The sequence below is a fragment of the Rouxiella badensis genome (assembly GCF_002093665.1).
Taxonomy (GTDB): Bacteria; Pseudomonadota; Gammaproteobacteria; order Enterobacterales; family Enterobacteriaceae; genus Rouxiella; species Rouxiella badensis.
This window is the reverse complement of sequence record NZ_MRWE01000017.1, coordinates 57,672-111,111: the sequence shown is the minus strand read 5'-3', so window position 1 is coordinate 111,111 and position 53,440 is coordinate 57,672. Positions and strand designations below refer to the sequence as shown.

Here is a 53,440-nt window from a genome sequence, read left to right as displayed (position 1 = left end):
AAATAAATGTGATTACTAGTCTGCTTCGTTATTTTAAAACAAAGCAAACTGAGGTGGGAGTTTTTTAAATTAATTTAAAGGTATTGTATGACAACGGGATACGTTAAGCCTTAAAGACCACGTGGCAGCTCAGCCAGCAAAGTAAATTAAGCGTACCGTGAGTCAGTAGCACCAGAGTGAAGAGGGCGCCAACGACCATCAGGCCGCGCGATCGCAGTATGCGTCTTAGTGGACTCTGGCGCACGGTGACTTTGCATTCCCAATCCATGGGGTTCTTTCCATCCATCATTTTGTTTAGATATTCGTCATTATAGCTAATAGGAATAACTATAGATCCTACCAGCAGCTTCGCCTGCTAACCATCCTGATAAATGAACAGTAGTGCAAATTGGTATTTATTCCAGCCATTTTTCTCTTTCGCCCTGCTATAAAAGCGACGTAATTTAATGACGGATATTCTTATTAGTATAAAGTGTCAGCGTGATAATCACTCACGGGTATTGCTCAATTAATTTGAAGGGTAAAGACAAAACTTTTCGTTATGCCAATTTGTCTTAATGAACCACACTCTTATTACTGTTGTTCGATTTATTAAAAGGATATCCGTGTGATGAATTTCAAAAAGATGGCACTTCCACTGTTAGCTGCAGCTAGCCTGTATGCTCCTCTGTCTCAGGCTGAGGCCATGCATTATTCTCTCGACCCAGACCATACTTCTGTTATCGTAACCTGGAATCACTTTGGTTTTTCTCACCCGACTGCTGATATCCCTAACACCAAGGGCACGGTAGTATTCGATAAAGATCATCCTGAGAAATCACGCGTTGACGTGACTCTGCCAGTGTCTCAGATCGATACTCATGTTCCTGCGCTGACTAAAGAGTTCCTGGGCCCAGACTATTTCAACACTGCTAAATATCCTTCAGCCGTATTCCACAGCACCAAAGTTATCGCTAAAGGCGACAATAAATTTGATGTTGAAGGTAATCTGACCATCAAGGGCATCACCAAGCCAGTGACTCTGCACGCTACGCTGACCAAGCAGGGCTTGCATCCAATGGTTAAGAAGCAGGCGATCGGCTTTGATGCCACGGCTGATATCAAGCGTTCAGACTTCAAAGTGGACAAATACGTTCCTTACGTAGGCGATGATGTCACTCTGACCCTCTCTACCGAAGGCTACGCCAGCAAGTAATGATTAAGCGTCTGAAGTTATAGACGGCAATATTTGCCACTCTCTCACGGGAAATGCTCAAAACTGCTTATTAGGCAGTGACTTGACGTTTCCCGTTTGTGTTTTATTCTGAGATGAACTTCTTCTTTGTCTCGGAACTCTTCCATGTCCCTCTCTTTACGTATCGCACTGCTGAATGATGCCCCGTTGATTAATCAACTTGGTTATTCGACTTATCCCTTTGAAGATCTTTGGGATTCGAAATCGGAGCTGGCAGAGTTTCTCGAGAATGAATATTCACTGCCTGTGCTTGAGAAGAGTCTAACGGACTCTGACGTGTGCTGGCTCATTGCTGAAACCGACCGCCCTGTGGGCATCGCGAAGCTGACCTGGCAGAGCCCTATTTCGGACCCCGCGTTGACGGGAACGCTGCTCAACAAGCTATATATTGAGCCGGATGAAACGGGAAAAGGCTACGGCAGAATCATGGTGGAAGAGGTTGCATTGATGGCCAAGGCACGCGGACAGCCGCTTCTTTGGCTGCAAGTCCTGGAACAAAACGTAGGCGCTCGCCGTTTTTATGCTTCGATGGGAATGCAACATATTAAGGAAGAAATGTTCATTTCAGCCACGCAACGTAGCAAGTTGCATATTTTAGGGCTAAAACTCTAAAAAGTGGGCGACAGATGCGGATGACAGGCAAAAAAAAAGCTCGCGGGATGGCGAGCCATGGTAAGTGGAGCAAGTAATCAAAATTCCATAGGATGTCTGTCAACATCCGGCGCGTAGTATACACACGTGATGATAAATTGCACAGTTAATGCCATGAATTTTATGCGGATGATGTGTAAAGATTGGATTGCGCCAGGTTTGGTAAGGTTTACAAAATGGCAGTTTCGACAATAAATTCACATGGAATGATTAAATATTCGATTTTAATTAGCATTCTCATTATTAAAGCCCTTCTTGCCGGCGTGGAGAAGGGCGAAACGGATTGATGAATTAAATTTTATGTACCCAGGTTTCGGCCTCGCTATCATCGGGATAGTAGTAGCCATTGGGTATCGATTGAAGCTCTATCAGGCTGCCCCAAGGGGTGGTGAAGTAGACGCTGCCGTTGTCTTGAGTGTCTTCGTGACGTGAGTTTCCGTGCGGCTCTGACAGCGGTTTCCCGCCTGCGGCTATAACCTGTTTCAGGGTGTGGTCGATATCATCTACGTAAAAAGAAAGGTGGTTCCAGCCTATATCCTGTAGACCAACGGGCCGTTGTTGGCTGTCACTGACTATCTCGAACAGCTCCAGATTAGCGCCGTTACCGATGCGTAAAAGCCGTTGTTTTATGACCACGGTACCGGAAGAAAGGCCAAGCTGCCGCTCCGTGTCTGCCCCTTTCCTCGGTTCATCCTCGCTCGTCAGGCCGTTATAAACGAACTTTGCGCCCAGAGCCTGTTTCAGAAATGTGGTTGCCTGCTCAAGGTCCGGGACGGTAAGCCCGACGTGATTAATACCGCGGGTCAGTGATTTCTGTTTATGCTCTGTCATGACTTCTCCCAAATGATGTTATTAACCATAAGATAAGTATAGACATTCAATGGGATGCCGCGAATTCGAGGGCAACAGCTTATGACTCATCTAGAAGGCAGAGCCTAGGTCGCGTTCCGAAAAAGGGAAGGTATTGCACCTGGCAAGTGTCGGGCAAAGCGCAGGGGAACTATACTGGTTCTCAGGCTTTACTGATAATTTCTTATTGAGGCGTTATGAAAACTCTATTGGCAACGCTGCTGTTGTCGTCACTGCTGACGTTATCCGCGAGCACCCTGGCGAGCCAGCCGAAACACCTGGAACCTCGTGCTCAGCTGCCGCTTCCCGTTCTTCCGGGACAGCCAAACCAACCCACTCAGCCGACGCAGCCTACGCAACCCACCCAGCCGCGTCAGCCTGGCGAACAGCCGCAGGGTCCGAATCAATGTATTCCCGGCAACCCAACGCGTTTGCCGCAGTGTCCGACCGCCAGCCGTTAACAGGCAATAAAAAAGGGCGGCAAAGCCACCCTTTTAATCACAACATAAAACGATTAATTCTCAGGCGGTGCCTTGCCGTCTTCGATAAAGTCTTCATCAATCTCTTCGATGTTTTCCCTGTTATCGCGACCTGAAAGAATATTCCAGCAGGCGATAAACAGCGCGGCGATCAATGGACCAATCACGAAACCGTTAATACCGTAGACTTCCATGCCACCCAGCGTGGCAATAAGAATTAGATAGTCAGGCATTTTGGTATCTTTACCGACCAGCAGCGGACGAAGAATGTTATCCACCAGGCCGATGATCACCACGAAGAACACCACCAGGAAGATACCCTGCCACAGCTGGTTCGACGCAAAGAAGTAAATGGCCGCCGGAACCCAGATAATGGCTGAACCTACCGCTGGAATAAGGGACAAGAAAGCCATCAGCGCGCCCCACAGCAGCACACCCTCAATCCCGGTAATCCAGAACGCCACGCCGCCCAGCGCACCCTGTACAATAGCGACGATGACGGTGCCTTTCACGGTAGCGCGAGACACCGCCGCGAACTTCATAAACAGGTGGTGTTTAACGTGTTTGGACAGCGGCAGCGCTTCGAGGATCAGGTTGACCAGATAAGCGCCGTCCTTCAGCAGGAAGAACAGCAGGTAAAGCATGATGCCGAAGCCAACCACAAAGCTAAAGGTCCCTTTACCGATGAGGAAGACGCTACCTGCCAGATACTGACTTCCCTTAAGCGCAAAGCCGGAAAGCTTCTGCTGAATGCCAGCCGCACTGTCGAGATTGTATTCGGCCAGCTGATGTTGCGCCCAGACCGGCAGGTGTTGGATAACGTCAGCAATAATCGTCGGCAACTGCGTATTATTGTGCTGTAGCTTGTCGTACACCACGTTAAATTCAATCGCCAGTGATGAGGCGATAATAGCCAACGGTGTGAATACGATCAGGCAGATAACCAACAAGGTAAGCAACGCGGCAATCCCGTTTTTATCCCCCAGCCATCCGCGAAACTTGGTTTTTAACGGATGGAAAATAATAGCCAGAATAGCCGCCCATAAGACCGACGAGTAGTATGGCCGAAGTACATCCAGAAACGCCCATGTGACGATGAAAAGAATCAGGATGAAAAATCCCTTGGAAATACCGTTTAATCTCATTTGTTTCCCCTGAAACTCTATTATTGTCATCGAACTATAGAGCGAAGTTTAGCGTTTGTAACCTAAAGGGCAAAAAACAGGATTTTTCTCTTCTATGAGATATCTATCCCCCGCATAAGCAATGCGTTTTAAATACGTTGTGAGTTGGGGGTAAAAACCGCATTTTTAGCTTTTGATTCACGTGCGGGTAATAGAGACGGTGAGTGGTAAAAAGGGTGCTAATTATTTGCACCAACAGCAGAGAGAATATATTGGTCAACTTTCACGCTCATGGCTATGGCGCAGCGAGCTACCGACCTGGGGTCTGGTGGTCATTATATATGGCGGATGGTTCACCACGCTGGCCTATTGGCAGACGCTGGGACTTTTCCCCGCCACGCTGCTGCTGATTTGGTTTACCACCTGGTATATGTCGCTACAGCATGAACTCATCCACGGACACCCCACGCGCTCACCCTTTTTTAACCAGCTTCTCGGGCTGATGCCGCTCGCCGTGTGGTATCCGTTCGGCCTGTATCGCGATTCGCATTTACAGCATCACCGCGACCAGCATCTCACCTGCCCGGAGGAGGATCCCGAGACCTATTATTTCTCTCCGGCTCGCTGGCAAAGATTTAGCCCCTGGCAGCGTAGGATAATCAGTATTCGAAATACTTTCCCCGGACGCGTTATTCTCGGACCTGCTATCGATATTTTACAAACTGTCGGAGCAATGCTTTTGTCATTTCGCTCCGCTGATATCAAGGCCATCGTCATGTGGCTTCTGCACGGTGCACTGTTGGCGGCAGTGTTTTCATGGATGCATCGGCTTGATTTTTCAATCTTATATTTTCTGATTGTCGTGAGTTATCCGGCGCTGAGCCTGACCAAGATCCGATCCTTTCTGGAACATCGTGCGGCGGAAGATCCTCAGGCAAGATCGGCGATTAATGAAGCCGCCTTGATCTGGCGGGTGCTTTTTCTTAATCTGAATTATCACTCTGTACACCACAATCTTCCGGGCGTTCCCTGGTATGGTCTGCGAAAAATATATTTGCAGTATCGCGAGGGTTATCTGCATCTCAATCAGGGATTCCTGATTGGTGGATATAGGGAATGGCTGCGTCGATTTCTATTCCGCTCCGTTGACGTTAACGTTCATCCGGGGGGGGCTACTCTGGATGAGGTAAGCGATGAGCACCAATAACGCTGTTTCATTACCGATGTACGCTGTCAATCAGCCTGATGTTACCGCACTGTGGTCGGCGCTACGCGCATTGTTATCAGAGCAGGGATTTGATGCAGACAACCTCGACCTAAACTGGCCTGAAGATTTAATTCAGCACTGGGAGCAGCCGCGCCTGTTGCTAAGCCAAACCTGTGGTTATCCGCTGGTGACGCGGCTCGAAAACGTTCAGCCGGTCGGCTGTTTTCACTACGTTGCCGCAGGCTGCGAGGGCGTAGGCTATCGCAGCTTTCTGTTGACGCGACAAAAGGACATGGGCGGTTCACTGCCTGATTTCCGCCAGCGTATCGCGGTGGCTAACAGCAAAGATTCCCAGTCGGGCTATAACGCCCTGCGCAAAATGGTCGCGCCGCTTGGAGGTCAGGGTCCGTTCTTTAGCGAGGTTATCTTCAGCGGCAGTCATCGTCAGTCACTGCTTGCGCTACAGCAGGGTGACGCTGATATTGCCGCCATCGATTGTGTCACCTACGCGCTGCTGCAAAAGCATCAGCCGCAGGCGCTTGCGCAGCTAAAAATCATTGGTGAAACGCCCCTGACGCCGGGCCTGCCGCTCATTACCGGTCCCGAAACGACCGAGAATCAGCTTTGTCAGCTGCGATCTGCGCTGAAAAGGCTGGTCACCGATCCCCGCTATCGTCAGGTTTGTCGTGCGGCGCTGATCGGCGGATTCAGTGAGGTGAGTCGTCAGCACTATGACGTCATTCTCTAGCGGACAGCACAGCCTGAGTATCGGCCGTTACTCGGCCTGATCTACACTGAATGGCTGCAATAATTTCAATCTGTTAAAACCTAGCCCGACGATTAAAACAGAAATTCAATAAAACTGAGGTAGTGCAATGGACAACAATTACCAACCCCCTAAGGTCTGGACTCTCGACAACGAACTGGGGGGAGCATGGGGCAAGCTGAATCGCCCAATCGCAGGCGCGACGCATGAGAAAACGCTGCCGGTCGGCAAGCATCCGCTTCAGCTTTATTCTCTTGGCACACCTAATGGCCAGAAGGTGACCATTCTGCTGGAAGAGCTGCTGGCGCTGGGCGTGAGCGGGGCGGAATATGATGCGCACCTGATCCGCATCAACGAGGGCGATCAGTTCTCCTCCGGTTTTGTGGATGTGAATCCCAACTCGAAGATCCCAGCGCTGCTGGACGTCTCCGGTGCCGATCCTGTCCGCGTATTTGAATCCGGTGCTATCTTGCTGTATCTGGCCGACAAGTTTGGCTATTTCCTGCCAAAAGACTTCGCGGCACGTACCGAAGCGTTGAACTGGCTGTTCTGGCTGCAGGGTTCTGCGCCTTACGTGGGTGGCGGTTTTGGTCACTTTTATCACTATGCGCCGGTGAAAATCGAATACGCTATCAACCGTTTCACTATGGAAGCCAAGCGTCACCTCGACCTGCTGGACAAACAGCTGGCTAAACATCGCTTTATCGCCGGTGACGAATACACCATCGCCGATATCGCTATCTGGCCATGGTATGGCGCGCTGGTGAAAGGCCTGCTGTATGAAGCGGCAGAATTCATCGACGCCAAGTCCTACACCCACCTTATCCGCTGGACTGACGAAATTGCCGCACGACCTGCTGTCGCGCGTGGACGTATCGTCAACCGCACCTGGGGGGATAAGCAACTGGCTGAACGCCACGATGCGTCGGATTTTAACGCACTGGGCCTTTAAGCGATAAAATCTATACAGCCGTCTCACGCAGAGTGAGACGGCTTTTTTATGCCCGCTTTACAGGTAACCCCTCAAATATTCGGTCAAACAAAGCAGCGCCATCGCCTGTCCATAAGGCATTGAGGTTAAAGGAATCTGCCGGTAGTAATCCAAATCCTTGCCCATCGCGGTACCAAACGAAACCTGAGTCAGTTCCCCTTGCCCATTGATATGGCGTATCACCGCACGCAGCGCGTTTTCGGCCATCGGCAGCATTTCGCGCGGCAGGTAGCGCTTACGTACTCCCTTCATGATGCCGTAGGCGAACCCGGCACTGGCGGAAGCCTCAAGATAAGAGTTTTTGTCATCAATCAGCGTGTGCCACAGTCCGCTTTCATGCTGATACTGTTGCAGGGCTTTCACCTGAGTTTCCAGAACCTGCAACAGAAACCGCCGCGTCGCGTGCTGTTCCGGCCACCCCATGAGCTCGATAAACTCCGGGATGGCGATAGTCAGCCAGCTGTTACCCCGTGCCCAGCGCGCCTCCGCGTAGTTATGCTGGCCGTCAAAGGTCCAGCCGTGGAACCACAGGCCGCTTTTTCTGTCCATCAGGTACTGCACGTGGAGCAGAAACTGGTAGCTGGCCTCTTCGATATAATCCTCTCGATTCAGCACCTTGCCAATTTTTAACAGCGGCAGCACGCTCATCATCAGCGTGTCGTCCCACAGCTGCTGGTGGTTCTCGTTATTGTAAACGATGTGCTGCAAACCATTGCAGAGGGTACGCGGCATTTCATACATCACCCAGTCAGCCCAGCGTTCCAGCACCGGCAGCAGCGTCGCATTGCGCGTTTCTTCATACCGGTAAGCGAGCGTCAGCAGCGGGCAGACGGTATTGACATTTTTAGTCGGCGTACCTTCTGCCAGACGTGCCGCGAACCAGTCGTCGATAATCGCCAGCGTCTTCTTGTCTCCGGTTTGCTGATAGTACTGATACATGCCGTACAGGCCGATACCGTGCGTCCATTCCCATCCGGCCCAGCCTTTGGTGTCGATCACGCGGCCATCGTCGAGCCGCAGCAGGAATTCACCACGCTCATCGCAGATGTTCACCAGATTGTCGCCGAGCTTGCCGATCAGCTGGTTCAACTCCTCTCGCGGCAGCAGGAATTCAGGCTGGCGGAGCAGGGCACTGTGTTTTACCGGGAATACCGGGCTTGTTTGCTGTGCTGACATAGTGAGTCCTATCTTTTTACCGGGTTAGTCAGGGGCGCCATGCCGTGCTGTGTAGTCTTCAGCGTTGACGCAGGGGTTCTATTACGATTAAGGAAACCGATGTTGTTGTTCCCCCACAGGTTTTCATAGGGCATCCCGGTCAGTGCCTCGACCGTAGCTCGCGCCTGTGGGGTGGTCTGTTCGGGAACGATACTGTCGGCAAGGCGCATTTTCAGCGTCTCCTCGCGCAGGATTCGATGGGTATGCAGATTGAGTTTAAAACGCAGCGAGATAATGAATCCCACCGCCAGCGTGCAGACGGTGCCCGCACTCAGAATAAACAGGATGGTATGGGTGACCGTTTCGCTCTGCACCGCTTTACCTGAGATGAAGCCGGAAAGATGCAGCACAATACCGACCAACATGACTGCGCCTGCCTGCGATGCCTTACGGGTCAGGGTCATGATACCGGCAAAGATCCCCTCGCGGCGCTGGCCGGTGACCGCTTCGTCAACGTCGGCGATGTAGGTGTAAATATTCCACGGCACATAGTTGATGCCACCGCGGCCAAGCCCTGCTAACGCCGAAATCAGCAACAGCAGCGACATGCTGTCGCTCATTCCGGCATACCACAACCCGGCATAAGACAGCGCGCTAACGGCAAACAGCACCACCACCAGACGATACGACGGCGCAGGCCCGATGCGGATACACAGCGGAATCATCGCCATCACCGCGATAAATTGCAAAATTGCCATGGTGCCCATGAGGTCCGAGGCAATCTGTGCACTCTGCATAAGGACAAACACCACGTACCAGGTGAACACCGCGTTAAACATATCCTGTGCAATGTACCCGCCGAGGTACATGCCCAGATGCTGGCGGAAAATACGGATCCGGAAAGTGGAGGCCAGTTCGACGAAGAGTCGTTTGAGGCTTTGCGCCAGCGTCAGGCTTTGCTTCTCCTCCAGCGCCCGGCGTGACTCCTCGGAGAAATCTCCCGGTGCACGCTCCCAGGTAAAGCACCATACCAGCGTCAGGACCACCGCGCAGATAATGGAAAATACCAGGCTGGCGTAAAAGAACGACACCGCATTATCTTTGCCGAAGATGCCAAGCAGCACCCCCGGCAGGAAGGCGGCCAGAATCGCCGACAGCTGCGCCAGCGCGATGCGTGCGCCCGAGAACTTGGTCTTCTTCTTAAAATCGTCGGTCATCTCCGGCACAAGCGTCTCGTAGGGCACCAGAATCATGGTGTAGACGATGTCAAACAGTAGGTAAGTCAACAGATAGTAGAGATAGCTCATCTCTCCTACCCACATCAGGCTGTAGCTAAACACGCAGGGAATCCCGAGCAGAATAAAGAACTTACGACGACCAAAGCGCTTGCCCAGGCGAGTTGAGCCGAAGTTGTCGGTCAGGAATCCCATCAGCGGGCTTATAACGGCGTCGAGCACGCGGGCAAGAGCAAAAATGAACGTCGCTTCTATCGGCGTCAGCCTGCAGAAGGTGGTGTAAAAGTACAGCAACCAGGCGGCGGTGAGGGCCGTGGTGCCAGCGCCGAGAAAATCGCCTGCGCCGTAGGCGAGGTAATTGGCTAATCCAATCTTGCGAGAGGTCATGGTAAAACTCCCTGAACGTGACAGCTAAACGTGAACGCCGTGCGCGCCGCGCAAGGCGGTCGAAATCGGGCGTCACGATGTTTTCCGGACAACTCAGGCGGATTAGCATTGAAAGTAGAGCGAGTCAGGCGCTTTAACCTTCGCGATTTGGCAACCTTTCGTGAGAAAGTGGCAAAATCACAAAGAGAAGCCTGACCTAATTCTAAATTTATAAAACAGTGTTTTATTTTTGTGTAGATTCGAATGCGGATTTGAGAGGTGACACACAAGTTTCGAGCAGCAGATTACGGATCCCGCGGTGACCTCTGCCAGCCGCTATCGACTGGCTGTACCAAGGCGAGGATACCCGGCGCGTGCGGCCTGAGCGCGGCGATAAAAGGCACCACGGGAAATAATCGACCTTAGTGCACCGCCGTGCTGCCTCTGAGCATTAGCGTTGACGGCAGCATCACGCTTTCTTCGACGTCATCACCCTGTAGCGCGGCAAGAATATGCTTGCCGGTCTGGGTGCCCATCGGCCGATAGGGGATGGCAACGGTGGTCAGCGAGGGCGAACAGATTTGCGCAATATCGCCGTCGCCCAGACCGGCAATGGCCAGCTGTGCCGGTACCGAGATGCCTTTTTTGTGGCAAGCGGCAATGGCCCCGCTTGCCAGCTCGTCGGAGGTGCAAATCAGCAGGTCCAGTTCGGGCCAGTTGAGCAAAATATCGGGCAGCAGACGTTGGCCCGTTTGCACGGTGGGTGGCAGCGAGGAGCTGACTACCCGGTGCGGGGACTGGTTCAACGACAGAATGGACGAGTGCCAGCCGCTCAGAATCTGCTGCACTATGTGGTGTTCATGCGCAGCGCACAGCAGGGCAATGTTCCTGTAACCCTTTAGTGCCAGTGCGTTAATCAGCTGCTTGATGGCCAGTCCGTAGTTGGTGCCGATATTGATGCCTATCGGTGTAGCAAGGGTGGCGCCGACCTGCACAACCGGAATGGTGGATTTGAGCAGCAGATTGTTGCTCTCCTCGCTACAGTCGAAATCGTACATCACCATCGCCGCCGGGTTATACGACAGCATCATCTCGATAAGTTTGGATTCGTCGGCCGCCGTGTAGTGATCCTCAGCCAGGATCACGTTATAGCCTTTGGGCTTTAATACCTGATACAGCGCCTCGGAAAACTCGGCGCAGCCCGGCGTACTCATCGAAGGTACCACCATGGTGACCAGCCGCGAGGTGGATGACGCCAGATTGCTCGCCGCCAGATTCGGCACATAGCCCAGCTCGCTTATCGCGGCCTCTATTTTCTCACGAACCTGAGGGGAAACTTTTTCCGGTTCTCTAAGCACACGAGACACGGTCATCGTGCTGACGCCGGTCATTTTCGCGACGTCGGCCAGAGTACTCTTACCTGAGTTCCGCCGTTGTTTTGCCTTCATTTCTTCCCCTGTCGTCCGTTGCGCGATGGTGGCCTGCGGGCCTGCAACCTTTGTACGCCTGCCGGCGATTATAGTCGATAGCCCCTAGAATTGTTAGCGTTAACATGATGTTATCAGTCTACGTGTTAGCGCTAACAAGTTTTGCGATTTTCATCACAGAAAATAGCGCATCGCTTCCCCTATACTCCTGAAAACATTATTTCATCGAGGTTCTCATGCTCGCCAAGTGGTTAACGTCAGACAGAATAAACATCGTGGAGCGAGTCGAGGACTGGCGTGCGGCGATTCGCCTCTCCGCAGCCCCGTTGCTTAGCGCCGGCGCGATTTCACCTGACTACGTCGACGCGATTTTTGCCTCCCACCAGCAGTTGGGCCCGTATTACGTGATTGCCCCAGGTCTGGCGATGCCGCATGCGCGCCCGGAAGAGGGCGTGATAACTCCTGGCCTTTCACTGCTTTACGTCAAGCAGGGCGTGAACTTTGATGCCCAGGAAAATGACCCGGTTTACGTGATTGTGATGCTTTGCGCCATGAACGGCGAGGAGCACCTCGAGATGATTTCACATCTGGCTGAGTTGTTTAGTGATGAAGACGACTTCCAGGCGTTGATCAAGGCCGATACCTATCCGGCGCTGAATGCTCTTATCCAAAAATACTAATCGAAGGTGTGATATGAAAAAGATCCTCATTGTCTGTGGTAACGGTTTAGGCAGCAGCTTTATTGTCGAAATGAACGTTAAAAAAATCATTAAAGAGCTGGGTAAAGAGGCGGAAGTCAGCCACACCGACCTGAGTTCGGCCAAGTCAGAGGCGGCAGATATTTATATTGGCTCCAGCGAAATTATTGCCAATCTTGACGACGGTAACCGCAAGGTCTTTGGGTTAAATAACCTGCTGGATAATGCAAAAATTAAAGAAATTCTCGCCAATAACCTATAACGATTTATAACGATAAGCCTCTCTCTTTCAGGCTGCCATTCGGCGGCCAGTGCGTTTGTGCGCCTGAAAGCGCGGAGGAACATATTCCGATTATCTGGAGTAGTTTATGCTCACGTTTATTATTAATGATGTACTAGGGACTCCCGCTATTCTCGTCGGCCTGTTTTCATTAATCGGCCTGCTATTACAGAAGAAATCTTTCTCCGATACGATTTCCGGTACCCTGAAAACGATCATGGGGTTCTTGATTCTGATTGCCGGTGCGGGCGTGATTGCCACGACCTTAACCAGCTTTAGCGAACTGTTCGTTCACTCCTTTAATATTCAGGGCGTGGTGCCAAATAACGACGTGGTTTCTGCTATCGCGCAAAAGAACTTCGGTACCTCAACGGCAATGATCATGATCTTGGGCATGCTGTTCAATATCGTCTTTGCGCGTATTACGCCGCTGAAATATATCTTCCTGACCGGCCACCATACGCTCTACATGGCGGCCATGCTGGCGGTCATTCTCGCCACTGGAGGCTTGAGTGGATTCCCGCTGGTATTGACCGGCGCGTTAATTCTCGGCGCGCTGATGGTGATTTCACCGGCTATCCTGCAACCCTTCACCCGTAAAATCACCGGCAGCGATGATTTCGCGCTGGGGCATTTTGGCTCAACCGGCTATCTGTGTGCCGCGCTGGTAGGGAAGCTGATCGGCAAAGGCAGCCGTTCTACCGAAGAGTTCAAGGTACCGAAACACCTCAAGTTTCTGCATGACTCGTCGATTGCCATCGCGCTGACCATGACCATTCTGTTTATCGTGCTGGTGCTGATTGCCGGTAAAGAGTTTACCGAGACACAGGTAAGCGGTGGGCAGAACTATATTATCTTCGCAATTATTCAGGCCATTACCTTTGCGGCAGGCGTGTATATCATTCTGGCCGGTGTGCGAATGGTCATTGCCGAAATTGTTCCTGCGTTCAAGGGGATTGCCGATAAAGTCGTGAAAGACGCCAAGCCGGCGCTGGACTGCCCGACGGTATTCCCGTTTGCCCCTAACGCCGTCATTATCGGCTTCCTGAGCAGTTTCTGCGCAGGCCTGATCTGTATGTTCTTCTTCCCGATGCTTGGGCTGGTGATTATCGTTCCAGGCCTGGTGCCGCACTTCTTCTGCGGTGCGACGGCGGGCGTTTACGGCAATGCCACCGGCGGACGTCGCGGCGCGATTATCGGTGCGTTCGTCAACGGTCTGATTATCTCCTTCCTGCCAGCGATTCTGCTGTCGGTGCTTGGCGGTCTGTCTAATTCGACCACCTTCGGAGATGCCGACTTCGGCGTCGTCGGCATCATCCTTGGCAAGCTGATGAGCGCGTTCCATTAACAGAGCGGGGGGAGATTTACTCCCCCTTTTGCTGAAAGAAGTTCAACAACAGTTGCCACATATGATGAGCCGCGGGGCTGAAACGCCGGTCAGAGTTGCGCAGCAGATGGCACTGGGCTTCGGTGGCAATAGGATGGTCAATCGGTACCGCGACCAGAATATTGTGCTCAATACGCTCACCCGCCGCCTGCGCAGTCATGAAAGAGATCCCCATCCCTGAAATACTCAGACTCATGGCGGTCGAGAACAGGTTGCAGCGATACGCCGGGGTGAACAGGTAGCCCTGGCTCTGGAACATCGCGTTCATATGGCGCTGCAAACCAAAGGTCTCGCTGAGTGAAATAAGCCGATGCTTGCTGAGTTCCTCAATCGTCACTTTCCCCAGTTTGGCAATCGGATGCTGCGGATTCACGACGGCGCAGATGGGTCCCCACGGGAAGCTGTGGCGCTTCAACTCTGGGTTACCTATCGGACCAAACGCCAGCGCCATATCGGCCTCGCCCTGAACGATAGCCGCCAGCGTATCCTGCATATTCCCGGCGACAATCTCAACGAAGACGTTGGGATAAGAGGCGGCAAATTTTTTCAGCACGTATTCGACGAAGGTATCGACCAGCCCAGCGCCGACGCGCAGGGTAATCGCCCCGCCTTTCATATAGCGCAGATCTTTTAGATGACGTTCGAGTTTAGTCCGCCGCTCGCGGCTTTCGAAGAAGTCGTCCGCCAGCAGTTTACCGGCTTCGGTCAGCACCACCGTGCGGCCTTTGCGTTCGAGCAGCGGCAGTTGCAGGGTACGTTCGAGCAGTGAAATCTGTCGACTGATCACCGAGGCATTGACCCCCAGAATATCCGCAGCACGACGGATCCCGCCCTGAATGCCGACCTCGTACAGATAGCTAATCTGTTTTTCGTGAAACATCTCGTCCCCTCTCTTGCACGCCCATTGTTGCCTACAGGTCAACAATATCTGCATTGAAACGATATTTATATCAGCAGAGTGGTTGGTGATAATCAAAAAAAGCGCGTAAACAGACCTCCAACACCAGGAACCCTTATGCAAACCGCTTACGATTATCTACAGCAGAACGCGACGCTTATCTTCGACGACATCAAACGCCTTGTTCAGGCGCAGTCGCCTTCGTTGAATAAAGAGGCCACCGACCTCTGTGGCGAAACGTTGCAGCGCATTGTTTTTGAAAGACTTGGAGTAACGGCGCAGGTTTGCCAGCAGCAGACGCTGGGCGACCATTTGCTGTTCTGCGTGGGCGATGGCCCGCAGGTTACCAGCATTCTTGGGCATTTCGATACCGTATGGGACATTGATGAAATCCCGATGCTCGAAAAAGACGGCAAGCTGTTCGGCCCTGGCGTGCTGGATATGAAAGCGGGCCTGATTCAGTCAATCTGGGCGGTGCGTGCACTGATGCATAACGGCGGTTTGGCGCAGCACAGTATTCGATTTATCTGTCCGTCTGACGAAGAGCTAGGTAGCCCGAGTTCTCGGCGCTGGATTGAACAATCGGCCATCGGGTCATCACGCGTGCTGGTTGCCGAACCCGCCGTGGTCAATACCCATGAGGCGAAGATTGGCCGCAAAGGGTCCGGGCGTTTTGAGGTTCGTATTACCGGCCGCGCCGCGCATGCCGGAAATAATCCCGAAGAGGGGATCAGTGCGGTGCAGGAGATGGCGCATCAAATCCTTTATCTCCACGGCTTGAATGCGCCCGAGGCGGGCACCACGGTCAACGTGGGGGTGGCTAAAGGCGGCAGTAAAATCAATGTGGTTGCCGACGAAGCCGTGCTCGGCGTTGACCTGCGCGTGACCAACACCGGCGAAGCGGCGCGCGTTGAGGCTGCCATCAAGGCCTGCAAACCGCATTTGGCCGGTGCCGAAGTGACCGTGAGCGGCGGCATGTCGCGTCCGCCAATGGAGCCAACGCCGCAGAATCTGGCGCTGTTCCATCAGGCACAACAGGCGGCAAAACGCCTTGGTGTCAGGCTTGAGGGGAAATCGGTGGGCGGCGGCAGCGACGGTAATTTTACCTCGGCGCTGGGCATTGCCACTCTCGACGGGCTGGGTGCCACTGGGCAGGGGATCCATGCTCGCCACGAACACATTATTATCGACGATATTCCCCTGCGTACCGCGCTGTTGGCTGAAATTATTCTTGGCGAGAAAATAGCCGGGTAGCGCCAGACAATATGCCCGCCAAAACGGGGCGCTATTTTGGTGCACGGTCTTCCGAATGAGTGCAATCGGTCGTTGGCGCGTCAGGGTATAGAGTCAGGTTATTAATACCATCCTTATAAAAATAAGGGTGGTTTTTCTGCTGCGATAAATTTCATTATTCCCTCGGTTTTTTATAGCCTATTTACCTTAAGTCGCTCACCGATAGTAATTTATATTATTTAGCCTCTTTTATTAATATTGGCACGGATCCTGCCTTAACTCTTTCAGGTGAAAATCAAACGCAACGGTTAAGTGTAAATTATATCGGGATTTATTATTCACCCATCCTGCTAATTAATTTTCCGAGTCCGATATTTTGAAATGACAGTGAAAGGGGAAATACAATGAGTGATGTTCGAATATCCGAAGATAAACCTGCCGACCAGGCAGAAGAGTGGAAAGTCGGTAAGGGCGCGTATATTGCGCTGATCGCCGTTATTCTGATGTTCTCCGGTGCTTTTCTTAAAGTAGACGGCATGGCGTGGCTGGGCGCGTTTGACTTTACCACCCTGGGCGGCGCATTTGGCACCATGAAAAATCCGGCTACCGACACCTTCGTCGGTGCGGGGGGCATTAGCGCCAAGGCGGGCTTCCTGTTTGCGCTGTCGCTGGTGCCGACGGTCATGCTGGCGCTCGGCCTGCTGGAAATTTTCACCCACTATGGGGCGATTCGCGCCGCACATAAGCTGTTAACGCCGCTGCTCAAGCCGATTCTGGGGATCCCGGGGCATACCGGACTGGCGCTGATTACCGACCTGCAAAGTACCGACGCGGGCGCTGCGCTGAGTAAAGAGCTTTACGACAGTAAACGCATTAGCAAAAAAGACGTCGTGATTATGGGGGCGTGGCAATATTCCGGTGCGGGGCTGATTAATAACTATTTTTCGATTGGTTCCGCGATGTTCGCCTCATTAACCCTTCCGGTGATTATTCCGCTTTTGGTGATGTTTGTTATGAAGTTTGTTGGCGCGGTGTTTGTCCGCTTTGCACTGAACACAGTTTATAAAAGAGATTTCGATAATGAGTAATGTTGCCAAGGTTTCAAATAACCCGTTCGATATTTTCGTGGTCGGCGCACGCAAGGGTTTTAATATTGCTATCAACAACCTGATGCCCAACGTCGTCATGGCTTACGTTATTTCCGAGATTCTCAACCTGCTCGGTGTGATGAATTTTCTCGGCCACGCGTTTGCACCATTAATGGGCCTGCTGGGGCTGCCGGGCGAAGCGGTAACGGTACTGCTGACCGCCTGGCTCTCTTCATCTGCTGGCACCGGGGTAGCGATAAGCCTGCTGACTAAGGGAACGCTTGACCCGGCGCAGGTCACCATACTGGCGCCGGCCATTTTCCTGATGGGCGCACAGCTTCAGTACATGGGACGCTTGCTCGGGGTAGCTGATGTGCCGAAGAAGTACTGGCCGCTGCTGATGGTCACCAGCATCCTGAACTCCATTATTGCCATGATTATTATGCGTGTGATTTCTTAAAGTTTTATCTGGTGAAGGCGTCATGTCTAACATGCTTGAGCACTATCATTACTTATATTAGGTCCCGAGCTGGGCTTCACTGAATTTAAAACCTCTGCCTGCATTGCCGAGGTCCTGGAAGCGGCGTGAGGGGGTTGACCTCACGCAGCACCAGCGTGGTCTGCATTTCTTTAATACCCGGCAGGCGGCGGATAGAAGCTATTACGCTAAACGAATAATGAATCCCACCGGGCTTTTAGATAGTTAATAACCTAAATTAATTACCTGGATATTAATAAAAAAATGTCAGTAAATGATAAGTTTTTCGTTATATACACAGATATATATCGATGATAGCATTATTTTTCTGTTTAATTTATCCCCGTTTTTGATTGCCAATTTTCTGACTGCTTTTTATTGATAAGTAATGGCAACATAACTGCAACATATTAATTGCGGTGGGGAACTATTTGCCTGAAAAATATAAATGTTAAATAAAAGTATATTCACTTGCGCCGCGTCTTTATTAATTCTCTCGTCTCAGGCTCGTGCCGATGACACTATTGTGGTCAAAGGCACCTCTCCCCAGGCCACCACCCAGTCTGAACCTGCCTCACCCGACAAGCAGGCTACGATGGGCAGCCTCGGAAAACGCGCCATCGCCGACACCCCTTATTCCGTTGAGGTGCTGCCTCAGTCGCTCATCAAACGTCAGCAACTGCAAAGCGTGACCGACCTGTATCGTTATCTGCCTTCCGTGCAGGGTGACGGTGCGCGTCCGCAGTCGCGCGGCATGCAGGGCAGCGTGGTACAAAACTCGATGATCGACGGCCTGAACGTGGTTTCGACCACCGATTATCCGGCCGAACAGTTTTCGCAGATTGAAGTGCTAAACGGATTGGCGGGCGCGCTTTACGGTCCGGCTAATCCGGCGGGTATCTTCAACTTTGTTTCCAAGCGTCCGACCGACGCGCCGCAGCGCAGCATCACCGTCGGCGGCGGGACGGGCACGGGCACACAGCTGGCCACCGATCTCAGCGGCCCTCTCGACAGCGAAGACCGCGTGAAGTATCGCCTTAATCTGCTCGACGACGAGGGGCGCGGCTATGCCAGCGGCAGCACGCGTCGCAGACAGTTGGCGAGTCTGGGGCTGGATTTCCAGCTGACCGACAAGCTGACCATGCAGACCCACTTTAGCTATTACCACTTCTACCAGAAGGGGCTGCCGGGTAAATTTGCGCTGGCAAAAGGCACCTCGTTCCCAAGCGCGCTGAACCCTACCGACGGTCGATATGGGCAGTACTACGCCGGTGATGACGACAAGACCACCACCGAAAGCGTGCATTTAAAGTATGACTTCGACGGTAACTGGCTGGGGGAGTTTGGCTTCCTCCACCAGGTTGCCGACCGTGAGTCGACGGCTGTTACCAACACGCTGACCAACAATGCTGGGGCTTATACCTCAACGGTCGCCAGTGCGACCGCCAGCCGTTTCGTGATTAACAGCTATATGGCTAACCTCTCTGGCCGCGTCGATACCGGCTGGGTATCTCATGATCTGTCGCTGGGCATGCGCGGTTTCGTATGGAAAAACTATAATCCGGTCGGCGGTGCGACCACCACGCTGGGTTCAGCCAATCTCGATAACCCGCTGTCGTTCAACGAGCCGGATTATCCTGACTTTACCGACCGCTACCATTCGGCCAGCAGCACGCAGCAGTCGTTCCTGATGGGCGATACGCTGACCTTTAGTCCCAAGTGGAGTCTATTGCTTGCGGGCAGTGAAAGCTTTCTGACCTCAAGCAACTATGCCAAAACCGGCAGCCGCACCAGCGCGTCCGACAACAGGGGGTTCAGCGGCTCGGCGAGCCTGATGTACAAGCCGGTCGACAACCTGACGCTCTACACCACCTATGCCGACAGCCTCCAGCAAGGCGACGTGGCGCCGTCGGGCAGCAACAATGCCGGGTCGATACTCGCACCTTATCGCAGCAAGCAGGTCGAAGTGGGCAGCAAGCTGACCCTGGGCAAAACGCTGCTGACGGCGGCGCTGTTCCAGATTGAACGCCCTTACGCTTACACCCTAACCGACGGTGATTATGCGGTTGACGGCACCCAGCGTAACCGAGGCCTCGAGCTGTTGGCCGACGGCGACCTGCGTCCTGACCTGCATATTTTTGGCGGGGTGACCTGGCTTGACCCACGTCTGCGCGACACCGGCAGCGACAGTACCGAAGACAAACAGGTCGTCGGCCTGCCGCGCGTGACCAGCGATCTGCTGGTGGTCTATGACCTGCCTTATGTGCGCGGTATGTCAGTGAACGCCGCCGCGCACTACGTTGGCCGTCGCGCTACCGATAATGCCAACAGCACCTGGGTCGGCAGCTACGCTACCTTTGACTTGGGCGGCAGCTACCGTACTGATTTGTTCGGAACAGCCACCACTTTCCGACTGGACGTCACCAACCTGACCAACCGTCACTACTGGACCAACATCGTGCCGGGCGGTCTGAATGGTTATACCGGTTCGGGTTACGCCAGCGCCTCGCTCGGCGATCCGCGCATGGCACAGCTCTCTATGCAGGTTGATTTTTGATAACGGATAACGTGATGAGCAGAGACTTATTTAAAAATCGGGCGTGGTTGCTGGCCGCCACGCTGATGATGACCCCGTTTCACGCCGCGCAGGCCGAGCGGCAGGTGGTGGACGATGCGGGCACGCGCGTGCAGGTGCCCAACCACGTCGAACGTATCGCCGACGCCTGGTATGCCCATCATTCGCTGCTGATGACCTTGGGGGCTGGCGACAAGATAATCGCCACCGTCAATCATCCGCAGGATCATCCTTGGATGTTTCTTATCCAGCCGTCGCTCAATAAAGCATTGAGCGTACGCGGCGTGACATTTAACAGCGAAACGCTGCTGGTGGATAAAACCGACGTGGTGTTTACCGCCAAAGGCAATGCCGACGTCAGTGGTTATCGTCAGGCGCAGCTTCCTACGCTGGAGATGGCGTTCGATGACTTCTCCTCAATGAAGCATTCGCTCCTGACCACCGCAGAGGTGCTTGGCACGCCAGAGGCAGAGCAGCGGGCGGTGCTTTACAATCAGTATCTGGACCAGCACATCGCCGAGATCCAGGCTAAAACCCGCAAACTGACCGCCGCTCAAAGGCCGAAGGTTTTGCATATCGTTTCGCTGCATCCGTTGAAGGTCGACGGTAGCGGTACGCTGATTGATACCTGGATCCGCCTGGCGGGAGGCACAAACGCCGCCGGTGAAGTGAAAGGCAACATGAAAGAGGTGTCACCGGAGCAGGTGCTGGTCTGGAAACCGGACGTCATCATCATCGGCGCAGGGGCAGGGACGTTGGCGCATTCTGATTACGCGCAGCTGTTCCAGTCGCTGCCCGCAGTGCAGCAGCACAAGGTGTGGCAGAATCCGGCGGGCGTTTTCCCGTGGGACAGATACGGCACCGAGGCGGCTTTGCAGATCCAGTGGGCGGCGCAGAAGCTGCATCCTGAGCTGTTCCCCGATCTCAATATTGTGTCGGCGACGCAGGATTTCTACCGTCGATTCTTTGGCTACTCGCTGACCGCCGAGCAGGCACAACGTATTCTTGCGGCGCTGCCACCGGCTAAAAAACGCTAATTTTATGCGTGGGGATTCACCAGGGCGGTCAGGATGTGATCCTGCCAATGACCGGCAATTTTTAAGTAGGATTTTGCGTAGCCTTCTTTCTCGAAACCCAGGCGCTCGAGCACTCGGGCGCTTTTTTCATTGCCGGGGATGTACGCCGCCATCACACGATGTAGCCCAACGTCCTGGAAGATGAATTGAATACTCCGACTCAGAGCCTGGGTCATAATCCCTTGCCCCTGTTGGTTTTCAGCCAGCGAATAGCCCAAATGACAGGCCTGAAATGCGCCGCGCGCGATGCCGGTAAAATTGCAGGCCCCCAGCATGTCGCCATTCTCACGGCTGAAAATGCCAAACTGATAGCTACTGCCCAGTGCGGCCTCGCTCTGGCCGTTGGCTAAACGCTGCTGTATCTGGGCGCGCGAGTAAAAACCGTCGGGCCTGACGGGTTCCCAGCGGGCGAGATGGGCGAGGTTTTGTGAAAAATAGTCCTCAACCCGGCGGGTATCCTCAGGCGTTAATATTTTGAGGTAGAGCGGCGTACTGCCGATATTCAATTCCATCCTGCGCTCCATAATGTTTAATTATTTTAATCAGTTACGAATCCAAAGATTATTGATTCGATTGTCGTTTAGTACAAGGTCCTGTATTAAATTTCCCCTATACTGGCTCCCGCAGAATCGCTGCAACATTCAGGGAGAAGGACATGATGTGGTGCATACTGGCAGGCTCGTTGGCCGCCTTACCTTTTCAGCGCAGGCTGGCGCTGCTGTTAGGGACCATTGCACTGGGATGGGCCTGCCTTGAGGGCGTTGTCGATCTGCGTGGCGTGGTTGCCCTCGGCATCATATTACTGATTGCGCGCGTAAAGATGCATGCGACGGGGCGTTCGCGTGTCCTGACTGCCGGAGGTGAAATCCTGCTGGTTATCGCTGCGCTGGCGCTGTTGGTACACCAGATTCCCGGGTTTTATAATCCCAGGATACTTGATGACGTGCAGGCTGGGACTCACAGTGCGCCGTTCACCCTGTACTTTAATTTCGACAAGGCGCTGATGCCGTTTGTGCTGCTTGCGGCACTGCCTACGCTTTTGTTTACCCGCTCTGATTATCATCCCAAATGCTGGCAGTGGCTACTGCTGATCCTCAGCATGCCTGTGCTGCTGATGGTCGCGATGCTGCTGGGTGCGCTGAAGATTGAACTGCATTTTCCAAGCTGGCTGGGCAGCTTTATGCTGGCGAATCTGTTTTTTGTCTCGTTTGCCGAAGAGGTGCTGTTTCGCGGCTATTTACAGCAGCGTCTGGCGGGATGGCTGGGAAATCTCCCGGCGCTGTTTATCGCTGCCCTGATATTTGGGCTGGCACACATTGGCGGCGGACTGCTGTTGGTGGTGTTTGCGTCGATGGCGGGGCTGATTTACGGGCTGGCATGGATGTGGAGCGGCCGACTGTGGGTCAGCACGCTGTGCCATTTCGCGCTCAATATGTGTCATCTGCTGGTATTTACTTACCCGATTTATTGGCAGGGTTAACGGGGTGCCAGCACCAGTGCCAAGGCTCATAGATAAAGCCCCACGGATTATCAGGCGGGAAGGACATTTCAAAGCCAAACTGGTGGGCGTGTTCGCGTAACCAGGCAAAGGCCGGTGTATCGCCAAACACCCCGCTGACTTCATCACATTCTGGCGTGTTGATATCAATGGCGCGGCCAGTGTGGTGCTCGCTACAGCCGGGCGGCGCAAGGTAGCTAAAGAATTCTTCGGGCGGGACGCCGAGCTGCTGTTTTTTCTTGATCAATGACATCTGATATTCAACGCTGCGCCAGGCCGAGACCAGATACAGGTCGATGCCAGCGGTCTTGGCGCATTGGTGCATCCTGCGCCAGGCATTTGCCGCCTCGGGCAGCAAAAGAAGGGCTTTTCCTTCGGCGTTAGTCTCTGCCGTGACCAGCAGCGTGCGCTCGGCTTCTTTGAAAAAGGGCAGCGTGCGGTGAGCAATCACTTCGCTGTCGATGCCCATTTCTTCGAGCCACTGCCTGATTTGAGGGAAATTTTCGACCGCAGGCATGGCCGGTTATTCTCCGCGTGACTGATTGAGTATTTTCGCCATCGCCTTGCCGGATGAACGGCGTGCATTCTTATAGTCGTCTGCGGCTTCCACGAAGGCCTTCAGCAACTCCCGATCGTGCTGATGCTGTAAATACTCAGGGTGCCACTGCACGCCCATGCAGAAGTAATAGTCTTCGCATTCAATGCCTTCAATCACACCGTCCGGTGACACAGCGTTAACCCGACAGCCTGCGCCGAGGGTTTTTACCGCCTGATGATGGGAGCTGTTGACCTCGTAATTGCGAGCGCTGACTAACTTGCTGAGCCGCGTGTTTTCAAGGATTTCAATCGGATGGCGGGCACGTTTCTTGCCACCGGCGTTCTCGGTATCAACCGTAGTGCTGTGTTCAAGCGCCTCGGGCAGAGCATCGGGGATATGCTGGATTAGCGTGCCACCGGTCAAAACGGCAAGCAGCTGTTCACCGCCGCAGATGCCCAGCAACGGCATGTCGCGCACCATCGCCCCTTTGACTATGGCACTTTCAAACGCAGTACGGGCGGGTTTGAGACGAACCTGAGAGCTGCTTTGCTGCTCGTTAAACAGCTCAGGTGGCACGTCAAAGGCGCCGCCTGTAACAATAATGCCATCACACAGGGTCAAAAACTCATCCGCCAGCTCACCGTGATGCGGTAACGCCAGCGGTACAGCACCGAGCTCCGCCAGGCTAGTCATGTAGTTTTGACGCAGCGCATACCACGGATAATCGGCATATCCTCCGGCCTCTTCGCTATCCAGCGTAACGCCGATGACCGGTTTGGAGTGGGGAGTAATGGGCATATTGGCTCTCTTTTTGCCTCGGTGAAGGAAAAAATTCAACACCTTAAGATATCAATGGCAAAGCTGAGGTCAACGTTAATTATTGTTCAATTTAATCACAGCGTGAATTCATAAAGCTGATGATGACTGGCGACCACGGCGCGACCTTCCTCGGTGACCCAGGCGCGGAACATGCCCAGCGTGTTGTAAGGTGCGCTGACTTTGCCGTTGGCGTCGATGGCAATCACCCCGGCGCCCACCCCGAGATCCCGAAACTCGCCCATCACCAGATGCGCCGAGGCACTTTGCAGACTTTCACCGGCGTAAATCATGCGTGCGGCGATGTCGTAGGCCATCACGTTACGGATAAAATATTCCCCCTGACCGGTGCCAGAAATCGCGCAGACGCTGTCGCGCGCATAGGTGCCGGAGCCAATCAGCGGGCTGTCGCCGATGCGACCCACCGGTTTGTTGGTGTAACCTCCCGTCGAGGTGGCGGCGGCCAGATGCCCGTTCACGTCCAGCGCGACCGCCCCCACGGTGCCGTGTTTCTCTGATTCTCTCGCCGCCTTGTAAGTCCCCGCTATCTGATGGCGGCGCATGGCTGCAAGGGCTTCAACCCGACGCGGGGTGGTGAAATAGTCACTATCGACGCAGGCCAGGCCCTTCTGCTCAGCGTAGGCGTCGGCACCCGCACCGCTCAGCAATACGCTTTCTCCGGCGTCGAGCAGGCTGCGTGCCGCCAGCACCGGATTACGGATATGCCTTGCCCCGCAGACGGCACCGGCCGCTAGCGTTGCGCCGTCCATGATGGCCGCATCCAGCTCGTGTTCTGCGTCGGCGTTCAATGCCGCACCGTAGCCTGCGTTGAAATAAACCGAATCTTCCATCACCAGCACCGTGGCCTGCACCGCATCCAGCGCACTGCCGCCGCGTTGCAGAATTTTCCAGCCAGCGCGTAGTGCCTGTTTAAGATGGTCACGCGCCTCTTCCCACTCCTGCGGGGTCATGTCCTCTTCGGCCATCACGCCACAGCCACCGTGCAGCGCCAGAGAAAGTGGGGGATTTTTTTCGTTCATGGTTTTCTCGTTTCTCTATGATTCAAAAGGCACTAAATGACAGGCGACGCGCTGACCGCCCGATTTTAACGCCAGAACAGGCCTTTCCGTGCGACAGCGGTCGGTCACGTAAGGGCAACGGGTGTGGAATCGGCAGCCTGAAGGCGGCGAGAGCGGGCTTGGCAGTTCGCCGGTCAGGCTGACATTTTTACCGCGGTCAGTCGGATCCATGCTTGGCGCGGCGCGCAGCAAGGCTTGGGTATACGGATGCAGCGGCGTCTTGAACAGGGTTTCGGTATCCCCCACTTCAACCACTTCGCCGAGATACATCACCGCCACGCGATGCGAAATATGCCGCACCAGCCTTAAATCATGGGCAACAAAGAGCACGGTCAGGCTGAGTTTCTGCTGAAGATCGAGCAGCAAATTCACTACCTGTGCCTGCACCGAGACGTCCAGCGCCGAAACCAGCTCATCGGCAATCAACACCTTCGGCTCGACCGCCAACGCCCGGCTGATGCCAATGCGCTGACGCTGACCGCCGGAAAACTCATGCGGGAGTTTGTCGATAGCGTCGGCGGGCAAGCGCACCAGCTCCATCAGCTCGCGGATGCGTGCCGGAATGTCTTTTTTGGCGCACATCTTATGCACCGACAGCGCCTCGGTCAGCACCTGCCCAACGGTCATGCGCGGGTTCAGCGAGCTGTACGGGTCCTGAAAAATCATCTGCACCTGGCGGTTAAAACTACGCCGCGCTTTACCGCGCAGGGCGGCAATATCTTTGCCGTTGAAGTAGATTTTGCCTTCATTGGTTTGCAGTAGGCCAACCATTGCGCGGGCGAGCGTCGATTTACCGCATCCCGATTCGCCCACCACGCCGAGGGTTTCCCCCGGCATCAGATCCAGCCGTACGCCGTTTAGCGCCTGCACAAACCTGCGAGGTTTCCCCTGAATTTTGTCCAGAATCGACTGGCCGACCGGGAAGTGAACAATCGCTTCCTCAACGCTAACGATCGGCACCGTGCCGTTTACCGTGATTTCGCTCATCTTATATGCCCTCCGGCAGCGGCTTTAATGAGGCAGACGGGCTCAGGCTGGCGTGATGATAACAGGCCACCTGATGCGTTGAATTCAGTGACTCAAGCGGGGGAACCTGCTGGAGACAGACGTCGGTTTTATAGCGACAGCGCGGGCTAAAACTACAGCCTTGCGGCAGATTCAGCAACGACGGCGGGGTGCCTTCAATCGACTGTAGCGGTTTACGCTCGCCGCCGTTTTGCGGCACGGAGGCTATCAGCCCCTGGGTATAAGGATGGCGAGGTTGACTGAAAATCTCTGCCACCGGCGCGGTCTCGACGATACGTCCGGCGTACATCACCGCCACACGGTCGCACAGCTGGGCCACTACGCCGAGGTCGTGGGTAACGAAAATGATGCCCATACCGAGCCGCTCGCGCAGGCTGAACAGCAGCTTGAGGATTTGTTCCTGAATCGTCACGTCCAGCGCGGTGGTTGGCTCATCGGCCAGCAGAAGGCGCGGATTACCCGCCAGCGCAATGGCTATCATCACGCGCTGGCGCATCCCGCCTGAAAACTGGTGCGGATAGTCGTCGAGGCGCAGTTCAGGGGCCGGGATCCCGACCTGATTCAGTAGCTCAATGGCGCGCTGGCGTCGCTGTTTGCGGTTTAAATCGGTATGCGCGCGCAGGCTTTCTTCTACCTGCCGCCACACGGTGAGTACCGGATTTAGCGCAATCATCGGCTCCTGAAAAATCATCGCAATTTCACCACCGCGAATACTGCGCAGTTCGGCCGGTTTCATGGTCGAGATCTCGCGGCCCTGCCATTTAACGGAGCCAGAAATCTCGGCGCTCGACGGCATCAGACGCAGCAGCGAGCGCAGCGTAACGCTTTTTCCCGAGCCAGATTCACCCACTAACCCGAGTATTTCTCCCGGCTTGAGGCTAAAGCTGACGTCCTGAATTGCCCGCAGGCTGCCGCGAGAGGTATGAATTTGGGTGTTGAGCTGGCTCACCTCGAGCAAATTTGTTGTGTCACTGTGTTGTTCGCGCGTTTGGCTCGGCATAGTTTGCTCTCATTTTTGCTAACGGCTTGTCATCAGTTGTCGATCCAAGGCTTAGCGGCTTCCAGGACGCAGCCAGTCTGACAACAGGTCGCCAAAAAGGCTGAATCCCAATCCGGTTAATACGATGGCTATCCCGGGGAAGATAGTTATCCACCATGCGGTATCCATAAAGTTTTTGCCGGAGGCGATAAGCACACCCCATTCTGCCGTTGGCGGTTGCGCACCGAGGCCGAGATAACCGAGGCTCGAGCCGAGCAGAATGGCCAGCGCCATGTCCGTCATCCAATACACCAGCGTGGTGGTAATGACGTTCGGCAGCACGTGGCGGAAGATAATCCTCGGCGTGCTGTAACCCATGACCTTGCCCGCCGCAACGTACTCCAGCCGTTTCTGAATGCTGACTTCGCCGGCGATAAGCTTGGCGTAAAACACCCAGTAAATGATGCCGACGGCGATATACATGCTGTTCAGGCCTGGGCCAAGGATAGCGACGATGGCAATCACCAGCACCAGCAGCGGGAAGGTGACTACCGCATCAACAATCCTCTGGAATAACATTTCGGCAACGCCGCCGAAATAGCCCACCAGCAGGCCAACCAGAGTGCCGAACACCATCGGGAACAGCGTGGTGAAAAAGGCAATTTGCAGGTCTATCTGATAGGCGTAAACCACGCGCGAGAAGATGTCGCGACCAAAGTTATCGGTGCCAAAAAAATGTTGCAGGCTTGGCCCTTTGAGGATGGCGCGATAGTCAAACTTCAGCGGACTTGCCGTGGCCACCAGATGTGGGAAAAACGCCATCAGCAGGCTGAGCGCCAGAATGACGCAGCCGAGAACCGATGACCACGGCAGATGTTTGCGCCATTTTCGGGTGATGGAACGTTGGGCAATGAGCTCACTCATCGTGCTCTCCTCGGGTCAATCATCACCTGCACGATGTCGGTGAGCAGGAAAATCAGCGAGACCAGTACGGACAGTACGATGACCAATCCCTGAATCATCGGGTAGTCGCGGCTGAAGATGCTGTCAACCATCAGCCGTGCGATGCCCGGCACCGCAAACACGGTTTCGGTTATCACCGCGCTGCCGATAGTGGTGCCAATATTGAGCGCAAACAGGCTCAGCATCGGAATCAGAGAATTACGCAGAACGTGGCGCATCAGCACCACGCGCGTGCTTAACCCTTTCGCGCGGGCGAAGGTAATGTATTCGGCGTCGAGCACCGCAATAATGGAGTTTCTCAGGCTGCCTATCAGCACCGAGGTAATACTGACCGCCAGCGTCATTGCGGGCAGAAACAGGTGATAAACCCTTTGTCCCCAGGTGTCGCCGTAGCCGCCGACCGGGAACCAGTGTAATTGAGCGGCGAATACGGTCAGCAGCACCAGCCCGATATAAAAAGAGGGCATCGACAGCGTGACCTGTGACGCACCGCGTATGGTGATATCGGTGGCGGTATTGCGCTTAAGCGCCGAGACAAAGGCCAATGGGATAGCCATCACTACCGAGAACAGGGCGGCCATACCGGTCAACAGCAGTGTCACCGGTAAGCGTTCGGCGATGACCGAGGTCACCGGCGCATGCATCGCATAGGAGTTACCCAGATGTCCGCTGGCAATTTGGCGCACAAAATAGACAAACTGCACCGGCAGAGGCTGGTCGAGTCCAAGCTCTTTGTTGATGCGGGTGACGTCGGCGTCGGTAGCACGATCGCCTATCATCGCACTGGCCGGATCGCCGGGCAGCAGGCGCACGATAGTGAAGGTGACCACTAAAATCACCAGCAGCGTCGGAATAATCAGCAGGATGCGTTTAAGGATATACGAAAGCTCAGTCAAGGCTCACTCCCAAACCCGTCATCACTGGCGCTGTAATTCAAAGGATGACAGCGCCAGGGATCAGGTTTTTACTCGGTGTAAAAAGACCCGTTACTTCTTCAGCCAGGTCTCGGTGAAGATGTTATTACCCAGCGGGATCTGCACGAAGCCCTGCACGTCTTTCTTGAGCGCGACAGGGTAGGAGCTCTCATACAGCGGAATGGTTGGACCGCTGGTGTTGTAGATATCCTGAATCTGCTTGTACTCTTCGGCGCGCTTGGCCGGATTGATTTCCTGCTGCGAGGCTTCGAACAGTTTGTCTAGCTCGTCGCTCTTCCAGCCGGAGTGCAGCGCCTGAATGTTCTTCGAGTAGGCGTAGTAGGACGTAATCTCGTTCGGATCGGCGATATCGTCGGTCCACGGCCCAATACGCGTGCTGAAGTTACCCTTGCGGAAGTTGGCGTTCAGCGTGGCGTTGTCCATCTGGTTGATGGTCAATTTGACGCCAATCTGCGCCCACATCTGTTGCAGGCCGGTGGCGATGCTCAGGCTGTCTTCGTTACCCGCCAGAATATTCATGCTGGTGCTGAAACCAGCAGGATAACCGGCCTCTTTCATCAATGCCTGCGCCTTCTCGACGTCGACCGGCCACAGAGGTTTGGTGCCTGAGTTGAGCGGGGTAGAGGTCGACATAAACGAGGTCATCGGCTTGCCGAGACCGAAGGTCACCAGCTGGATAATACCGTCTTTGTCGGTGGCATAGTTCAACGCCTCACGCACCTTCGGGTTCGCCAGCGGGTTTGGCTTGCCGTCGATTTCAGGACGGGCATTCACACTCGCTACTTCTACGCGGGTAGAGGGGAACAGCGCCATATTTATCGCCGGGTTGCCCTGTAGCTCTTTAACGCGTGAATAAGGAATAAATTCTGCGCCGTCCAGCTCGCCGGACTGTAGCTTCAGAATACGGGTGGCGTCGTCAGGGATGATTTCAAACTTGATGCTGTCGAGGTAAGGCAGCGCCTTGCCGTCCGCGCCCTTGGCCCAGTAGTACGGGTTGCGGACCAGCGTCATGGTGGAATTATGCTGCCACGACTTTAAGACAAACGGGCCGGATCCAATCGGATGTTCGGCGAATGCCGCCGCTTTGTCGTGGTCGGTCGCGCCCGGTTCCGCCTCAAACTGCTTCTCCGGCATGATAGCGGTATTGAACACCGTCAGCGCAGTCAGGATCGCCGGATCGGTATGCGACAGATGGATAACCACAGTATGCGGATCGCTTATCGTAACGTTATCGATTGCGCTGACCAGAAATTGCCACACGCCGTTGCCCGGCTTGGAGGCACGCTCAAGCGACCACTTAACGTCTTCAGCGGTAATCGGTGAGCCATCAGAGAATTTGGTGTTGGGGCGCAGGGTCAAGGTGACGCTTTTACCGTCTTCAGACAGTTTCCACGCCGTTGCCAGGCCTGGCTTGAAGCCTTTGCCGTCGTTGGTCGGTAACAGCAGCGTGTCGTAGAGATTGGATAAGATCCAGATATCGTTATTGCTTTCGTTAAGTACGGGTTCGAGGAAAATACTGTCGCCAAAGCGACCGTAGGTCAGTGTACCGCCGCGCTGTACTACCTCTGCGGCCTGGGCGGAAATCGCGTTGAGCGCGCCCGCGGCCAGTAGTGCAATTAAAGTCAATTTAGGCATAACTTTCATTACCTTGCCTCTCTGTTAGTCAGAATAAAATGTTTGTCAGGAACGACTATGCCGCCCTGAAAAACACCAGGGGCGGAGCCTGCAAAAATGGCGGTGATGATTGTGTTCTAGTTAACTAATACGATAATTGAAGCATTGGTCACAGATTGTCAATAATCAGCGCAAAAAAAATGCAACAAATGAGCTTTTGTTATTAAAGTTGGCGATTTTATCGCTATTTATTTTTTATAACATCTTGCATTGCCGTAAAAAACAGCATTATTGTATTAGCAGACCAGTACACTCATCAAGGCAGAGTATGGAATTCCACCTCGACCGTGACTCTTCAATCCCGCTGGGCGCACAGCTGCGCGGCATGATTGAATATGCGATCACCTTCGGCGCGTTAAAGCCTGGGGAGCAGCTTCCTTCGGTGAGGGAAATGGCCGACATACTCGGCGTCGCACCCATGACTGTGGCGCAGGTCTACCGCGAGCTCAAGGCGGCGGAGCTGGTCTACAGCAAGCCCGGTGCGGGCACGTTTATCGCCGATGCGTCGATGCTGGTGGGGTCTTCGGGGCTGAATCTCGACGAGCTGCATCAACATCTCGACGCGTTGATTAACTGCGGCATCCTGCTCGGTTTCAGCGCTACCGATTTAGGCGCCCTGGTCAGCAATCGCTTCAGCGAAAGGCAGCGGCAGCTGAAGAAGAAAACCGTATTTTTGATTGGTAATTTCATCGATTCGGCAAGGGATTACGCGCATTGCATTGCGGAAACGCTGGGTGAGATTGCAGTAGTAGAAGCCACAACCCTGACCGACCTGAGAAATGACGAACTGCTGCGTCAGCACGTTTCTAGTGCCGATCTGCTGTTAACCTTTGCCCACCGTCGGCGTGAGGTCAGCCAGCTGTTTCCGGGTCAGGCATTGATGAATATTAGTTTTATACCATCAGAAACCACGCGACGTTCGCTGGCCTCGCTTGAGCCGCTGACCCGCACGCTGGTGGTATCGATTTTTCCAGAGTTTACGTCGCTGATGACTCACGGCGTAGCGCGTTTTGCACCACACGTTACCCAGGTCACCGTGGTCCACCGCGATGACCCTCAGCTTGGCGAATTATTAAAAGAGACCGATGCACTGGTGTACGCCACTGGCGCTCAGGATCTCACCGCTCAGTTGAGTGAAGGGCAGATTTCTTTTGAGTACAGGCATGTTCCTGATGCAGGAGAGATTCAGCGGGTCGTCGTTCCGCTGCTGCAGCAGGAAATTTTACACGCGTCCAACACCGGGGACCGCAATGAAAATCAGTGAAATGAACTGGCAGCAGTTAGAAAGCTATTTAACCACCGACGATCGAGTGATTGTGCCGCTCGGCAGCACCGAGCAACATGCTTTGCTCAGCCTGTCGGTGGACTCGATTTTGGCAGAAAGGGTAGCATCAGAGGCCGCAGAGCCTTATGGTATTCCTGTCTTCCCCGTAATGCCCTTCGGGATGACGCCCGCGTTTAGCGACTATCCCGGCACCATCAGTCTGAGTATGCAAACCTATGTCTGTCTGCTTAACGACATTCTTAACAACCTGAAGCGTCAGGGATTTCGTCGAATTTTGTTCGTCAACGGTCACGGCGGTAACTCGCCTGCGCAGAACATTTTCAGTGAATGGATGGTCAATAATCCGGGCGTGACGGTGCAGCTGCACAACTGGTGGAATGCGCCAAAAACCTGGGAAAAAGTGATGTCCATCGACCCCGTCGCTTCACACGCTTCGTGGATGGAAAACTTCCCGTGGACGCGTTTAGCCGGCGTAACGCAGCCGGACCAGCAAAAGCCGATGGTCGATTTGGTCGCTCTGCGGAAAATGGACCCGACGCGCGCCAGGGCTTACCTCGGAGACGGCAACTACGGCGGTTACTACCAGCGGGCCGATGACGAGATGCTGGCAATCTGGCAAACCGCACTGGCTGAAATCCGCGAGGTTATTGACGCGCTGTAGGCTGCCTTTCATGAATCCACGGCGCGAGACGCGTCAAGGTTTACCTCTCGGAGGAGGAACGCATGTCAGTAGCCACTCAGCTTGAAGAAGAGAGTTACCCTGAACAGCCTCAGGCCTTGGCACCGCTGGTCATTTGGGGCGCGGGCGCCATTGGTGGTGCAATAGGCGCCTCCTTTATCGAGGCCGGACAGCCGGTGATTTTTGTCGATAATGTCGCCGAACATGTCGCCGCTATCAATCTGCACGGTCTGCGAATTACCGGCCCGATGGGCGATAAAACGGTGCATGCGCAGGCGTTTTTACCCGAGCAGCTTGAAGGTTTACATTGCGGTGTGCTGCTGGCGGTCAAGTCACACCACACCGCCGCCGCCATTCATCAGATAGCGCCCCTCCTTGCTCCTGAAGGCTACGTCGTCTCGATGCAAAACGGCCTCAACGAGCGGGTCATTGCCGACGTGATAGGTGCCGAGCGCACCGTTGGCGCATTTCTTAATTTTGGGGCAGACTTCCTCGAACCGGGCGTCATCCACCACGGTGGACGCGGTGCGGTGGTCATCGGCGAACTGGACGGAATCACCCGGCCGCGCACCGAGGCGCTTTACCGCCTCCTTCAACATTTCGACCCTGCCGCTGTTCTGACGCCCAATATCTGGGGATTCCTGTGGGCAAAAATGATTTACGGCGCGCTGCTGTTCGCCACTGCGCTCACCGACGACAGTATTGCCGACGTGCTGGCGATGCCGCGCTTTCGCCCAGTATTGACCCAGCTTGCGCGAGAAATCGGTGCAGTAGCGCATGCGCAGAACATCCTCCTGGAGGGCTTCGACGGCTTTGATCCTTCGGCGTTTCTGCCGAATGCTACGCCCGAGCACACCCAACAATCCTTTGACGACATGGTGGCGCACAATCGCCGCTCGGCAAAGTCGCATTCCGGCATCTGGCGTGATTTGGCGGTGCGTAAACGCCAGACCGAAATCGACGCGCAGATTGCTCCGGCTATCGATATCGGCATCGGCTTTAACCTGCCAATGCCGCTGACCACGCGACTGGTGCAGCTTATTCATCGGGTTGAACGCGGTGAACTGCCGCAGACCTTTGAAACGCTGGCGCGGCTTGAACTTCATGAGACGGGAACGCCTTAATGCAAAATCCCTTTGATTATTCGCACCGCACGGTGCTGGTGACCGGCGCGGCGCAAGGGTTTGGGCGTGCGATTTGTCTGGCGTTTGCCCAGCGTGGCGCGCGGGTGATTGCCTGTGATATTCAAAAACATCTTGTCGAGGAGACGGCGGCGCTGTGTGGTGAAACGGCGCTGGCGTATGAGGTCGACATTAGCTCGCCCGAGGCAATTAGCGTGCTGTTTAGCTCCCTTGAGGCGCGCCATCTGAGCGTCGATACATTGGTCAATAATGCGGGCGGTGTGGTGGGACAGCAGGGTCAGCCGCTTGAAGAGGTGACTTTTGCCCAGTGGCAGGCGATTGTCGCGGTTAATCTTAACGGGGCATTTTTGATGTCTCAGGCGGCGGTCGTGGGCATGAAAGCGCACAAGTTCGGCCGCATTATTAATATCTCGAGCCGGGCAGGGCTGGACATCAGCCTGACCGGCATTCAGGCCTACGCCAGCGCCAAGGCGGGACAGATTGGCCTGACGCGTCAGCTGGCGCATGAGCTGGGGCCGTGGAATATTACCGTCAATAATGTCGCACCCGGTTTTATCCGCAGTAATCCGTCAACGGAAAAACAGTGGGAAGCGATGGGCAGCGAAGGTCAGAAACGTCTCATCGACAATATTGCCCTCAAACGCCTCGGCGTGGCGGAAGATATCGCTCATGCGGTGCTCTATTTTGCCTCAGACTGGGCAAACTGGGTCACCGGGCAGATTCTGAGCGTCGACGGCGGAAAATAACTTTTTAAGGCTCTCCTAACGTGAGAGCCTCATCAATTATCCCCATAGTTTTTATCCCTTTAATCACAAAACGTTATCATTTACATTGTTGTGTAAAGTATCTGTCTCCACGAATCATCCGGAGATGTTTACTTGCGCAATCTTTACGTTGCCCTAAAAACAGTCTCCCTGTAAATTCTGGATAATGGACCTTTCTGGTTGAACGACCTTTTTCAGCTGTTTTCTTCCCATCACTCGTGCGAACTAAGAAATTTATGCTGCCAACTGCCACATCTCGCTCTAAAAGCCGCAAAACTTTGTGGTTTATTCTCGCTGTAATCGTACTGGCGTTCGTAGCCTGGTTCTTCATTTTTCATAAAAGTGCGTCAAAAGGCGGAGCGCCTGAGGGCAATGCACATCACCGTGGCGGTATGCGCGGCGGAATGAGAGGCGGAATGCCGGGGATGGGAGGAGGCGCAACGCCGGTGCAGGCGGGTGTCGCATCACAGGCTAATGTGCCGGTGTATTTGCGCGCGCTGGGCACCGTTGTCCCGAACGCGTCGGTTACCGTCACCAGCCAGGTGAGTGGTCAGCTGATGAAAGTCTACTTTACCGAAGGGCAAAAAGTCGAAGAAGGCCAGCTGCTGGCGCAGATTGACCCGCGCAGCTACCAGGCGACGCTCGAACAGTATCAGGGCGACCTGGCGCAGAATCAGGCGCTGGCTAAAAGTGCCGAACTGACGCTGGCTCGCTACCGTAAACTTTACGCGCAAGACTCACTGGCGCGTCAGGACCTCGAAACTCAGGAAGCGACTGCCGGGCAGTATAACGGTGCAGTCAAAGCCGATTTGGCGCAGATCAATGCGGCAAAACTTAACCTTGTCTATGCGCGCATTACCGCCCCTGTCAGCGGTCGCGTAGGCCTGCGTCTGGTTGACCCGGGCAATATCGTCAGCAGCAGTTCGACCACCGGGATTGTTACCATCACTCAGACTCAGCCGATTGCCGTGACCTTCAGTGTGCCGCAGAGCAACCTGCAAACCATCATGAAAGCGCTGCACAACGGTCAAAACTTGCCGACTACGGCTTTCGATCAGGACGGCAGCAAGGTGCTCGCACAGGGAAAGTTGCAGTTTATGAGCAACCAGATCGACACCACCACCGGCAGCGTGGAGCTTAAGGCGATATTCGACAATAAGGATGACGCGCTTTATCCGAACCAGTTCGTGAATGCGCGTCTGCAAATTGGTACGCTGGAAAACGCCACGGTAATTCCTTCTGCCGCGCTGCAGTTAAGCTCCGACGGCGACTTCGTTTATGTGGTCAAGCAGGACGGCACGGTCGTGCGGCAGGCGGTAAAAGCCGGTCCTAACTATGGCGATGACCAAATCGCCGTGCTCTCGGGTGTCACGCCGGGGCAGCAGGTGGTGACCACCGGTATTGACCGCCTTAATGACGGCACCAAGGTTCAGGTGGTCTCCGCTGACAGCATCGCGGCCGCCGCAGCCGGGACCAAGAAAACCGATAAAACCGGCGTAGACAAAGCGACTACCGGCAAAGACAGCGGGCCGAAATGAATCCATCACGCCTCTTTATCCTAAGGCCGGTCGCCACCATTCTATTGATGGTGGCCGTGCTGTTGTCAGGGATTTTCGCCTACAACATGCTTTCGACTTCGGCGCTGCCGCAGGTTGACTATCCCACGATTCAGGTTACGACGCTGTATCCGGGCGCAAGCCCTGACGTCATGGCCTCGGGGGTTACCGCACCGCTTGAGCGTCAGCTCGGGCAGATGGCTGGCCTGAGCCAGATGTACTCTACCAGTTCGACCGGCTCTTCGATTATCACCCTGAAGTTCTCGCTGGACCTGTCTCTGGACGTGGCCGAACAAGAGGTTCAGGCGGCCATCAACGCCGCAAACAGCCTGTTGCCGAGTGACTTGCCGAATCCGCCGACCTATAAAAAGGTCAACCCGGCCGACAGCGCCGTTATAACGCTGGCGGTCACCTCAGATTCTCTGCCGCTGACCAAGGTGCAGGATCTGGTCAATACCCGTATGGCGCTCAAACTGTCGCAGATTTCAGGCGTGGGTTTGGTCACGTTGGCCGGTGGACACCAGCCTGCGGTGCGCGTTCAGGTGAATCCACAGGCGCTGGCGGCACATAATTTGACGCTGGAGGATATCAACACCCTTATCAGCAACAGCAACGTCAATGGTTCGAAAGGAGGCTTCGACGGCCCGCATCACTCGATTACTATCGATGCTAACGACCAGCTGCGCACCGCCGACGAGTACGGCAACCTGATTGTGTCCTATAACACCAGCAACGGCGCCGCCCTGCGTCTGCGCGATATCGCGACGCTGAGTGAAGCGCCGGAGAACCAGTATCTCTCCGCGTGGGCCAACAACAAACCGGCAATCATCATCAACGTGCAGCGTCAACCGGGTGCCAACGTTATTTCGGTGGTCGATGACATCAAGGCACAGCTGCCTAAACTGCAGGCGGCACTGCCGGACTCTGTCAAAGTCAGCATTATTTCTGACCGCACGCAGACCATTCGTGCCTCAATCAGTGACGTGCAGTTCGAACTGTTGCTGTCGATAGCGCTGGTTGTGATGGTGACCTTCCTGTTCTTGCGCAACGTTGCCGCGACGCTTATCCCGAGCGTCGCCGTCCCCCTCTCGCTGGTTGGCACCTTCGGCGTGATGTACCTGTGCGGATTCAGCCTCAATAACCTGTCGCTGATGGCCTTGACCATCGCGACCGGCTTCGTTATTGATGACGCCATCGTGGTGGTCGAGAATATCTCTCGACGACTCGAAGAGGGCGAAACGCCGATGCAGGCGGCGCTGAAAGGCTCGCAGCAGATTGGTTTTACCATCATCTCACTGACTTTCTCACTGATTGCCGTACTGATCCCACTGCTGTTTATGGGCGACGTGGTCGGTCGTCTGTTCCGCGAGTTTGCGATTACGCTGGCGGTGTCGATTATCGTGTCGATGCTGGTCTCGCTGACGCTGACGCCAATGCTGTGTGCCTACCTTCTTCGTCATATTCCGGAAGAGAAACAGAGCAAGTTTTACCGTAAGGGCGGGCAGGTATTTGACAAACTGATTGCCGGTTACGACCGCATGCTGACCGTGGTGCTTAATCATCAGCGTTTAACGCTGTTGGTCGCGCTGGCGACGCTGGTTTTAACCGGTCTGCTGTACCTTATCGTGCCGAAAGGATTCTTCCCGTCGCAGGATACCGGCCTGATTCAGGGGATAACGATGGCCTCGCAGGACGTTTCGTTCAGCGAAATGGGCCGCAGGCAGCAGGCACTGGCTGAAATTATTCTCAAGGATAAAGACGTCGAGAGCGTGGCATCGACCATCGGCGTTGACGGTAATAACACCAGCCTGAACAGCGGTCGCTTGCAGATTAACCTCAAACCGATTGCCGATCGCGACGATCGTGCCCCGGCAGTGATTGCGCGCCTGAAGCAGGAAACGGCCTCGGTTGCGGGCATCCAGCTTTATTTGCAGGCCTCGCAGGACCTGACCGTCGACGACCAGGTTACGCCGAGCCAGTATCAGTTCATGCTCTCGGATACCGACAGCACTAATCTGGTGAGCTGGACGCCTAAACTGCTCGATAAACTCAGCCAACAGCCGGAATTTAACAGCGTGGTCAGTAACCTGCAGCAGCAGGGGCAGGTCGCCTATGTTGATCTCGACCGCGATGCGGCTTCCCGCTACGGCATTACCGCGTCGGACGTCGATACCGCGCTGTACAACGCGTTTGGTCAGCGTCTGGTGTCGACTATCTTTACCCAGGCGAACCAGTATCGCGTCGTGCTGGAAGTCGCGCCGAAGTATCAGCAGTCACCGGATTCGTTTAACGATATTTATCTGGCAGGCAGCAACAGTTCCAGCAGCTCGAGTTCTAGCTCGTCAAACTCCAGCAGCAGCTCAAGTTCGAGCAGTTCAAGCTCTGACAGCAGTTCGAGCACCAGCAGCACCAGTTCGACCACCACCTCTTCGTCAAGTACGCCAACCCCGATGGTGAAGCTGACCTCGATTGCCAGCATTCATATGCGCACCGGCGCACTGTTACAGGCGCGTTTGAACCAGATGCCGGCGGTGACGGTTTCGTTTAACCTCAACGACGGTTACTCGATTGAACAGGCGCAGGAAGCTATCAAGAAGACCAGTGAAGAGATTGGTCTGCCCGAGAGTATCAGCCTGAGTTATCAGGGAGCTGCCGCCTCGTTTGAAAGCGCTACCGGCAACACGCTGTGGCTGATTTTGGCCGCGCTGCTGACGATGTATGTGGTGCTGGGTATCCTGTATGAAAGCTTTATTCACCCGGTCACCATCCTGTCCACGCTGCCGTCGGCGGCGGTGGGAGCGCTGCTTTCACTGCTGTTTGCCAACACCGAGTTCAGCCTGATAGCGCTCATCGGCGTGATATTGCTGATCGGTATCGTGAAAAAGAACGCCATTATGATGATCGACTTTGCGCTGGAGGCGGAACATAAGCAGCATCTGTCGCCACGCGATGCGATTCATCAGGCCTGCCTGCTGCGTTTCCGCCCGATTCTGATGACTACCATGGCGGCGCTGATTGGCGCGCTGCCGCTGATGCTCGCGAGCGGCAGCGGGGCCGAGCTGCGTCAGCCGCTGGGTCTGGTTATCGTCGGTGGGCTTATCTTCAGCCAGGTACTGACGCTGTTCTCTACGCCGGTTATTTATCTGATGTTTGACCGACTGGCTACGCGCTGGCGTCCTGCCCGCCGTAAAGTACAGGAACAGGAATGAATATTTCCCGCTTCTTTATTTTCCGACCGGTGGCTACGCTGCTGGTAACCCTGGCCATCGTGCTGCTGGGGTTGCTGGGCTATAACCTGCTGCCTGTGGCGCCTTTGCCGCAGGTGGATTTCCCGACGGTGATGGTCTCGGCCAGCCTGCCGGGTGCCAGCCCGGAAACCATGGCTGCCACGGTTGCTACACCGCTCGAGAGGGCGTTGGGGACCATCGCGGGCGTCACTGAAATGACCTCGTCAAGCTCGCAGGGTTCGACGCGGATAGTGCTACAGTTTGACCTGGATCGCGACATCAACGGCGCGGCGCGTGACGTGCAGGCGGCTATCAATGCCTCGCGATCTCTGCTTCCCAGCAGCATGCCTTCATTGCCGACCTACCGTAAGGCAAACCCGGCCGATGCGCCGATTATCATGCTGGCGTTGACCTCAGCCACGCGCAGCAACGGCGAGCTGTACGACATTGCGTCGAGTCAATTGCAGCAAAAGATTGCCCAGATTAACGGCGTAGGGCAGGTTTCACTGACCGGGAGTGCTTTGCCCGGTGTGCGCATCGACCTGCGTCCGCAGGCGATCAGTTCTTATGGGATCTCGCTCGATACTATCCGTACCGCGATAGCCGACAGCACCACCAACCTGCCGAAGGGCGTATTGCAGGGCAACGGTCAGTCGTGGATGGTGGAAGGGAACGGTCAGCAGAGCACCGCAGCCCAGTACCGTCGCCTGATTGTGACCTATAAGAACGGCACCGCCATTCGTCTGAGCGATATCGCCAACGTGTATGATTCTGTGGAAGACAAGTACAACGTCGGCTACTTCAACGGCATGCCGTCGGTGATGATTGCGGTTACCCGTCAGGCCGGTGCCAACATGCTTGATACCATCGACGCCATCAAGGCCGCATTGCCAGAGATGGAGCACGAACTGCCGGGAGACGTAAAACTTAACCTCGGACTAGACCGTTCTCCCACCGTCTCTGAGTCACTGCGCGACACAGAGAAAACGCTGCTTGAAGCCACACTGTTGGTAATTGCCGTGGTATTTGTGTTCCTGCGTAATATTCGTGCTGTGTTGATCCCCGCGCTGGCATTGCCGGTTTCACTGATCAGCACCTGCTCCATCATGTACCTGCTGGGTTACAGCCTCGATAACCTGTCGCTGATGGCGTTGATTATCGCAACGGGATTCGTGGTCGATGATGCCATCGTGGTGCTTGAGAACATTACCCGGCATATTGAAGAGGGCTTGAGTCCCGTCAGAGCGGCGATTCGCGGTGCGGGCGAGGTCGGTTTTACCGTGCTTTCAATGACGCTGTCGTTGATCGCGGTATTTATTCCGATTTTGCTAATGGGCAGTATCGTTGGGCGGCTGTTCCGTGAATTTGCCGTCACGTTGTCTATCTCTCTGGTCATCTCGATGCTGGTGTCGCTGACGCTGACGCCAATGCTCTGCGCCCGCTTCCTGCGCCGCAGGCCGCCGGTAGAGAAACGCCAACCCCGTATCTATATGTTGATTGAGCGCTGGCTGAATAAGCTGTTGCAAGCTTACTCGCGCGGATTGAATTGGGTGATGCGTCATCAACTGTTAACGATGTTTGTTCTGTTGCTTACGGTTGCGCTTAACTTCTATCTCTATACCGTGGTTGAGAAAGGCTTCTTCCCGGAGCAGGATACCGGCATGGTGTTTGGGATGCTGCGCGCGGACCAGAACACGTCGTTCCAGTCTATTCAGCCACAGATGATCAACTACGCCAAAATTATCCAGCATGACCCCGATGTCGTGGCGGTAATGAGCTCGGCGGGCAGCGGCGGTTTCGGTTCACGTAATACCGCTAACTTTTTCATACGCCTGAAAGATTTTGATCAGCGCAAATCCACGGCCAACCAGATTGCCAACCGCATCATGATGGAAACCTCCAAGTTGCCCGGTTCGCAGCTGTTCCTGATGGCGGCACAGGATTTACGTATCGGTGGCCGTAGCGCGAATGCGGAATATCAGTACAGCCTACAGGCTGACGATCTAAACCTGCTGCGCGAGTGGGGGCCGAAAGTGAAGGCCGCGCTGACGGCACTGCCAGAGCTGACGGGCGTCGACTCTGATGCCCAGACAGGCGGTCAGGAAGTGATGCTAAACATCGACCGCGATAAAGCGACGCGCCTTGGTGTGAACGTTAAAACCATTGACGCAATGCTCAATAACGCCTTTGCGCAGCGTCAGGTGGCGACCATCTACAAGACGCTGAACCAGTATCACGTGGTGATGTACCTGACGCCGGACTTTACCAGCGATCCTGACGTATTGAACCAGATGTATGTGATAACCAGCGGTGGAAACCAGGTCCCACTCTCTGCGTTTGCTACCTTTAGTAGCGCCAATGCGCCTCTGTCAGTGGCGCATCAGGGGCAGATGGCAACCACTACGCTGGCGTTTAACCTGGCCGACGGCGTGTCCATTGAGCAGGCGCAGGCCGCCATCAAGACGGCGATGGCGCAAATTGCTCTGCCGGATACCATTCAGGCGGGTTATGCGGGCACGGCGCAGGCATTCCAGGCGCTGGCACAGCAGATGCCGTGGCTGATTCTGGCTGCGCTGGCCGCGGTGTATATTGTGCTCGGCATGCTGTATGAGAGCTATATCCACCCGCTGACTATCCTTTCTACGCTGCCTTCTGCGGGGCTCGGTGCGCTGTTGCTGATGCTGATAACCAATACGCAGCTTACGGTGATAGCCCTCATCGGTATCCTGCTGTTGATAGGTATCGTGAAGAAGAACGCGATTATGATGATCGACTTCGCGCTGGACGCCGAGCGTAGGCTGGGGCTCACGCCGCAGCAGGCGATCGTTCAGGCCTGTCTGATGCGATTCCGTCCGATCATGATGACTACGCTGGCGGCGTTTTTTGGTGCTCTGCCTCTGGCGCTGGGCAGCGGGGGGGACGCCGACTTGCGCAGCCCGCTCGGGTTGGCGATTGCGGGGGGGCTGGCATTGAGTCAGGTTCTGACGCTGTTCACCACGCCGGTGGTGTATTTGTATATGGATAGAAGCAGTCGTGCGACCAAGCGTTTGTGGGCGCGTATTCGTCCGCACCACACGCCAACTGGAGCGCAGGATCATGAATAATAGTTATCTCAATAAAGTGAAGCCGGTGATGACAAGTCCTAAAGCAGGTTCAATAGCGTTTCGTCTGGCTCCGCTGGCGCTGGCATTGATGGTCGTCGGCTGTGCCGTCGGCCCTGATTATCATCGTCCTGCGGTTACCATGCCGACCGAGTTCAAAGAGGCCAAAGGCTGGACCGCGGCCGCGCCGAAAGAGAATCAGACCAAGGGTGACTGGTGGGCGGTTTATCAGGACCCCCAGCTCTCCTCTCTGATGAGTCAGGTGCAGATTTCCAACCAGAACGTTGCTCAGTACGCCGCGCAGTACCGTGAGGCGCAGGCATTGGTGACGCAGGCGAGGGCGGAGCTGTTCCCACAGGTGACGGCAACGGTCGACAGTACCCGCAGCGGCACGGCGACAACCACCAGCAATCAGCACTCCGCCGAGCTTGGGGCAAGCTGGGAGCTCGACATCTGGGGCAAGCTGCGCCGCACCGAGGAAGAGCAGAAGGCCAATGCGCAGGCCAGCGCGGCAGACCTAGCCAACGCCACCTTGAGCGCACAGTCTGAGCTGGCGCAGGACTACTTTCAGCTGCGCGTGATGGATGCACAAATTGCGCTGTATGAGCAGAGTATTCAGGCCTATCAGCGCTATTTGACCGTGATTCAGAATCAGTATACCGGCGGCAACACCTCGCGTGCGACTCTGGCGCAGGCGCAGACGCAGCTTGAAAGCACTAAGGCCTCGGCGCTGCAGCTCCAGTGGGAACGTGCGCAGCTCGAGCACGCTATCGCTATTCTTATCGGCAGGCCTCCGGCGCAGTTCAGCCTGGCGGCCGAGCCTATCAAGTTCACGCTGCCGGCCATTCCGGCTGGGTTGCCTTCTCAGCTGTTGCAGCGTCGTCCAGACATTGCGGCGGCCGAGCGCACCATGGCGTCGGCCAACGCTGCCGTGGGCGTGGCGACCGCTGCCTATTATCCTGACATCACCCTGAGCGCATCGGGTGGTTTCAGCAGCTCGGTGCTACACAACCTGTTCTCACTGCCAAACCGCGTCTGGTCACTGGGACCTGAGCTCAGCCAGACGGTGCTCGATTTCGGCGCTACGCGCGGCAAGGTGGCTGAGGCTGCGGCGACTTACGATGCGGACGTCGCGTCTTATCGTCAGACCGTGCTGACCGCCATGGGAGAAGTTGAGGATTATCTGGTTGAACTGCGCGTGATTGACAGCCAGATGGTGGCGCAGAAGAACGCCGCGGACTCTGCCAAGGAGTCTGCGCGGGTGACCTACAATCAGTATCAGGCGGGGATGATCGATTATCTTGACGTTGCCACTACGGAAAACACCAGCCTGACGCAGCAGCAAAGCGTTCTGTCGTTGCTCAGTACGCAGATGGTCACCAGCGTGAAACTCATCGCCGCGCTAGGCGGTGGATGGCAAGCCCCGGACGAGAAATAATCCCGATAAAAAACGCCCGCCGAGGCTGGCGTTTAGCGCTCAGGGGAAATAAAAAAAGGCCGCAACGTTATCCGTTGCGGCCTTTTTTACAGGCTTAACAGCCAAGTGGAAGGATTATTTCTTCCAACCGCCGCCCAGTGCCTTGAACAGCGTGATGTCGGAGTTCAACTGAGCCAGCTTGACCGAAATCAGCGTCTGCTGCGCTGCGTACAGGGAACGCTGTGCAACCAGCACGCTCAGGTAGTTGTCTACGCCGCCTTTGAAGCGCTGCTGCGACAGGTCGTAGTTGCGCTGGTTGGCGTCGGTAGCCTGTTGAACAGATTTCAACTGGTTGCTGTAGGTTGCCTGACCTGCCAGACCGTCAGAAACCTCTTTGAAGGCCGTCTGAATCGCTTTCTCATAGTTAGCGATCTCGATTTTCTTCTCGGTTTTTGCGATATCCAGGTTCGCGCTGTTCACGCCGCCGTCAAAGATAGGAATACTGATTGACGGGCCGAATGACCAAGCGCCTGTGCCGCCCCTGAACAGATTGCTCAGGCTTCCGCTCTCGGTACCGGCAGAACCGGTCAGAGAGATGCGCGGGAAGAAGGCGGCACGTGCTGCACCGATGTTGGCGTTAGCCGCTTTCAGCGTATGCTCGGCTGCGATGATGTCCGGACGACGCGTCAACAAGTCTGAAGGCAGACCTGCTGGCGTTTGCGGGAAGTTCCAGTTGTCTTTCAGGCTAGCATTTTGCAGCAGGTTGACTGGGATCTCGGTACCGACCAGCAGAGTCAGGGCGTTTACGTCCTGACGAACCTGACGGGTGTACTGGGCGATATCAGCCTGTGCACTGCGTACGGTGGTTTCTGCCTGCGCCAGGTCCTGCGAGTTACTCACGCCCTGATCGAAGCTACGCTTGGTCAGGTTGTAAGAATCGGTCTGGCTTTTGGCCGTATCGATAGCCAGCTTCAGCAAGTCGTTATCCGCCGCCAGGCTCAGATAGCCTTCTGCCACTTCCGACACCAGCGTGATTTGCGTTGCACGCTGAGTCGCTGCCGTAGCCAGGTAGGTCTCGAGACCCTGGTCACGCAGGCTGCGTACGCGGCCAAACAGGTCGAGCTCGTAGGCGCTGACGCCCACGCCCGCCGAGTAATCACGGTAGGTTACCGGACCGGTAGACTGCGTTGAGTATAGGCCGCCCGGCAGGTGCGTTGCGGTTTCACCGCCCGTTGCATCCAGCGTCGGCAGCAGGGCTGCACGGTCAATCTGGAAGGTTGCACGCGCCGTTTCAACGTTTAATGCCGCGACCCGAAGGTCGCGGTTGTTTGCCAGAGCTAAAGTAATCACCTGCTTCATATCAGGCTGATTAAAGAACTGACTCCAGCCGATATCCTGTACCTTCCCAGCGTCAACGCCTTTGCTGGTCGTCCAGTCACTGGCAACCGGCAACGCCGGTCGCTCGTACTTGGGCTCCATGGTACAGCCGGCTAATATAGTCAGTGTCAGCGCCGAGAAGAGGGGCAGCGCAAAACGTGGTTTATTCATGGTTCGAAACCTCAGTATCTAAAAGCGGCTTATCTTGTTTTTTTGACTTACGGGTAAATAGGTTGACCACGACCACGTAGAACATAGGAACAAAGAAAATCGCCAGGAATGTTGCTGTTATCATCCCACCGACTACCGCAGTACCGATTGAGTGCTGGCTACCAGAACCTGCGCCATGCGAAATGGTCAGCGGTATTACACCCAGGATAAACGCCATCGAGGTCATAATAATTGGCCTGATACGCAGTTTAGCTGCTTCGATTGCTGCTTCGGTGATCGACCTTCCCTCTTTTTCGTGTAGCTCCTTGGCAAACTCAACAATAAGTATGGCGTTTTTAGCCGCCAGACCCACCGTCGTCAATAGGCCTACCTGGAAGAAGACGTCGTTGGACAATCCACGGAGTAGTACTGCACCGATAGTACCCAGTATACCCAATGGGACCACTAGGATGACAGAGAATGGAATTGACCAACTCTCATATAGTGCTGCCAGACACAAGAACACCACGATAATTGACAGTGTATACAGGGCAGGGGTTTGAGAACCTGCCGCCTGTTCTTCGTATGACAAACCGTGCCATGCAATCTTGAAGCCTGGTGGCAGTTTTTTGGCAATATCGAGCACCGCCTGAGTTGCATCACCCGAGCTGTAACCCGGTGCTGGTGAACCCAGGATCTCTACGGAGGAGACGCCGTTGAAGCGTTCGAAACGAGGAGAGCCGTATACCCATTTGCCTTTACCAAAGGCTGACCATGGCACCATCTGACCCGCGCTGTTGCGGAAGTACCATTTGTTCAGATCTTCAGGCGTGACGCGCGAAGCTGAACGACCCTGCATGTACACTTTCTTAACGCGGTCATTGAACATGAACTGGTTAATGTAGGTTGAACCCCACACCGCAGACAGCGTGGCGTTGATGTCGCTCAGGCTCAGGCCAAGCGCCTGTGCACGTTCGTCATCAATTTCCAGCTGGTACTGAGGTTCATCTTCCATGCCGTTAGGACGTGTCGCCATCAGGCGTTTGTCTTGTGAAGCCATGCCAAGGAACTGGTTACGTGCGGCCATCAATGCTGCGTGACCCTGCGCGTTGGTATCTTCGAGATAGAAGTCGAAACCGGTGGCGTTACCCAACTCCAGAACGGCTGGCGGCACGAAGGCGAACACCTTGGCGTCTTTCAGCGTAGCGAAGTGAGCCATCGCGCGGTTGGCAATCGACTGCACGCTGTTTTGCGTACCCGGTCGGTCATCCCAGCTCTTCAGAGAAACGAAGCCGATACCGACGTTCTGACCACGACCGGCGAAGCTGAAGCCGTTGGCGGTAAACACGGAAACGATGTTGGCTTTCTCGTTCTTCTGGAAGTAATCACGCACGTCGTCCAACACCGCCTGAGTACGTTCGGCAGAGGCGTTGGCTGGCAACGTCGCCTGTACGAACAGGATGCCCTGGTCTTCGTCCGGCAGGAAGGTCGTTGGAACGCGAGTAAACATGTAACCCATCACCACAACGATAACCAGATAAATACACATGAACAGGCGACGACGGGAAATAACGCCCGCAACGCTTGAGGTGTATTTAGCCGCGCCTTTATCAAAGTTACGGTTAAACCAGCCGGCAAAACCGGTGGTTTTATGGTCTTCAGAACCTTGTTTAATAATGGTGGCACACAGCGCCGGAGTAAAGATAAGCGCCATCAGTACCGACAGGGCCATCGCCGAAACGATAGTTATCGAGAACTGACGATAGATAATACCGGTTGAACCCGCGAAGAAGGCCATCGGGATCAATACGGCAGACAGCACCAGGGCAATACCGAACAGCGCGCCTTGAATCTGCGACATCGACTTGATGGTCGCTTCCTTCGGCGGCAGTTTTTCCTCATGCATGATACGTTCGACGTTCTCGACCACCACGATGGCGTCATCCACCAACAGGCCGATGGCGAGTACCATCCCGAACATCGTCAGGGTGTTTATCGAGAAGCCAAATGCATTAAGCAGACCGAAAGTACCCAACAGAACAACGGGCACAACCAACGTGGTTACCAGCGTTGCGCGCAGGTTTTGCAGGAACAGCAACATCACGAAGAAGACCAGGATGATCGCTTCAATCAGGGTTTTCACCACTTCATGAATCGATGCACTCACCACCGGTGAGGTCTGGTATGGATACACAACTTCTACGCCTTGCGGCAGTGATGACTTCAGGTTGTCGATCGTCGCTTTAACCGCGTTAGCGGTATCCAGCACGTTTGCACCGGTTGCCAGACGCAGGGCAATACCTGTCGCCGGGCTGCCGTTGTAAGCCCCCGCAATCGAGTAGCTTTCAGGGCCGAGATCAATGTTAGCAATGTCTTTCAGGCGAACCTGAGAGCCGTCCGCATTCACTTTCAGCAGCACGTTTTGGAACTGTTTAACGCTGGTAAAACGAGTTTTACCGATGATGGTGGCGTTAAGTTTTGAATCTTTAATCGTTGGCAGACCGCCGAGTGAACCCGAAGAAACCTGAACGTTCTGTGCAGAAATCGCGGTAGTCACATCGCTTGGAACCAGCGAGTACTTATACATCTTGGCCGGATCCAGCCAGATACGCATCGCGTATTCTGAGCCGAATACCTGGAAGTCACCCACGCCTTTAGTACGAACGATAGGGTCTTCCAGCTTGGTCACCAACAGGTTACCCAGGTCGGAGTTGCTCATCTTGCCGTCGGTAGACGCCAGACCGACAACCAGCATGAAGTTCTGCTGATATTTGGCAACGCGGATACCCTGGTCGACCACTTCGCTAGGAAGCTGGGATTCGGCCAGTGAAACCTTGTTCTGAACCTGAACCTGCGCGATGTCCGGATCGGTACCCTGATCGAAGGTCACGATGATGGTGGCACTACCGTCGCTGGCACTTTGCGATTCGATGTAGCGCAGGCCATCAAGACCATTCAGCTGTTGTTCGATAACCTGAACCACAGTGTTCTGGGTCGTCTCTGCGGAGGCACCTGGATAGGTTACGGCAACAGAGATGGCTGGCGGCGCAATGTTTGGGTACTGGTTAACAGGCAATTTCATTATCGATAGCGCACCGGCTATCATAATGACAATCGCGACCACCCAGGCAAATATCGGGCGGTTAATAAAGAAAGTAGACATCTGTGTTCCTCTATTGCGCGGATGGGTCAGTCATTGACAGATTTGCGTCCACTTTAGGTTCGGCGGCCTTGCGTTCGCTGCCGTTAACTTTGGCTCCTGGGCGAACGTTTTGCAGTCCGTCAGTGATGACTTTATCGCCTGCACTCAAGCCTGAAGTGACCAACCAGTTACCAGACATCATTGGACCTGTGGTGATGTCACGCTCTTCAACGGTGTTATTTGCGTTAACAATGTAGACGTAAGGCTTGCCTTTGTTGTTGTGCATAATAGCTTCCTGAGGCGCCAGAATACCGTTCTGGTCAACCGCCTGACTCAGCGTTGCGTGAACAAACATTCCCGGCAGCAGGACATCATCCGGGTTAGGGAATGACGCACGCAGCGTAACGGAACCTGTTCCTTCGTCCACGGTGACTTCGGAGAATTCCAGTTTACCTGGCAGGCTGTATTGGCTACCGTCTTCAAGAGTCAGCTGAACTTTGGCCGCGTTAGCACCGGCTGACGCCAGTTTGCCTTCCGCGAGGGCGCGACGCAGGTTAAGCAAATTGATAGAAGATTCACTCACGTCAACATAGATTGGGTTCAACTGGCTGATTGTCGCCAGATCGGTCGTCTGACCGCTGGTTACCAGTGCACCTTCGGTAACCGAAGAACGACCGATGTGACCGGTAATTGGCGCATAAACCTTGGTGTATTGCAGGTTAACGCGTGCGGTCTCGAGATCGGCAGCGGCTTCGCCGGTGGCGGCGACAGCATCGTCATAAACCTGACGGCTGACGGCGTTGGAAGAGACCAGACCTTTGTAGCGGGATGAGGTCGCAGCAGCGCTTTTATAAGTCGCAAGCGCTTTATCATATGCGGCCTGATAAGTTGCAGGGTCAATCTGATAAAGCTGTTGACCGGCTTTGACTTCGCTACCTTCAACAAAGGTACGCTTCAGGATGACGCCGCTGACCTGAGGGCGAACTTCGGCGGTTTTCACTGCATCGGTTCTACCAGGCAGACTGGTTGTCAAGGTAACGGGTTTTGATTGTAGGGTGACATATTCAACAGCAGGAGCTGGAGCAGCGGCTTGCGGGGCCGAACTTGACCCGTCACAAGCGGAAAGCAGTAGCACAGTACTGACAGAAAGAACCTTCAGGCGCATAGAATTCACTCTCTTAGGGGGGTTGAGAACAATCATTCTCAATAAGTCCCCCACTATACGAGAGGAGACCCATTCACTCTGTAAGCATTTGGTTGTTAGATATTGCTAAATGTTTCAAAAATTCATGACTATAAAAGTCAAACGCATCAGTGACTTTTGTGTACAAAGGCGTCTTTTTGGGTTTAAAAACTAATAGTTGGCTAGTAGTAACATTGTAAACTGCTTGGGTGGTACTTCACGGAAGGAAATTCTGTTTTAAAAAATTTGCACATATTCAAAAAAGTATGATCTTGATCAAAGTGAGACATACTTTTTAACAGTGACTTTACTCTAAATCTCTGCGGATATCAGATGAATGCCGTTAACGTAGCAGGCGAGAGCGAGCAGTTCTCACATTTGCATTGTTGCAGCCGAGGGTTTAAACCCGGTATATCGCAACCCAACGCCCACTGTCCGATGTGGGCTTTTTTTCGTCCCAATTTCGAACAAAATCTCATTGTCATAATCCTGATAACACTAGAGCTACATTGTAGCCTCATTTCGATTTGTTAACAAACTGTGATCTTATTCATAGTCCTGAACGCTTTGTCTATACAGCTATACATTATCCGCCTTTACTCAAGGTTGAGTGTTTTTTGAACTCTGCCATTGAGGGAAAAGCAGATGATAAATCTGGGAAGCAAAATTCATGATTTAGGCAAGGCGCTAATGACGCCTATCTCCGTTATTGCTGCGGCGGGTATCTTTCTTGGGCTGGCTTCGGCATTACAAAACCCGAACGTGACGGGAGATACCTTCACCCATGTCAGGATGCTACAACTGGTCATCGGCTTCATTCGACAGGTTTCCAGTGCGCTGTTTGCAAACCTGCCGGTGTTTTTTGCCGTCGCCACCGCGATGGGACTCGCCAATGCAGAGAAGGCGACCGCCGCCTTTTCCGCAGTGATCGGTTTCATCGGCATGCACGTCGGCATTAACTACAGCCTGTTAGCGCAAAATATTACCCCTGAAACGACCCGCGTCGCATACCTTACCGCACAGGGTATGCCCAACAGCCAGGCGCTTATCTATGCGTCTGAATTCACCAACATGCTCGGCATCTTCACCTACAACATGAGCGTGCTCGGTGGGGTGCTGGTCGGGCTTATCACTATGTTCCTGCACAACCGTTTCTACACCATCGTATTGCCCACCGCGGTGGCCTTTTTCGGCGGAAGGCGTTTTGTGCCGATCGTGACCATTGTCGTTTTGCCGGTGGTCGGTGTGCTGGTGTCGCTGGTATGGCCATCTATTGCTCTTGGGATTCAGTGGGTCGGTGAGCTGATTGGCCGCACGGGCGAGGTGGGGACCTTTATCTATGCCACCTCGGAGCGTCTGCTTATTCCAACCGGTCTGCATCATATTATCAATGAAACGGTTCGCTTCACTCCGCTTGGCGGCGTCGCCACCGTCGATAATCAAAGCGTGGTCGGCGCGCTGAATATTTTTAATGCCTCCCTGTCTCACCCGGGGGCCGTTAGCGATGAAGTGACACGTCAGGCAACACGCTTCCTGGCGCAGGGTAAAATCCCGGTGATGATGTTTGGTTTGCCCGCCGCCGCGCTTGCCATGTACCAATGCGCCAAGCCTGAGCATAAGGCGCGCGTCAAAGCCCTGATGTTGGCGGGGGCGTTGGCCTCTTTCACTACCGGTATCACCGAGCCGCTGGAGTTTTGCTTTATCTTCGTCTCACCGGTGCTTTATTTGCTGCACGCAGTGTTGACCGGGATTTCTTTTGTGCTGATGCAACTGCTGCAAGTGATGATCGGTAATGTGCAGGGTGGGGCGATCGACTGGGTGATTTTCGGCATCCTCGGTGGCACAAAAACCCACTGGTGGTATCCGCTTATTCTGGGACTTTTCTACGCGCCGCTTTATTACTTCTCGTTCCGTTGGGTCATTACCCGCATGCAGGTCAAGACGCCGGGCCGTGAGGATGAAAGTGAGGATATGCCATCGTCATCGGTGCCTTCCACCGCTACCGCGCAGACCGGCAGCGAGAAAACCACTAACATCATCAAGGGCCTCGGCGGGGAAGGCAACATCGACAGCGTCGATTGCTGCTTTACGCGACTGAGAGTGAAAGTCAAAGATATGTCGCAGGTGGTGGATAAAACGCTAATGACCACTGGCGCGATGGGCGTTAAGCGCGTGACGCAAAACGACGTGCACGTTATTTATGGTCCACAGGTCGAAAAAATTGCCAATGATGTGAAGATCGAGCTCGCGAGTTAATTGTTTCGTTAATTAAGTTTAATATAAACCGCTCATAAATTAGCTTGAGCGGTTTTTTTTGTTTTTAGGTAGTGGTAGTCGGAGTAATATTGGGAAACTCAATGGAAATATAAAGGACGTATTATGCAAGCCAGAGGAATTAGTGTTGCGATACGCAACATTATCAAGGAGTGCACGCCGAGAAAAAACATCAGTAAAAATTGTGGATTAATAATTAGTAATTTAACTCATTCCAGCAAGTGTATTTCGTCAAATATTAAGACCTTGCAAAATAATTTCTTGCCAATATTTCATGATAATGAAAAGGTTTTCCAGCAGCTGCGCGAAAAGTTTCAAAACCTCAATCCCGCTGTCCGAACTCAGGGAACTGATGCAGAGAAGCTGTCGGTAAATACCTTGAGGCCTGTGCTGATGATGGGGATTTTCGGTATAGCGTATAGGCGGTCGCTTTCTGAGGATAATAAAGTCAACTGGACCAAACCCGTCTTTACGCCTCGTCAGCTTGAGGAGAGCATTGTGCACCGACAGCCGATGCCTCGCTTCAAAATTTACGACGAAACAATGTTTAACGCCAGGCTTGATAGCCGTAAAGCCGCAGAGTCTGGTGAAAATGACGGCCAACGGTCAATTATTCTAAAAAGGGGCCATGTCGCTGAACGGGTGAAAATTTTTTCTGATCTCTCTCAGCCCGTGACGGCAGCCATGAAAGATAATGCGCAAGCGGGCAAGTAATTCAAGATTCCCCTCGGCATATTTTCACCTTTCGTTGATTATCATACCCTGAAATCTAGGTTAGAATTATTTCAGGTTGTTGCTAATATCTGCTCGCCTAAATTTTAAGGGATGTATTATGAAATATCCTCGCATTCTCAGTAATTATAATCAGACGCTATACACTATCTTCGAAAAGGCCGAGCCAGAACTAAAGAAAACGGCTTCGGTTAACATCCTCGGTGCAAGCAATCAGGGCAGCGATCGTACCTTGTTAAGTAATTCAGCGGTAAAAAAATTAGAGCAAAAGTCTCATCAAAGCTTTGACGAAATTTATGCAGAAATTGAAAACTCGATGAACAAGTTTAAAAAAAAGTCTGATATCTCCGCCTCGATAGTTATTGTTCAAGAGTGCATCGGTAAATTAAAAGACTCGACCGTTAGAATACTGAAAAAGATCGAGGAGACTAAGGCACGGAATGCTCATCCTGATCAACTCCTGACGCCAAACAGGCCCAGCCTGTTTACGGATAAAATTTTTCCAAATGGCACTACGCTGACGCGATTTAGTGATATCGGAAAATCACCGAGTGACGTGGCCGTGGCGAAGGCTAACGATCGCGAGATGATGGTGACGCGTAAAAAGGCCACGCGCAATCATAAGGTCTTTGCGCTGAAAACGCTGGAAACCGAGCCTCTATCGAATGCCTCCGAGAGCCGTTTAGGGACTGGCAGAATGGCAAGT

General features: G+C 54.2%; 45 protein-coding genes (1 of these 45 running past the window's edge). 26 read left to right on the top strand and 19 right to left on the bottom strand.

What is annotated here, in order from left to right; all coding sequences use genetic code 11:
- Window positions 1-103 precede the first annotated feature (103 nt).
- Window positions 104-268 carry a hypothetical protein gene (locus BS640_RS22070; protein WP_158086752.1) on the bottom strand — a complete coding sequence of 55 codons (165 nt, stop codon included), beginning with the start codon at window positions 266-268 and terminating at the stop codon, window positions 104-106.
- 342 nt (window positions 269-610) lie between these two features.
- Between BS640_RS22070 and BS640_RS11970 the strand changes: the two genes are divergently transcribed.
- Window positions 611-1,195, top strand: coding sequence for a YceI family protein (locus BS640_RS11970; RefSeq protein ID WP_017492100.1), 585 nt, complete (start codon window positions 611-613; stop codon window positions 1,193-1,195).
- Window positions 1,196-1,339: 144 nt separating this feature from the next.
- The gene (locus tag BS640_RS11965; protein ID WP_017492099.1) at window positions 1,340-1,846 is read left to right on the top strand and encodes a GNAT family N-acetyltransferase; all 507 of its coding nucleotides are present in this window, start codon (window positions 1,340-1,342) and stop codon (window positions 1,844-1,846) included.
- 330 nt (window positions 1,847-2,176) lie between these two features.
- Here BS640_RS11965 and BS640_RS11960 read toward each other — a convergent pair whose 3' ends face one another.
- Window positions 2,177-2,716 (bottom strand): VOC family protein, encoded by a 540-nt coding sequence (locus tag BS640_RS11960; protein ID WP_084912634.1) that lies wholly within the window; start codon window positions 2,714-2,716, stop codon window positions 2,177-2,179.
- 215 nt (window positions 2,717-2,931) lie between these two features.
- Between BS640_RS11960 and BS640_RS11955 the strand changes: the two genes are divergently transcribed.
- The gene (locus BS640_RS11955) at window positions 2,932-3,195 is read left to right on the top strand and encodes a hypothetical protein (RefSeq protein ID WP_084912633.1); all 264 of its coding nucleotides are present in this window, start codon (window positions 2,932-2,934) and stop codon (window positions 3,193-3,195) included.
- Window positions 3,196-3,248: 53 nt separating this feature from the next.
- Here the strand turns inward: BS640_RS11955 and BS640_RS11950 are convergent, their stop codons facing one another.
- Window positions 3,249-4,358 carry an AI-2E family transporter gene (locus tag BS640_RS11950; RefSeq protein ID WP_084912632.1) on the bottom strand — a complete coding sequence of 370 codons (1,110 nt, stop codon included), beginning with the start codon at window positions 4,356-4,358 and terminating at the stop codon, window positions 3,249-3,251.
- A gap of 190 nt (window positions 4,359-4,548) precedes the next feature.
- Between BS640_RS11950 and BS640_RS11945 the strand changes: the two genes are divergently transcribed.
- From BS640_RS11945 to yghU, 3 genes are all read left to right on the top strand, one after another.
- Window positions 4,549-5,544, top strand: coding sequence for a fatty acid desaturase (locus tag BS640_RS11945; RefSeq protein WP_206600928.1), 996 nt, complete (start codon window positions 4,549-4,551; stop codon window positions 5,542-5,544).
- A complete protein-coding gene (locus tag BS640_RS11940; RefSeq protein ID WP_017492093.1) occupies window positions 5,531-6,292 on the top strand; it encodes a phosphate/phosphite/phosphonate ABC transporter substrate-binding protein in 762 nt (253 codons plus the stop codon). Before BS640_RS11945 ends, BS640_RS11940 begins: the two co-directional genes overlap by 14 nt.
- Before the next feature lie 127 nt (window positions 6,293-6,419).
- Entirely contained in the window at window positions 6,420-7,262 is an 843-nt protein-coding gene (gene yghU, locus BS640_RS11935) for a glutathione-dependent disulfide-bond oxidoreductase (protein ID WP_017492092.1), read from the top strand.
- Window positions 7,263-7,319: 57 nt separating this feature from the next.
- On the opposite strand, the gene bglB is transcribed toward yghU, so the two are convergent.
- The 3 genes from bglB to BS640_RS11920 all read right to left on the bottom strand — a co-directional run bounded on the left by bglB (window position 7,320) and on the right by BS640_RS11920 (window position 11,505).
- Window positions 7,320-8,477 (bottom strand): beta-galactosidase BglB, encoded by a 1,158-nt coding sequence (bglB, locus tag BS640_RS11930; RefSeq protein WP_017492091.1) that lies wholly within the window; start codon window positions 8,475-8,477, stop codon window positions 7,320-7,322.
- 8 nt (window positions 8,478-8,485) lie between these two features.
- Window positions 8,486-10,078: an MFS transporter gene (locus BS640_RS11925; RefSeq protein WP_017492090.1), complete on the bottom strand. Its 1,593-nt coding sequence runs from the start codon at window positions 10,076-10,078 to the stop codon at window positions 8,486-8,488.
- A 401-nt stretch (window positions 10,079-10,479) separates the two neighbouring features.
- Window positions 10,480-11,505: a LacI family DNA-binding transcriptional regulator gene (locus BS640_RS11920; protein ID WP_017492089.1), complete on the bottom strand. Its 1,026-nt coding sequence runs from the start codon at window positions 11,503-11,505 to the stop codon at window positions 10,480-10,482.
- 215 nt (window positions 11,506-11,720) lie between these two features.
- Between BS640_RS11920 and BS640_RS11915 the strand changes: the two genes are divergently transcribed.
- The 3 genes from BS640_RS11915 (at window position 11,721) to BS640_RS11905 (ending at window position 13,810) form a co-directional block, all read left to right on the top strand.
- Window positions 11,721-12,164, top strand: a complete 444-nt coding sequence (locus BS640_RS11915) for a PTS sugar transporter subunit IIA (RefSeq protein ID WP_084912631.1) — start codon at window positions 11,721-11,723, stop codon at window positions 12,162-12,164.
- A 13-nt stretch (window positions 12,165-12,177) separates the two neighbouring features.
- Window positions 12,178-12,444: a PTS sugar transporter subunit IIB gene (locus BS640_RS11910; protein ID WP_017492087.1), complete on the top strand. Its 267-nt coding sequence runs from the start codon at window positions 12,178-12,180 to the stop codon at window positions 12,442-12,444.
- A 106-nt stretch (window positions 12,445-12,550) separates the two neighbouring features.
- Window positions 12,551-13,810: a PTS ascorbate transporter subunit IIC gene (locus tag BS640_RS11905; RefSeq protein ID WP_017492086.1), complete on the top strand. Its 1,260-nt coding sequence runs from the start codon at window positions 12,551-12,553 to the stop codon at window positions 13,808-13,810.
- A 16-nt stretch (window positions 13,811-13,826) separates the two neighbouring features.
- Here the strand turns inward: BS640_RS11905 and BS640_RS11900 are convergent, their stop codons facing one another.
- Window positions 13,827-14,729: a LysR family transcriptional regulator gene (locus BS640_RS11900; RefSeq protein WP_017492085.1), complete on the bottom strand. Its 903-nt coding sequence runs from the start codon at window positions 14,727-14,729 to the stop codon at window positions 13,827-13,829.
- Between the two features lie 135 nt (window positions 14,730-14,864).
- On the opposite strand from BS640_RS11900, the gene BS640_RS11895 reads away from it, so the two are divergent.
- From BS640_RS11895 to BS640_RS11875, 5 genes are all read left to right on the top strand, one after another.
- Window positions 14,865-16,001 carry a M20 family metallopeptidase gene (locus BS640_RS11895; protein ID WP_084912630.1) on the top strand — a complete coding sequence of 379 codons (1,137 nt, stop codon included), beginning with the start codon at window positions 14,865-14,867 and terminating at the stop codon, window positions 15,999-16,001.
- 383 nt (window positions 16,002-16,384) lie between these two features.
- A complete protein-coding gene (locus BS640_RS11890) occupies window positions 16,385-17,068 on the top strand; it encodes a nucleoside recognition domain-containing protein (protein WP_017492083.1) in 684 nt (227 codons plus the stop codon).
- Entirely contained in the window at window positions 17,061-17,528 is a 468-nt protein-coding gene (locus BS640_RS11885) for a YjiG family protein (RefSeq protein ID WP_017492082.1), read from the top strand. Before BS640_RS11890 ends, BS640_RS11885 begins: the two co-directional genes overlap by 8 nt.
- Window positions 17,529-17,994: 466 nt before the next feature.
- Entirely contained in the window at window positions 17,995-20,103 is a 2,109-nt protein-coding gene (locus tag BS640_RS11880; RefSeq protein ID WP_084912629.1) for a TonB-dependent receptor, read from the top strand.
- A gap of 14 nt (window positions 20,104-20,117) precedes the next feature.
- Window positions 20,118-21,158: an ABC transporter substrate-binding protein gene (locus BS640_RS11875; RefSeq protein WP_017492080.1), complete on the top strand. Its 1,041-nt coding sequence runs from the start codon at window positions 20,118-20,120 to the stop codon at window positions 21,156-21,158.
- Between the two features lie 2 nt (window positions 21,159-21,160).
- Here BS640_RS11875 and BS640_RS11870 read toward each other — a convergent pair whose 3' ends face one another.
- Entirely contained in the window at window positions 21,161-21,709 is a 549-nt protein-coding gene (locus BS640_RS11870; RefSeq protein ID WP_017492079.1) for a GNAT family N-acetyltransferase, read from the bottom strand.
- A gap of 146 nt (window positions 21,710-21,855) precedes the next feature.
- Here BS640_RS11870 and BS640_RS11865 point away from each other — a divergent pair, with 146 nt between their 5' ends.
- Window positions 21,856-22,677 (top strand): CPBP family intramembrane glutamic endopeptidase, encoded by an 822-nt coding sequence (locus BS640_RS11865; RefSeq protein WP_084912636.1) that lies wholly within the window; start codon window positions 21,856-21,858, stop codon window positions 22,675-22,677.
- Here BS640_RS11865 and BS640_RS11860 read toward each other — a convergent pair.
- From BS640_RS11860 to BS640_RS11825, 8 genes are all read right to left on the bottom strand, one after another.
- Window positions 22,649-23,212, bottom strand: coding sequence for a M15 family metallopeptidase (locus BS640_RS11860; protein WP_084912628.1), 564 nt, complete (start codon window positions 23,210-23,212; stop codon window positions 22,649-22,651). The genes BS640_RS11865 and BS640_RS11860 overlap by 29 nt on opposite strands.
- Before the next feature lie 6 nt (window positions 23,213-23,218).
- A complete protein-coding gene (locus tag BS640_RS11855) occupies window positions 23,219-24,031 on the bottom strand; it encodes a gamma-glutamyl-gamma-aminobutyrate hydrolase family protein (protein WP_017492076.1) in 813 nt (270 codons plus the stop codon).
- Between the two features lie 95 nt (window positions 24,032-24,126).
- Window positions 24,127-25,089 carry an isoaspartyl peptidase/L-asparaginase family protein gene (locus tag BS640_RS11850; RefSeq protein ID WP_017492075.1) on the bottom strand — a complete coding sequence of 321 codons (963 nt, stop codon included), beginning with the start codon at window positions 25,087-25,089 and terminating at the stop codon, window positions 24,127-24,129.
- Between the two features lie 15 nt (window positions 25,090-25,104).
- Window positions 25,105-26,115 (bottom strand): ABC transporter ATP-binding protein, encoded by a 1,011-nt coding sequence (locus BS640_RS11845; RefSeq protein ID WP_017492074.1) that lies wholly within the window; start codon window positions 26,113-26,115, stop codon window positions 25,105-25,107.
- A gap of 1 nt (window position 26,116) precedes the next feature.
- Window positions 26,117-27,154, bottom strand: a complete 1,038-nt coding sequence (locus tag BS640_RS11840; RefSeq protein ID WP_084912627.1) for an ABC transporter ATP-binding protein — start codon at window positions 27,152-27,154, stop codon at window positions 26,117-26,119.
- Window positions 27,155-27,205: 51 nt separating this feature from the next.
- Window positions 27,206-28,057, bottom strand: coding sequence for an ABC transporter permease (locus BS640_RS11835; RefSeq protein ID WP_017492004.1), 852 nt, complete (start codon window positions 28,055-28,057; stop codon window positions 27,206-27,208).
- Window positions 28,054-28,992 (bottom strand): ABC transporter permease, encoded by a 939-nt coding sequence (locus BS640_RS11830; protein ID WP_017492005.1) that lies wholly within the window; start codon window positions 28,990-28,992, stop codon window positions 28,054-28,056. Before BS640_RS11830 ends, BS640_RS11835 begins: the two co-directional genes overlap by 4 nt.
- A 90-nt stretch (window positions 28,993-29,082) precedes the next feature.
- A complete protein-coding gene (locus BS640_RS11825) occupies window positions 29,083-30,666 on the bottom strand; it encodes an ABC transporter substrate-binding protein (protein ID WP_225741529.1) in 1,584 nt (527 codons plus the stop codon).
- 307 nt (window positions 30,667-30,973) lie between these two features.
- On the opposite strand from BS640_RS11825, the gene BS640_RS11820 reads away from it, so the two are divergent.
- The 8 genes from BS640_RS11820 to BS640_RS11785 all read left to right on the top strand — a co-directional run bounded on the left by BS640_RS11820 (window position 30,974) and on the right by BS640_RS11785 (window position 43,897).
- Window positions 30,974-31,969 carry a GntR family transcriptional regulator gene (locus BS640_RS11820; RefSeq protein ID WP_017492007.1) on the top strand — a complete coding sequence of 332 codons (996 nt, stop codon included), beginning with the start codon at window positions 30,974-30,976 and terminating at the stop codon, window positions 31,967-31,969.
- Window positions 31,956-32,651: a creatininase family protein gene (locus tag BS640_RS11815; protein WP_017492008.1), complete on the top strand. Its 696-nt coding sequence runs from the start codon at window positions 31,956-31,958 to the stop codon at window positions 32,649-32,651. The genes BS640_RS11820 and BS640_RS11815 overlap by 14 nt, the downstream gene beginning before the upstream one ends.
- Window positions 32,652-32,713: 62 nt before the next feature.
- Window positions 32,714-33,793, top strand: a complete 1,080-nt coding sequence (locus BS640_RS11810) for a ketopantoate reductase family protein (RefSeq protein ID WP_017492009.1) — start codon at window positions 32,714-32,716, stop codon at window positions 33,791-33,793.
- A complete protein-coding gene (locus BS640_RS11805) occupies window positions 33,793-34,557 on the top strand; it encodes an SDR family NAD(P)-dependent oxidoreductase (RefSeq protein WP_017492010.1) in 765 nt (254 codons plus the stop codon). The genes BS640_RS11810 and BS640_RS11805 overlap by 1 nt, the downstream gene beginning before the upstream one ends.
- 254 nt (window positions 34,558-34,811) lie before the next feature.
- Entirely contained in the window at window positions 34,812-36,113 is a 1,302-nt protein-coding gene (locus tag BS640_RS11800) for an MdtA/MuxA family multidrug efflux RND transporter periplasmic adaptor subunit (protein WP_017492011.1), read from the top strand.
- Entirely contained in the window at window positions 36,110-39,340 is a 3,231-nt protein-coding gene (locus BS640_RS11795) for an efflux RND transporter permease subunit (protein WP_084912625.1), read from the top strand. Before BS640_RS11800 ends, BS640_RS11795 begins: the two co-directional genes overlap by 4 nt.
- Window positions 39,337-42,462: a multidrug efflux RND transporter permease subunit gene (locus tag BS640_RS11790; RefSeq protein WP_084912624.1), complete on the top strand. Its 3,126-nt coding sequence runs from the start codon at window positions 39,337-39,339 to the stop codon at window positions 42,460-42,462. Before BS640_RS11795 ends, BS640_RS11790 begins: the two co-directional genes overlap by 4 nt.
- The gene (locus BS640_RS11785; RefSeq protein ID WP_017492014.1) at window positions 42,455-43,897 is read left to right on the top strand and encodes an efflux transporter outer membrane subunit; all 1,443 of its coding nucleotides are present in this window, start codon (window positions 42,455-42,457) and stop codon (window positions 43,895-43,897) included. The genes BS640_RS11790 and BS640_RS11785 overlap by 8 nt, the downstream gene beginning before the upstream one ends.
- Window positions 43,898-44,011: 114 nt before the next feature.
- On the opposite strand, the gene BS640_RS11780 is transcribed toward BS640_RS11785, so the two are convergent.
- The 3 genes from BS640_RS11780 to BS640_RS11770 are packed head-to-tail and all read right to left on the bottom strand — an operon-like array spanning window position 44,012 to window position 49,710.
- Window positions 44,012-45,424 carry an efflux transporter outer membrane subunit gene (locus tag BS640_RS11780; RefSeq protein ID WP_017492015.1) on the bottom strand — a complete coding sequence of 471 codons (1,413 nt, stop codon included), beginning with the start codon at window positions 45,422-45,424 and terminating at the stop codon, window positions 44,012-44,014.
- The gene (locus BS640_RS11775; protein ID WP_017492016.1) at window positions 45,417-48,566 is read right to left on the bottom strand and encodes an efflux RND transporter permease subunit; all 3,150 of its coding nucleotides are present in this window, start codon (window positions 48,564-48,566) and stop codon (window positions 45,417-45,419) included. The genes BS640_RS11780 and BS640_RS11775 overlap by 8 nt, the downstream gene beginning before the upstream one ends.
- Before the next feature lie 10 nt (window positions 48,567-48,576).
- Complete coding sequence (locus tag BS640_RS11770; protein ID WP_026110545.1) at window positions 48,577-49,710, bottom strand: efflux RND transporter periplasmic adaptor subunit; 1,134 nt, start codon at window positions 49,708-49,710, stop codon at window positions 48,577-48,579.
- 663 nt (window positions 49,711-50,373) lie between these two features.
- Here BS640_RS11770 and BS640_RS11765 point away from each other — a divergent pair.
- The 3 genes from BS640_RS11765 to BS640_RS11755 all read left to right on the top strand — a co-directional run.
- Window positions 50,374-51,984, top strand: coding sequence for a PTS transporter subunit EIIC (locus tag BS640_RS11765; protein WP_017492018.1), 1,611 nt, complete (start codon window positions 50,374-50,376; stop codon window positions 51,982-51,984).
- 123 nt (window positions 51,985-52,107) lie between these two features.
- The gene (locus BS640_RS11760) at window positions 52,108-52,716 is read left to right on the top strand and encodes a hypothetical protein (RefSeq protein ID WP_084912623.1); all 609 of its coding nucleotides are present in this window, start codon (window positions 52,108-52,110) and stop codon (window positions 52,714-52,716) included.
- Window positions 52,717-52,834: 118 nt separating this feature from the next.
- Window positions 52,835-53,440, top strand: partial view of a hypothetical protein gene (locus tag BS640_RS11755; RefSeq protein ID WP_017492020.1) — the 5' portion only. It continues 360 nt past the right edge of the window; 606 of the gene's 966 nt are visible here — the first part of the coding sequence; it begins with the start codon at window positions 52,835-52,837; its stop codon lies off the right edge, out of view.

Excerpts from the sequence above, each read along its gene's own strand:
- BS640_RS22070 (WP_158086752.1), bottom strand. The coding sequence starts at position 268 with ATGGATTGGGAATGCAAAGTCACCGTGCGCCAGAGTCCACTAAGACGC.
- BS640_RS11970 (WP_017492100.1), top strand. The coding sequence starts at position 611 with ATGAATTTCAAAAAGATGGCACTTCCACTGTTAGCTGCAGCTAGCCTG.
- BS640_RS11965 (WP_017492099.1), top strand. The coding sequence starts at position 1,340 with ATGTCCCTCTCTTTACGTATCGCACTGCTGAATGATGCCCCGTTGATT.
- BS640_RS11960 (WP_084912634.1), bottom strand. The coding sequence starts at position 2,716 with ATGACAGAGCATAAACAGAAATCACTGACCCGCGGTATTAATCACGTC.
- BS640_RS11955 (WP_084912633.1), top strand. The coding sequence starts at position 2,932 with ATGAAAACTCTATTGGCAACGCTGCTGTTGTCGTCACTGCTGACGTTA.
- BS640_RS11950 (WP_084912632.1), bottom strand. The coding sequence starts at position 4,358 with ATGAGATTAAACGGTATTTCCAAGGGATTTTTCATCCTGATTCTTTTC.
- BS640_RS11940 (WP_017492093.1), top strand. The coding sequence starts at position 5,531 with ATGAGCACCAATAACGCTGTTTCATTACCGATGTACGCTGTCAATCAG.
- yghU (WP_017492092.1), top strand. The coding sequence starts at position 6,420 with ATGGACAACAATTACCAACCCCCTAAGGTCTGGACTCTCGACAACGAA.
- bglB (WP_017492091.1), bottom strand. The coding sequence starts at position 8,477 with ATGTCAGCACAGCAAACAAGCCCGGTATTCCCGGTAAAACACAGTGCC.
- BS640_RS11925 (WP_017492090.1), bottom strand. The coding sequence starts at position 10,078 with ATGACCTCTCGCAAGATTGGATTAGCCAATTACCTCGCCTACGGCGCA.
- BS640_RS11920 (WP_017492089.1), bottom strand. The coding sequence starts at position 11,505 with ATGAAGGCAAAACAACGGCGGAACTCAGGTAAGAGTACTCTGGCCGAC.
- BS640_RS11915 (WP_084912631.1), top strand. The coding sequence starts at position 11,721 with ATGCTCGCCAAGTGGTTAACGTCAGACAGAATAAACATCGTGGAGCGA.
- BS640_RS11910 (WP_017492087.1), top strand. The coding sequence starts at position 12,178 with ATGAAAAAGATCCTCATTGTCTGTGGTAACGGTTTAGGCAGCAGCTTT.
- BS640_RS11905 (WP_017492086.1), top strand. The coding sequence starts at position 12,551 with ATGCTCACGTTTATTATTAATGATGTACTAGGGACTCCCGCTATTCTC.
- BS640_RS11900 (WP_017492085.1), bottom strand. The coding sequence starts at position 14,729 with ATGTTTCACGAAAAACAGATTAGCTATCTGTACGAGGTCGGCATTCAG.
- BS640_RS11895 (WP_084912630.1), top strand. The coding sequence starts at position 14,865 with ATGCAAACCGCTTACGATTATCTACAGCAGAACGCGACGCTTATCTTC.
- BS640_RS11890 (WP_017492083.1), top strand. The coding sequence starts at position 16,385 with ATGAGTGATGTTCGAATATCCGAAGATAAACCTGCCGACCAGGCAGAA.
- BS640_RS11885 (WP_017492082.1), top strand. The coding sequence starts at position 17,061 with ATGAGTAATGTTGCCAAGGTTTCAAATAACCCGTTCGATATTTTCGTG.
- BS640_RS11880 (WP_084912629.1), top strand. The coding sequence starts at position 17,995 with ATGTTAAATAAAAGTATATTCACTTGCGCCGCGTCTTTATTAATTCTC.
- BS640_RS11875 (WP_017492080.1), top strand. The coding sequence starts at position 20,118 with ATGAGCAGAGACTTATTTAAAAATCGGGCGTGGTTGCTGGCCGCCACG.
- BS640_RS11870 (WP_017492079.1), bottom strand. The coding sequence starts at position 21,709 with ATGGAATTGAATATCGGCAGTACGCCGCTCTACCTCAAAATATTAACG.
- BS640_RS11865 (WP_084912636.1), top strand. The coding sequence starts at position 21,856 with ATGTGGTGCATACTGGCAGGCTCGTTGGCCGCCTTACCTTTTCAGCGC.
- BS640_RS11860 (WP_084912628.1), bottom strand. The coding sequence starts at position 23,212 with ATGCCTGCGGTCGAAAATTTCCCTCAAATCAGGCAGTGGCTCGAAGAA.
- BS640_RS11855 (WP_017492076.1), bottom strand. The coding sequence starts at position 24,031 with ATGCCCATTACTCCCCACTCCAAACCGGTCATCGGCGTTACGCTGGAT.
- BS640_RS11850 (WP_017492075.1), bottom strand. The coding sequence starts at position 25,089 with ATGAACGAAAAAAATCCCCCACTTTCTCTGGCGCTGCACGGTGGCTGT.
- BS640_RS11845 (WP_017492074.1), bottom strand. The coding sequence starts at position 26,115 with ATGAGCGAAATCACGGTAAACGGCACGGTGCCGATCGTTAGCGTTGAG.
- BS640_RS11840 (WP_084912627.1), bottom strand. The coding sequence starts at position 27,154 with ATGCCGAGCCAAACGCGCGAACAACACAGTGACACAACAAATTTGCTC.
- BS640_RS11835 (WP_017492004.1), bottom strand. The coding sequence starts at position 28,057 with ATGAGTGAGCTCATTGCCCAACGTTCCATCACCCGAAAATGGCGCAAA.
- BS640_RS11825 (WP_225741529.1), bottom strand. The coding sequence starts at position 30,666 with ATGCCTAAATTGACTTTAATTGCACTACTGGCCGCGGGCGCGCTCAAC.
- BS640_RS11820 (WP_017492007.1), top strand. The coding sequence starts at position 30,974 with ATGGAATTCCACCTCGACCGTGACTCTTCAATCCCGCTGGGCGCACAG.
- BS640_RS11815 (WP_017492008.1), top strand. The coding sequence starts at position 31,956 with ATGAAAATCAGTGAAATGAACTGGCAGCAGTTAGAAAGCTATTTAACC.
- BS640_RS11810 (WP_017492009.1), top strand. The coding sequence starts at position 32,714 with ATGTCAGTAGCCACTCAGCTTGAAGAAGAGAGTTACCCTGAACAGCCT.
- BS640_RS11805 (WP_017492010.1), top strand. The coding sequence starts at position 33,793 with ATGCAAAATCCCTTTGATTATTCGCACCGCACGGTGCTGGTGACCGGC.
- BS640_RS11800 (WP_017492011.1), top strand. The coding sequence starts at position 34,812 with ATGCTGCCAACTGCCACATCTCGCTCTAAAAGCCGCAAAACTTTGTGG.
- BS640_RS11795 (WP_084912625.1), top strand. The coding sequence starts at position 36,110 with ATGAATCCATCACGCCTCTTTATCCTAAGGCCGGTCGCCACCATTCTA.
- BS640_RS11790 (WP_084912624.1), top strand. The coding sequence starts at position 39,337 with ATGAATATTTCCCGCTTCTTTATTTTCCGACCGGTGGCTACGCTGCTG.
- BS640_RS11785 (WP_017492014.1), top strand. The coding sequence starts at position 42,455 with ATGAATAATAGTTATCTCAATAAAGTGAAGCCGGTGATGACAAGTCCT.
- BS640_RS11780 (WP_017492015.1), bottom strand. The coding sequence starts at position 45,424 with ATGAATAAACCACGTTTTGCGCTGCCCCTCTTCTCGGCGCTGACACTG.
- BS640_RS11775 (WP_017492016.1), bottom strand. The coding sequence starts at position 48,566 with ATGTCTACTTTCTTTATTAACCGCCCGATATTTGCCTGGGTGGTCGCG.
- BS640_RS11770 (WP_026110545.1), bottom strand. The coding sequence starts at position 49,710 with ATGCGCCTGAAGGTTCTTTCTGTCAGTACTGTGCTACTGCTTTCCGCT.
- BS640_RS11765 (WP_017492018.1), top strand. The coding sequence starts at position 50,374 with ATGATAAATCTGGGAAGCAAAATTCATGATTTAGGCAAGGCGCTAATG.
- BS640_RS11760 (WP_084912623.1), top strand. The coding sequence starts at position 52,108 with ATGCAAGCCAGAGGAATTAGTGTTGCGATACGCAACATTATCAAGGAG.